Source organism: Staphylococcus sp. Mo2-1 (assembly GCF_046721385.1).
Taxonomy (GTDB): domain Bacteria; phylum Bacillota; class Bacilli; order Staphylococcales; family Staphylococcaceae; genus Staphylococcus; species Staphylococcus equorum_A.
This window is the reverse complement of the sequence record NZ_JBEUUK010000001.1, coordinates 1,211,102-1,268,772: the sequence shown is the minus strand read 5'-3', so window position 1 is coordinate 1,268,772 and position 57,671 is coordinate 1,211,102. Positions and strand designations below refer to the sequence as shown.

The 57,671-nt window shown below is 33.2% G+C and carries 26 protein-coding genes, 21 pseudogenes, 1 riboswitch and 2 other annotated features (2 of these 50 running past the window's edge); of the genes and pseudogenes, 41 read left to right on the top strand and 6 right to left on the bottom strand.

The window, feature by feature from the left end; all coding sequences use genetic code 11:
* A protein-coding gene (locus tag ABLV95_RS06355; protein ID WP_046465558.1) for a universal stress protein crosses the window boundary here: on the bottom strand, positions 1-199 show its 5' portion. Its footprint begins 305 nt before the window's first position; the window shows 199 of its 504 coding nt (coding positions 1-199); it begins with the start codon at positions 197-199; the stop codon falls past the left edge of the window.
* A 141-nt stretch (positions 200-340) separates the two neighbouring features.
* On the opposite strand from ABLV95_RS06355, the pseudogene ald reads away from it, so the two are divergent.
* Positions 341-1,457: pseudogene (gene ald / locus ABLV95_RS06350) on the top strand (alanine dehydrogenase).
* Positions 1,458-1,781: 324 nt separating this feature from the next.
* Here the strand turns inward: ald and ABLV95_RS06345 are convergent.
* Together ABLV95_RS06345 and ABLV95_RS06340 are read right to left on the bottom strand one after the other, a co-directional pair.
* Positions 1,782-2,411, bottom strand: coding sequence for a copper homeostasis protein CutC (locus tag ABLV95_RS06345; protein ID WP_427704248.1), 630 nt, complete (start codon positions 2,409-2,411; stop codon positions 1,782-1,784).
* A pseudogene (locus ABLV95_RS06340) lies at positions 2,408-3,461 on the bottom strand (M24 family metallopeptidase). Before ABLV95_RS06340 ends, ABLV95_RS06345 begins: the two are co-directional and overlap by 4 nt.
* 207 nt (positions 3,462-3,668) lie before the next feature.
* On the opposite strand from ABLV95_RS06340, the gene ABLV95_RS06335 reads away from it, so the two are divergent.
* On the top strand, positions 3,669-4,358 hold the full coding sequence (locus tag ABLV95_RS06335; RefSeq protein ID WP_285323362.1) for a metal-dependent hydrolase: 690 nt from the start codon (positions 3,669-3,671) through the stop codon (positions 4,356-4,358).
* A 218-nt stretch (positions 4,359-4,576) separates the two neighbouring features.
* Here ABLV95_RS06335 and ABLV95_RS06330 read toward each other — a convergent pair whose 3' ends face one another.
* Positions 4,577-4,990, bottom strand: a complete 414-nt coding sequence (locus ABLV95_RS06330) for a universal stress protein (RefSeq protein ID WP_460876644.1) — start codon at positions 4,988-4,990, stop codon at positions 4,577-4,579.
* A gap of 228 nt (positions 4,991-5,218) precedes the next feature.
* On the opposite strand from ABLV95_RS06330, the pseudogene ABLV95_RS06325 reads away from it, so the two are divergent.
* From ABLV95_RS06325 to pyk, 8 genes and pseudogenes are all read left to right on the top strand, one after another.
* Positions 5,219-6,512 (top strand): annotated as a pseudogene (locus ABLV95_RS06325) (DRTGG domain-containing protein).
* Between the two features lie 36 nt (positions 6,513-6,548).
* Entirely contained in the window at positions 6,549-7,484 is a 936-nt protein-coding gene (locus ABLV95_RS06320) for a DHH family phosphoesterase (RefSeq protein ID WP_427704253.1), read from the top strand.
* Between the two features lie 21 nt (positions 7,485-7,505).
* Complete coding sequence (locus tag ABLV95_RS06315) at positions 7,506-10,709, top strand: DNA polymerase III subunit alpha (protein ID WP_427704255.1); 3,204 nt, start codon at positions 7,506-7,508, stop codon at positions 10,707-10,709.
* 255 nt (positions 10,710-10,964) lie between these two features.
* Positions 10,965-12,196: pseudogene (locus ABLV95_RS06310) on the top strand (NADP-dependent malic enzyme).
* A gap of 80 nt (positions 12,197-12,276) precedes the next feature.
* A pseudogene (gene accD, locus ABLV95_RS06305) lies at positions 12,277-13,145 on the top strand (acetyl-CoA carboxylase, carboxyltransferase subunit beta).
* The gene (locus ABLV95_RS06300) at positions 13,138-14,082 is read left to right on the top strand and encodes an acetyl-CoA carboxylase carboxyltransferase subunit alpha (protein WP_460876641.1); all 945 of its coding nucleotides are present in this window, start codon (positions 13,138-13,140) and stop codon (positions 14,080-14,082) included. Before accD ends, ABLV95_RS06300 begins: the two are co-directional and overlap by 8 nt.
* 339 nt (positions 14,083-14,421) lie before the next feature.
* Entirely contained in the window at positions 14,422-15,390 is a 969-nt protein-coding gene (gene pfkA, locus ABLV95_RS06295; RefSeq protein ID WP_046465547.1) for a 6-phosphofructokinase, read from the top strand.
* Positions 15,391-15,410: 20 nt separating this feature from the next.
* Positions 15,411-17,172: pseudogene (gene pyk / locus ABLV95_RS06290) on the top strand (pyruvate kinase).
* Between the two features lie 225 nt (positions 17,173-17,397).
* Here the strand turns inward: pyk and ABLV95_RS06285 are convergent.
* Positions 17,398-18,762, bottom strand: a complete 1,365-nt coding sequence (locus ABLV95_RS06285) for an amino acid permease (RefSeq protein ID WP_460876639.1) — start codon at positions 18,760-18,762, stop codon at positions 17,398-17,400.
* A 356-nt stretch (positions 18,763-19,118) separates the two neighbouring features.
* Here ABLV95_RS06285 and ABLV95_RS06280 point away from each other — a divergent pair, with 356 nt between their 5' ends.
* The 28 genes and pseudogenes from ABLV95_RS06280 (at position 19,119) to ABLV95_RS06145 (ending at position 52,005) form a co-directional block, all read left to right on the top strand.
* Entirely contained in the window at positions 19,119-20,237 is a 1,119-nt protein-coding gene (locus ABLV95_RS06280; RefSeq protein ID WP_046465544.1) for a citrate synthase, read from the top strand.
* Between the two features lie 105 nt (positions 20,238-20,342).
* Positions 20,343-21,613: pseudogene (gene icd / locus ABLV95_RS06275) on the top strand (NADP-dependent isocitrate dehydrogenase).
* A 443-nt stretch (positions 21,614-22,056) separates the two neighbouring features.
* Complete coding sequence (locus ABLV95_RS06270; protein WP_460876637.1) at positions 22,057-22,767, top strand: response regulator; 711 nt, start codon at positions 22,057-22,059, stop codon at positions 22,765-22,767.
* Positions 22,767-24,461: a two-component system histidine kinase PnpS gene (gene pnpS / locus ABLV95_RS06265; RefSeq protein ID WP_427704258.1), complete on the top strand. Its 1,695-nt coding sequence runs from the start codon at positions 22,767-22,769 to the stop codon at positions 24,459-24,461. Before ABLV95_RS06270 ends, pnpS begins: the two co-directional genes overlap by 1 nt.
* Positions 24,462-24,640: 179 nt before the next feature.
* Positions 24,641-27,272: pseudogene (gene polA / locus ABLV95_RS06260) on the top strand (DNA polymerase I).
* A gap of 15 nt (positions 27,273-27,287) precedes the next feature.
* A pseudogene (gene mutM / locus ABLV95_RS06255) lies at positions 27,288-28,162 on the top strand (bifunctional DNA-formamidopyrimidine glycosylase/DNA-(apurinic or apyrimidinic site) lyase).
* 15 nt (positions 28,163-28,177) lie between these two features.
* On the top strand, positions 28,178-28,801 hold the full coding sequence (coaE, locus tag ABLV95_RS06250) for a dephospho-CoA kinase (protein ID WP_046465538.1): 624 nt from the start codon (positions 28,178-28,180) through the stop codon (positions 28,799-28,801).
* Between the two features lie 289 nt (positions 28,802-29,090).
* Positions 29,091-30,117 (top strand): annotated as a pseudogene (gene gap, locus ABLV95_RS06245) (type I glyceraldehyde-3-phosphate dehydrogenase).
* A gap of 394 nt (positions 30,118-30,511) precedes the next feature.
* A complete protein-coding gene (nrdR, locus tag ABLV95_RS06240) occupies positions 30,512-30,982 on the top strand; it encodes a transcriptional regulator NrdR (RefSeq protein ID WP_285323343.1) in 471 nt (156 codons plus the stop codon).
* Entirely contained in the window at positions 30,983-32,389 is a 1,407-nt protein-coding gene (locus ABLV95_RS06235) for a replication initiation and membrane attachment family protein (RefSeq protein WP_427704260.1), read from the top strand.
* Positions 32,390-33,313 (top strand): primosomal protein DnaI, encoded by a 924-nt coding sequence (gene dnaI / locus ABLV95_RS06230; protein WP_460876634.1) that lies wholly within the window; start codon positions 32,390-32,392, stop codon positions 33,311-33,313.
* Between the two features lie 355 nt (positions 33,314-33,668).
* Positions 33,669-35,646, top strand: a pseudogene (thrS, locus tag ABLV95_RS06225) (threonine--tRNA ligase).
* A 31-nt stretch (positions 35,647-35,677) separates the two neighbouring features.
* Positions 35,678-35,850: riboswitch (Lysine riboswitch) on the top strand.
* A gap of 217 nt (positions 35,851-36,067) precedes the next feature.
* Complete coding sequence (locus tag ABLV95_RS06220; protein ID WP_460876632.1) at positions 36,068-37,552, top strand: amino acid permease; 1,485 nt, start codon at positions 36,068-36,070, stop codon at positions 37,550-37,552.
* A 61-nt stretch (positions 37,553-37,613) separates the two neighbouring features.
* Positions 37,614-37,742 (top strand) — a sequence feature (ribosomal protein L20 leader region).
* A gap of 22 nt (positions 37,743-37,764) precedes the next feature.
* Positions 37,765-38,292 carry a translation initiation factor IF-3 gene (infC, locus tag ABLV95_RS06215; protein ID WP_002507377.1) on the top strand — a complete coding sequence of 176 codons (528 nt, stop codon included), beginning with the start codon at positions 37,765-37,767 and terminating at the stop codon, positions 38,290-38,292.
* 26 nt (positions 38,293-38,318) lie between these two features.
* Positions 38,319-38,520 (top strand): annotated as a pseudogene (gene rpmI, locus ABLV95_RS06210) (50S ribosomal protein L35).
* Positions 38,521-38,570: 50 nt separating this feature from the next.
* Positions 38,571-38,927 carry a 50S ribosomal protein L20 gene (gene rplT / locus ABLV95_RS06205; RefSeq protein ID WP_002507379.1) on the top strand — a complete coding sequence of 119 codons (357 nt, stop codon included), beginning with the start codon at positions 38,571-38,573 and terminating at the stop codon, positions 38,925-38,927.
* Positions 38,928-39,046: 119 nt separating this feature from the next.
* Positions 39,047-39,658: an NUDIX domain-containing protein gene (locus tag ABLV95_RS06200; RefSeq protein WP_046465532.1), complete on the top strand. Its 612-nt coding sequence runs from the start codon at positions 39,047-39,049 to the stop codon at positions 39,656-39,658.
* A gap of 12 nt (positions 39,659-39,670) precedes the next feature.
* Positions 39,671-40,596, top strand: a pseudogene (locus ABLV95_RS06195) (hypothetical protein).
* Positions 40,597-40,767: 171 nt separating this feature from the next.
* The gene (tig, locus tag ABLV95_RS06190; RefSeq protein ID WP_460876630.1) at positions 40,768-42,078 is read left to right on the top strand and encodes a trigger factor; all 1,311 of its coding nucleotides are present in this window, start codon (positions 40,768-40,770) and stop codon (positions 42,076-42,078) included.
* A 188-nt stretch (positions 42,079-42,266) separates the two neighbouring features.
* Positions 42,267-43,530, top strand: a pseudogene (clpX, locus tag ABLV95_RS06185) (ATP-dependent Clp protease ATP-binding subunit ClpX).
* A gap of 300 nt (positions 43,531-43,830) precedes the next feature.
* Positions 43,831-44,418: a ribosome biogenesis GTP-binding protein YihA/YsxC gene (gene yihA, locus ABLV95_RS06180; protein ID WP_046465528.1), complete on the top strand. Its 588-nt coding sequence runs from the start codon at positions 43,831-43,833 to the stop codon at positions 44,416-44,418.
* A 171-nt stretch (positions 44,419-44,589) separates the two neighbouring features.
* A complete protein-coding gene (gene hemA / locus ABLV95_RS06175) occupies positions 44,590-45,921 on the top strand; it encodes a glutamyl-tRNA reductase (RefSeq protein ID WP_460876628.1) in 1,332 nt (443 codons plus the stop codon).
* Between the two features lie 21 nt (positions 45,922-45,942).
* A complete protein-coding gene (ccsA, locus tag ABLV95_RS06170; protein WP_285323336.1) occupies positions 45,943-46,779 on the top strand; it encodes a cytochrome c biogenesis protein in 837 nt (278 codons plus the stop codon).
* Positions 46,780-46,835: 56 nt separating this feature from the next.
* A pseudogene (gene hemC, locus ABLV95_RS06165) lies at positions 46,836-47,763 on the top strand (hydroxymethylbilane synthase).
* Between the two features lie 18 nt (positions 47,764-47,781).
* Positions 47,782-48,470: pseudogene (locus tag ABLV95_RS06160) on the top strand (uroporphyrinogen-III synthase).
* Positions 48,460-49,437 carry a porphobilinogen synthase gene (gene hemB / locus ABLV95_RS06155; RefSeq protein WP_427704268.1) on the top strand — a complete coding sequence of 326 codons (978 nt, stop codon included), beginning with the start codon at positions 48,460-48,462 and terminating at the stop codon, positions 49,435-49,437. The pseudogene ABLV95_RS06160 and the gene hemB overlap by 11 nt, the downstream one beginning before the upstream one ends.
* 14 nt (positions 49,438-49,451) lie before the next feature.
* Positions 49,452-50,736 (top strand): annotated as a pseudogene (gene hemL / locus ABLV95_RS06150) (glutamate-1-semialdehyde 2,1-aminomutase).
* Positions 50,737-50,832: 96 nt separating this feature from the next.
* Positions 50,833-52,005 carry an AbrB family transcriptional regulator gene (locus ABLV95_RS06145; protein WP_460872711.1) on the top strand — a complete coding sequence of 391 codons (1,173 nt, stop codon included), beginning with the start codon at positions 50,833-50,835 and terminating at the stop codon, positions 52,003-52,005.
* Positions 52,006-52,505: 500 nt separating this feature from the next.
* On the opposite strand, the pseudogene ABLV95_RS06140 reads toward ABLV95_RS06145, so the two are convergent.
* Positions 52,506-53,085, bottom strand: a pseudogene (locus ABLV95_RS06140) (DNA-3-methyladenine glycosylase I).
* Between the two features lie 59 nt (positions 53,086-53,144).
* Positions 53,145-53,386: a binding site (T-box leader), on the top strand.
* 42 nt (positions 53,387-53,428) lie between these two features.
* Here ABLV95_RS06140 and ABLV95_RS06135 point away from each other — a divergent pair.
* The 3 pseudogenes from ABLV95_RS06135 to ABLV95_RS06125 form a co-directional block, all read left to right on the top strand.
* A pseudogene (locus tag ABLV95_RS06135) lies at positions 53,429-56,060 on the top strand (valine--tRNA ligase).
* A gap of 11 nt (positions 56,061-56,071) precedes the next feature.
* Positions 56,072-57,335 (top strand): annotated as a pseudogene (locus ABLV95_RS06130) (bifunctional folylpolyglutamate synthase/dihydrofolate synthase).
* A 308-nt stretch (positions 57,336-57,643) separates the two neighbouring features.
* Positions 57,644-57,671, top strand: a pseudogene (locus ABLV95_RS06125) (squalene/phytoene synthase family protein); it runs 792 nt beyond the window's last position.

Below are 57,671 nucleotides of genomic sequence, written 5' to 3'. Positions count from 1 at the left end.
AGTCGTCAGAGAAATTTTTTGATTTCTCAGTGAACTGTGCATCATATACCTCGTATGATGAATATGTTCGTGAATCAATGACGTTCACAACTGTTAATTTTGCTTCGTTACGATTTGCAACATCTACAGCTTTATTAAACGCCCATTCAGCCTCGTGTGAACCATCTACCGCAATTAAAATGTTTTTATAAGTTAGCATATCAATGACCTCCTTATTCTTCTTATTTATATTATACCACCATTTACAGAATATTAACATAATTCGCTGTTGTAAAAGTACCCTATTCTTTGATTGCGCTTTCATAGAATACACGTTACTATAAATTTGGAGGTGGATGAAATGATTATAGGTATTCCTAAAGAGATTAAAAACAACGAAAACAGGGTGAGTTTGTCCCCAAGTGGTGTGCATGCATTAGTTGAGCAAGGTCATAATGTTATTGTTGAAAAATCTGCTGGTTTAGGCTCTTATTTTGAAGATGTGGACTATACTGAAGCTGGTGCAAAAATTGTAAATGAACAAGCTCGCAGTATGGAACGTAGATATGGTTATGAAAGTTAAAGAACCATTGGAAGAAGAATTCCAATTCTTTAAGGAAGGATTAATTCTATTTACTTATTTACATTTAGCAAATGAAGAGAAATTGACTAAAGCTTTATTAGAAAACAAAGTCATTAGTATCGCTTATGAAACAGTGCAATTGCCAGATCGTTCTTTACCATTATTAACACCAATGAGTGAGGTGGCAGGTCGAATGTCTGCTCAAATTGGTGCTGAGTTCTTACAGAAATATAAAGGCGGCATGGGTATTCTACTTGGTGGTGTTCCTGGCGTAGAAAAAGGACGCGTAAGTATAATTGGTGGTGGCCAAGCTGGTACAAATGCTGCAAAAATTGCTTTAGGCTTAGGTGCTGACGTTACAATTTTAGATGTTAACCCTAAACGTTTACAACAATTAGAAGATTTGTTTAGTGGCCAAGTACATACAATCATGTCAAACCCATTAAATATAGAGCAATGTGTTAAAAATAGTGACTTAGTCATTGGTGCAGTGCTTATTCCAGGCGCAAAAGCACCAAAACTCGTTACTGAAGAAATGGTTAAACAAATGAAAGATGGGGCAGTGATTGTTGATATTGCGATCGACCAAGGTGGCATTTTCGAAACAACAGATCGTATTACTACACACGATGACCCAACGTATAAAAAACATGGTGTAGTACATTATGCAGTAGCTAATATGCCAGGTGCAGTGCCGCGTACGTCAACAATCGCATTAAACAATGCGACGTTACCATATGCGCAACAAGTAGCTGGAAAAGGCTATTTAAAAGCACTACAAGATAATCCAACATTATCTTTAGGCTTAAGTACGATTAATGGTGAATTAACTAATAAAGGTGTTGCGGATGCATTAAACTTATCATATACCGATATTGAAAGTGCATTAAAATAAAAATACCTATAATACAACTCAACCATAACGAATTGATTGTATTAAATTGATGTAAATAAAATGAGAGTAGGACATGTATTTATGTACCTCACTCTAAAGTGCCGACAAAGTCAGATACTTTGTCGGCACTTTTTATACATGATTGTCTAGTGGTGTTATAGGACAAGCAGTAGTTCTTTAAACGCTTGTTATAAGCGCATTTTCAATTCAGTCAGCTACTGCCAATATAATAAAACAGGCTGAGACATGTAATTATGTCTCAGCCTGTTTTATTGATGCTATAAGATCTTGTGTCTCAAGCAGTTAAACTATAAATGACATGTTTTAAACGATTCTTGTACCATGCACTTCTTGGAAAGGGAAAGAAGATATTAAATCTTGTAAATTATCTTTATTTAATCCACCACCAGGCATAATTTCGATACGGCCGCCTGTATTAACCACAAGTTTGCCAAGATGATTTAAATTATCGAAAATATCAGTGTCTGAAGGGCCGCCATGTGTTAGTAATCTGATAAAGCCAATATCAATCAGCTGATGTAGTGCTTTGATTTGACCATGTATATGAATTTCATCAAATGCCATATGGCATACGGCCGATACAGGTGCCGCTAGGTTTTTCAAAGTCTTCATTTGCCATTCATTTAAGACATTATCCTCTGTTAAACATCCAAATACAAAGTAATCTACGTTGAGTTGTTTGATTGCTTTCATGTCTCGTTGCATGATTTCAAAGTCATATAAATTATATACGAAATCACCGCCGCGAGGGCGAATCATTACTGCGATTTCAACATCGTTGGTATGACAAATTTCTGTCGCTATTTCAATCATCCCGATGCTAGGTGTCGTCCCGCCGACACTCAAATTATCACATAATTCTATACGATCAGCACCATTGCTTATTGCTTGTTCAACTTGTTGAATCGTTTCAACAACCGCTTCTTTTATCATTTTTCGTAACCCGTTAAACTTTCATTACCATCTTCAGTTACTAAAATATCGTCTTCAATACGCACACCTGCAACGCCAGGAACGTATATGCCTGGTTCAACAGTGATAACCATTCCAGCAACAAATTGGTTGGTATTTGAACTAGAAACATCTTGATACTCATGTTCTTCCAAGCCTAATCCATGTCCTAAGCGATGAGGGAAATAATCACCATAACCTGCATCACTGATAATATTACGTGCAATATCATCTACATCTTTAATCGTAACGCCTGGTTTGATTGCCGCAATCGCTTCTTGTTCAGCTTTCAAAACCACATTATAAATTTCTTGGGCTTTATCATTTGGTTCGCCAAATTTAACGGTTCTAGTCATATCACTACAATAATTGTTATAAATAACACCAAGATCAAATAATACATATTCATCTCTTTGTAATTGACGATCACCAGGCGTACCATGTGGTGAAGCAACAGTGATCACCGAAGAGTACCATCGTATCGAAACTCATTTCATTTACACCGTAATCTTTGATTGCATTCTCAATATGATTAACAACTTGGCGTTCCGTCACACCTTCTTTTAAAAAGTCTACACCGATTTCAATGCATTTGTCAGCAAGTTCACATGCTTTTTTAATAGTAGCAATTTCATTTTCGCTTTTTACGTTACGTAAGTCTTTAATTGTTTGATCAATATCACCAAAAGTTTGTACATTAAATGCTTCAACGAGTTCGCGTTGACGTTTTACTGTTAAATGTTCAGCTTCAACTAATAATTTATTTACAGTGAACGTATATTTATCTAATGCATTTTCTGTGTCTAAATATCCAACTACTTCACCTTCAAAAGGAGAGGCTTTTACTTCATCAACTTCTAATTGTGGACAAAATAATACTTGTTCACCATTTTCTTTGATTAATAATGCGAGTAAACGTTCATGAGGATCACTTAAATAGCCTGTAAAGTAAAAAATGTTTAATGGTGTTGTAATCCATGTCGCTCTAGCTTGTTGTGATTTTAATTCTGCGGTAATCTGTTCTAATTTCATTTATCATCATCCTCCTAAAAATACTATCATTCTAAGTTTATGTTAGTTCATGACGGAATTCAAAAATAAAATATTAGAATGATACTATTTTAACTAAATGTTTTTAAAATAAGCATAAAAGAGCTATATAAAATGCACGGATATGTTATAAAATAGTATGAATGTGGTATGTAGTAAATAAACAGATTTATGGGAGGAATTCATATAATGAACTTATCATTTCATGGACAATCAACGATTTATTTCGAAGCGAACGGTAAAAAAGTAATTGTAGATCCATTTATTACTGGCAATGGTCAGTCAGATTTAGATGCAAATGCTTTAGAAGTAGACTATATTATTTTGACGCATGGTCATGGTGACCATTTCGGAGATACAGTCGAGTTGGCTAATAGAAATAATGCAACTGTAATTGGTTCAGCAGAACTGGGAGATTATTTAACTACAAATAAAAATGTTGAAAATGTAAGACCAATGAACATTGGTGGTAAAGCTGAATTTGAATTTGGTACAGTGAAATTTGTGCAAGCTTTTCACAGTTCAAGTTTAACTAATGATAATGGTATACCGGTTTATCTTGGTATGCCGATGGGTGTTATTTTAGAAGTTGAAGGCAAAACAATTTATCACACTGGTGATACAGGATTATTCAGCGATATGAAATTAATTGCAGAACGTCATCCTGTTGATGTTTGTTTTGTTCCTATTGGTGATAACTTTACTATGGGTATCGATGATGCAAGTTATGCTATCAACACATTTATTAAACCTAAAATCACTGTCCCTGTGCATTACGATACATTTGAATTGATTGAACAAGATCCAAACAAATTTAAATCTGCTGTTACAGTAGGAGAGGTGCAAATTTTAAAACCTGGAGAATCAGTTAAGTTTTAAATTATTTAAAGGCTTAGGATTTGCAATAAATAGAAAATGGCGACAAAATCTTATTATTTTGTCGCCATTTTTATGTTTTTATAAGAAAAATTCAAACCATTCATTTATATTTCATGTTTTTTAAGGATACAAATTAAAAAACAAACCCAATGCATTTGTGCGTTAGGCTTGTTTAGGCGTGTAACTCAAATGAATACAAAAGTTTTTTGAGTTTTATCTTATTTTACGATAAGAACAGGGATGTTTGCTCTTTTAGCCACCTTATGGCCGACACTACCTAGGACAAATTTTTTCTTTTCCTCAGCTTTGCGGTTACTGAGTACGACGATTTCATATTTGCCACTATTAGCTTGTTTAACTAATTGTTCTTTGGCACTGCCACGAACAATAATTTCATCATATTTGATACCATATTCATCTAAAGCTTTACGTGTAGGCTCAAGTCCTTTGCTACGCTTTTCAACTAGTTTATCTAAATGAACACCAGATTTAATTGATGATTGTGCATCTTGTTCACTAATCGAATTTAAAATAGTGACCGTTGTTCCTTCACCGGCTAATTTTGATACTTCTTTAAGTGCTTTTTCATTAGTAAGTGTTGTATCTACACCAAGTAAAATATTTTTGAACATTGTTCATCCCTCCTTGATATCATTCTAATCAAAATTTCTTAATAAATCCAATTATAATATAAAATCTTACATATTAATTTCTTAAAAAGAATTATTTATATTATTTAAAAGGTGCAGTTCAACATTATAAAGTTAGAATCTACCATAATTTGAATTGTGACATCGCAATTTTAGATATAAGAAGTTATAATGGCATAGAAACTGTTCAATATAAATGAGGTTATTTAAATGACAAAGCATGAGCAAATTTTATCATATATAGAATCTCTAGCAGTAGGACAAAAAATTTCTGTTAGAAAAGTGGCGAAAGATTTAAGTGTATCTGAAGGTACAGCTTACAGAGCGATTAAAGATGCTCGGTCAAATTGGCTTGGTAGCAACAATTGACCGCGTAGGTACTGTTCGTATAGAAAAGAAAACACGCGAGCAAATTGAACAACTTACATTTGGTGAAATTGTAAAGATTATAGACGGTCAAGTGTTAGGCGGCAGAAACGGTTTAATTAAAACACTAACTAAGTTTGCCATAGGTGCGATGGAGATTGATGATGTAGTAAAATATTTAAGTACGCATACATTATTGATTGTAGGTAATCGTAAAGATGTACAATTAGCAGCTTTAAAAAGAGGAAGTGCGGTGCTGATTACAGGTGGTTTTAGAACATCTGATGAAATTATAAAGTATGCAGATGAACATGATTTACCAATACTTTCTTCTAATTATGATACATACCTAGTAGCAAACATCATTAATAGAGCAATGTATAACCAAATGATTCGTAAAGAAATATTGGTCGTTGAAGATATTGTGAAGTCAGTAAAAGAGAGCACAGTAATCTTTGAAAATATGAAGTTGATTGATTATAAAGAAAAAGCAAGAGCTACTGGACATTCAAGATTTCCAGTTATTGATGAACAGTGGAAACTAGTAGGTATTATTACGAGCAAAGAAATTATTAAAATGGATGATTATGATACGATAGCTCAGTTTATGACGAAGGCTCCTATAAATGTCCAATTAACTACCACAGTAGCAAATTGTGCGCATATGATGATTTGGGAAGGTATAGAACTGTTACCAGTGACTACAAGTAGTAAAAAACTTATAGGTGTTATTACGAGAAAAGATGTATTAACAGCGATGCAATTATTAAGCCGACAACCCCAAGTGGGTGAAACTATTAATGATCAAATTGCAAAACATATCAACATTACAAATAATGGCATTCAAGTACAAACAACCCCGCTATTAACGAATCAATATGGTACTTTAAGTAAAGCTGTATTTGTCGCTATAATTGAAGAAACAGTGCGCTATGAAATGAGAAAGTTAAAAAAACTTGAAGTCATGATAGAAAGTTTGAACATTATATATATTAAGACAGTACAAATTGAATCAGAAATCGATGTGCATTATGATATGTTAGATGTAGGGAGAAACTTTGCTAAACTAGAAGTGACAATGTCTACTGATGAGCATCATGTCGCGAAAGCAATGATTATCTGCCAGATGATAGATTAAACGAATTTTATATAACTAATGAAAAGGAAGATATAAATGACTAAAGAATTCAATCAAATTATGAGTGAAATTAACGAAGCTGAAACAGTTATTATACATAGACATGTCAGACCTGACCCAGATGCTTATGGTTCACAGCTTGGTTTGAAACATTATTTAACATTAAAATTTCCAGATAAAAACATATATGCAGTTGGGGAATCAGAGCCTTCGTTAGATTTTATAGGAACTTTTGACGAAATTACAGATGAACAATACAAAGATGCATTAGTGATTGTTTGTGATACGGCTAATTCACCAAGGATTAGTGATGAACGCTTTAATAAAGGTCGTTCCCTAATTAAAATCGACCATCATCCCGCAGTAGATCAATATGGTGATATTAATTATGTGAATGCACAGGCTTCTTCTACAAGTGAAATTATCTTTGACTTTATTGCGCATTTTAATGACACAACTGTGATAGATGCATCTGTTGCACGTGTACTATATTTAGGGATTGTTGGTGATACAGGTCGTTTCTTATTTAATAATACGACGTCCCATACGATGGAAGTCGCAAGCCAGTTACTTAAATATCCATTTAATCATAATGAAGAGCTTAATAAAATGGGCGAAAAAGACCCAAAACTCCTACCATTCCAAGGATATGTATTACAGAACTTTGAGTTAGATGAAAATGGATTTTGTAAAATAATTATTACACAAGATGTACTTAAGCAGTTTAATATTGCGGCTAACGAAGCTTCATTATTTGTAAATGCGATTGCGGATATTCAAGGCTTGAAGATATGGGTCTTTGCTGTTGATGAAGGTTCTGAAATAAGATGTCGCATCCGCTCAAAAGGCATTGTGATTAATGATGTTGCAAGTGAATTTGGTGGCGGAGGTCATCCAAATGCTTCAGGTGTTTCTGTTGCTAACTGGAACGAATTTAATACATTAGCGGAAGCTTTAAAGAATAAGTTATAAGTATATAGGAGGTGTTTGCTGATGGTTACGCATTTAAATATTCATACAACATACGACTTATTACATTCTAGTTTGAGAATAAAAGATGTTGTTGCTAAGGCCGCTAAAGAAGGGTATACCGCGTTAGCGATTACAGACACAAATGTCTTATACGGTTATCCACAATTTTATGACGCGTGTATTGCAGCAAATATTCATCCTATATTCGGTATGACAATTTTTGTGACAGATGGATTAGAGTCAGTGGAAACGATAGTGCTAGCGCAAAATGAACAAGGACTAAAAGATATGTTTAAGCTGTCGTCTGCTATAAAAATGAAAGAAAAAACTGAAACACCTATAGAGTGGCTAAAAAAATATCTACAGCATTTTGTTGTTATTTTTAAAGATGTATCATCATCAAATGAAGCTATTGTAGCTGAATTTACCGATAATACACATGTTTATGTGAATCATACGAGTGAAGTAACATTAGAATTACCAATGGTTTGGGCACAAAGTACACGTTATCTTAATCAACAAGATGCTGATACACTGACTGCACTTGCCGCAATCAGAGATAACGATAAATTAGATTTAGTGAGTGAACAACCTGATTATAATGCACATTTATACGACAATAATGATTTAACTACACTTCATTTAAGTAAGGAAGTGTTGGATAACACAAATCAACTTGCAACAGTATGTCAGGCTGAAATGATTTATCATCAGTCTTTATTACCTAAATTTAAAACGCCAGATAATCAGCAATCAAAAGATTATTTATGGCAAATATTACAAGAAAACTTAAGCCAACTCAATTTAGATCATAGTCAATTCGAAACGTACAGAGAAAGACTTGTACATGAGTATCAAGTCATTACTCGCATGGGGTTTGAAGATTACTTTCTTATAGTAAGTGATTTAATACATTATGCAAAAACACATGATGTATTAGTAGGGCCTGGTCGTGGTTCTTCCGCAGGGTCATTGGTAAGTTATCTTTTAAACATTACTACGGTTGATCCCATACAATATAATTTACTGTTTGAGCGTTTTCTTAATCCGGAACGTGTAACAATGCCGGATATTGATATTGATTTTGAAGATACGCATAGAGATAAAGTAATTCAATATGTTCAAGAAAAGTATGGTGATAATCACGTTGCAGGTATAGTAACGTTCGGTCATTTGTTAGCTAGAGCAGTAGCTAGAGATGTTGGTAGAATTATGGGATTTGATGAGATTACTTTAAATGAAATTTCTAAATTAATACCACACAAGTTAGGTATAACTTTGGATCAAGCATATGAACAAAATGATTTTAAACAGTTTGTGCACCGAAATCATAGGCATGAACGATGGTTTGAAATTAGTAAAAAATTAGAAGGTTTACCTCGTCATACTTCAACACATGCCGCAGGTATCATTATTAATGATCATCCATTATATGAATATGCACCGTTGACGTTAGGTGATACTGGATTATTAACGCAGTGGACGATGACAGAAGCAGAGAGAATAGGCTTGCTGAAGATTGACTTCTTAGGGTTACGGAATTTATCCATTATTCATCAAATTGTGAAACAAGTAAAAAAAGATATGAATACACATATTGATATAGAGCAAATACCTTTTGATGATAGCAAAGTCTTTCAATTATTGTCACAAGGTGATACTACAGGTATTTTTCAACTAGAATCAGATGGTATTAGAAATGTATTGAAAAAATTACAACCTGAACATTTTGAAGATATTGTAGCCGTAACGTCTTTATACAGACCAGGTCCTATGGAAGAAATACCTACCTATATTACGAGAAGGCATAATCCATCGAAGGTGCAATATTTGCATAGTGATTTACAGCCGATATTAAGTAACACTTATGGCGTTATCATTTATCAAGAACAAATCATGCAAATTGCCAGTAAGTTCGCAAACTTTAGTTATGGAGAAGCGGATATTTTAAGACGTGCGATGAGTAAAAAGAACCGTGCTGTATTAGAAAGTGAACGTCAACACTTTGTGGATGGTGCTTTAAATAATGGCTATGATGAAAATTTAAGTAAGCAAATATTTGATTTGATTCTAAAATTTGCAGACTATGGCTTTGCACGTGCCCATGCTGTAAGCTATTCTAAAATTGCTTATATTATGAGCTATTTAAAAGTATATTATCCTAACTATTTTTACGCTAATATTTTGAGCAATACTATTGGAAGCGAGAAAAAGACAGCACAAATTATTGATGAAGCAAAGCATCAATCAATCAATATTTTAACGCCGAATATAAATCAAAGTCATTGGTTCTATAAAGCAACTAAACAGGGTATATACTTGTCAATCGGTGCGATTAAAGGTGTAGGTTATCAAAGCGTTAAGTTAATTGTTGACGAACGCATAACGCATGGTCATTTCAAAGACTTTTTTGATTTCACAAGACGCATTCCTAAAAGGATTAAATCTAGAAAATTACTTGAAGCGCTCATATTAGTAGGCGCTTTCGATACCTTTGGTAAGAATCGTGCTACGCTACTACAGTCAATTGATCAAGTACTTGATAGTTCATCTGATATTGAACAAGACGGTTTTATATTTGATGTATTAACGCCTAAAGCGACATATGAAGACAAAGAGGAATTGCCAGATAAAGTATTAAGTGATTATGAAAAAGAATATTTAGGCTTTTATGTTTCAACACATCCTGTCGAAAAAGCCTTTGAACAAAAGCAATATCTTGGTATATATAAACTCACTAATGCACGAGATAATCAACCGATTTTTGTTCAAATTGATAATATTAAACGTATACGTACAAAAAACGGTCAGAATATGGCTTTTGTAACATTAAATGACGGAATTAATAGTTTGGATGGCGTTGTTTTTCCAGATGCATTCAAAAAATATGAAACAGATTTGAAAACGGATGAGACATTTATCCTAAAAGGTAAGTTTGAAAATAGGAATAATAAGAAGCAACTTATTATTAATCAAATAGAGACGATTGATGCATTCGAAGTGAGTACATTTGAACATGCGAAACAAATTGTGATTAGAAACCTTAGCGATGAAACAGAAGTAAAGCAATTTTTAACACAAACAGAGCACAGCAATTATATTCCAGTTAAGTATTTTCAAGAAGCGCAAAATAAGTTCAAAATCATAGGTTATATCACACGAGATAACGACGTATTAAATACATTTATACAACGATTTTCGCCTTGGGATATAAGAATTATTTAACTTTAATAGCGCTATGAACTATGGTATAGTAAACTGATGGTTAAGCATAAACTTGCCGTCAGTTTTAATTTTAACTAAATTAAAGATAAGAATTATTTAATGTCAAATCAATCTATATATTTTTATTACAAATATTAACTGTACGGGTGAATTCGACATCTTGTTAGCAATATCATTTGTAATTTAAGTTAGATTGTAATAAAAATATATATGAACTGATTTTTATACTAGTTGAATGTAAAGGGGTAGATTTACATGACATTGAGAGACGAAGCATTAGAAATGCATAGACGAAATCAAGGAAAATTGGAAGTAACGCCTAAGGTTCAAGTTACCAATAAGGAAGAATTAAGTTTAGCTTATTCACCAGGTGTCGCAGAGCCTTGTAAAGAGATACATGAAGATTCTAGAAAAGTTTTTGAGTATACCATGAAAGGCAATACTGTTGCTGTTGTAACAGATGGCACAGCTGTTTTAGGATTAGGCAATATTGGTGCAGAAGCGAGTATCCCAGTAATGGAAGGGAAAGCAGTACTATTTAAAAGCTTTTCTGGTATCGATGGTGTACCTATTGCATTAAACACTACAGATACAGATGATATAGTAAACACTGTGAAATTATTAGAACCGAATTATGGTGGCATAAACTTAGAAGATATTTCGGCACCGCGTTGTTTTGAAATTGAAGAACGTTTAAAAAAAGAAACTAAAATACCAGTATTTCACGATGATCAACATGGTACAGCAATTGTAACAGTAGCCGGTATGATTAATGCCTTAAGAATAGTGGATAAAGATTTATCAGACATTAAGGTCGTTCTCAATGGTGTCGAGCAGCTGGTATGGCTATCGTTAAATTATTATATTCTTATGGTGTTCGAGATATGATTATGTGTGATTCTAAAGGTGCTATTTTTGAAGGACGCGCTTTTGGTATGAATGATACAAAAGCATACGTAGCTAAATGGACTAATAGAGAAAAAATTGAGGGCAGCTTAAATGATGTCATCAGAGATGCTGACGTATTTATAGGTGTTTCTGTTGCAGATTTATTAACAAAAGAAATGGTTGAATCTATGGCCGATGATCCAATTATCTTTGCTATGGCAAACCCTAACCCAGAAATTCAGCCAGATGTTGCAAAGGCAACAGGTGCAAAAGTAATTGGTACAGGTCGTTCAGATTTTCCAAATCAAATTAATAATGTCTTAGCATTTCCAGGTATATTCAGAGGTGCTTTAGATGTAGAAGCAACACAAATTAATGAAGCAATGAAGCAGGCTGCGGTTGAAGCGATTGCGAATTTAATTAATCCAGAAGAATTGAATCCTGATTATTGTATTCCTGGTCCGTTTGATAAGCGAGTAGCACCGTCAGTTGCTAGAGAAGTTGCAAAAGCAACGATGGAGTCCGGCGTTGCTAGAAATGATATGGATCCAGAGGAAATATATGAAAAGACAATGAAATTAACAGATTTAGATAAATAATATTCGTTAATACTAAACTCAATACGTAACTTACAGTTAAGTGTAGAGACAGATTGCGATATTTATGTGGAGGTTTACCAATGTTTAAAGATTTTTTCAATAGAAGTAGTAAAAAGAAAAAGTACGTAACCGTATCGGATTCAAAACAAAGCGATGTTCCAACAGGTATTATGACGAAATGTCCTAAATGTAAAAAAATTATGTATACGAAAGAATTAGCTGAAAACTTAAACGTTTGTTTTAACTGTGATCATCATATTGCACTTACAGCTTATAAACGTATTGAAGCTATTTCTGACGAAGGCACATTTAAAGAATTTGATAGAGGCATGACTTCGGCAAATCCATTGGACTTCCCAAGTTACGAAGAAAAAATCCAAAAAGATCGACAAAAAACTGATCTAAACGAAGCAGTAGTAACTGGAACTGCAAATTTAGAAGGTATAAGTTATGGTGTTGCTGTTATGGATGCTAGATTCAGAATGGGCAAGCATGGGTTCTGTAGTAGGCGAGAAAATTTGTAGAATTATAGAGCACTGTATTGAAAACCGTTTGCCATTTATTTTATTTTCAGCAAGTGGCGGAGCTAGAATGCAAGAAGGTATTATTTCGTTAATGCAAATGGGTAAAACAAGTGTGACACTGAAGAAACATGCGGACGCTCGGGTTATTGTATATTTCTTACATTACTAATCCAACTACAGGTGGTGTTTCTGCAAGTTTTGCTTCTGTAGGTGATATCAATCTTAGTGAACCTAAAGCGTTAATTGGATTTGCAGGGAGACGTGTCATCGAACAAACAATTAATGAAAAATTACCAGAGGATTTCCAAACTGCAGAATTTCTATTAGAACATGGTCAATTAGATAAAGTAGTACATAGAAAAGAAATGAAAACAACGTTATCTAGTATCCTAAAAATGCACCAAGAGGTGAAAACAAATGCTTGATTTTGAAAAGCCGCTTTTTGAAATAAAAAATAAAATTGAATCATTAAAAGAATCTCAAGAAAAGAATGATGTAGATCTGCAAGAAGAAATTGATATGCTTGAAGCTTCTTTAGAGAGAGAGACTGAAAAGGTATATACAAACCTTAAACCTTGGGATCGTGTGCAATTAGCACGTTTACAAGAAAGACCTACATCTTTAGATTACATACCTTATATATTCGACTCATTCATGGAACTCCATGGTGATAGAAATTACAGAGATGATCCTGCAATGATTGGTGGCATTGGTTATTTGAATGGCCAAGCAGTTACTGTAGTTGGACAACAACGTGGTAAAGATACCAAAGATAATATTTATCGTAATTTTGGGATGGCACATCCAGAAGGTTATAGAAAAGCAATTAGATTGATGAAACAAGCAGAAAAATTCAATCGACCTATTATTACTTTTATTGATACTAAAGGTGCTTATCCAGGTAAAGCAACAGAAGAACGTGGACAAAGTGAATCTATTGCTAGAAACTTAGTCGAAATGGTCGCGTTAACAGTACCAGTCATTTCTATTGTGATTGGTGAAGGCGGTAGTGGCGGAGCTTTAGGTTTAGGTATTACAAATCGTATATTGATGCTTGAAAATAGTACGTATTCAGTTATTTCACCTGAAGGTGCCTCTGCACTGTTATGGAAAGACAGCAATCTTGCAAAAATTGTCGCAGAAACAATGAAGATTACTGCTGAAGATTTACGTGAACTCAATATAGCTGATGATGTAATTAAAGAACCATTAGGTGGTGCGCATCATGATGTTGAAATTCAAGCACAAAATATCAAAAAAGGGTTTGAATATTATTTAGCAGAATTAAGTCAGCTAAGTAAACAACAACTTGTTGATGACCGATATGCTAAATTTAGAAATATTGGAACATACCACGAATAATAATAAATATACTAAGATTAGCTGTACAGAAATTTATGACGATAGATTTCTGTACAGCTATTTTTTATAGTTGTACAGAAGGAGATTGAGTAAATGCAAACCCTTAACTTATTTAAAAAATAAATACATTGTTTAAGAAATATAATTTAAAGGTAAATATAAAAGAGTGCTCATTTCATTTTTGCCGAAAAATTATAGTAAACGCTTACTAGTTATAATTTAATAGCTTAGATTACTTTAAAACGTTTACATTCGGCACAAAGCCTTATTTTAATGGCACCATTGTATTATTTATGGTATTTTTAGAATAAGAAATACATGTTAGAAAGGTTTGTCGTCATGAAAAAAATTGCAGTGTTGACAAGTGGTGGAGATTCTCCAGGCATGAACGCAGCTGTAAGAGCTGTAGTTAGAAAAGCGATTTTTAATAACATTGAAGTCTATGGTGTTTACCAAGGCTATCAAGGTTTATTAAACGATGATATCGAAAAGCTTGAACTCGGTTCTGTAGGGGATACAATTCAACGCGGAGGCACTTTTTTATATTCAGCAAGGTGTCCTGAATTTAAAGAAGTAGAAGTGCGTAAGAAAGGCATAGAAAACTTACGTAAAAGAGGCATCGAAGGCCTTGTAGTTATCGGTGGAGACGGTAGTTATAGAGGCGCGCAACGTATAAGTGAAGAATGTGAAGAAATCCAGACAATTGGAATACCTGGTACGATTGATAATGATATTAATGGTTCAGATTTTACAATTGGATTTGATACAGCATTAAACACTATTATTGATTGCGTTGATAAAATCCGCGATACAGCATCGAGTCATGCTAGAACCTTTATTATAGAAGTTATGGGACGTGATTGTGGAGATTTAGCATTATGGGCAGGTATGTCTGTAGGTGCAGAAACAATTATTGTTCCAGAGGTAGAAACAGACATTAAAGATGTAGCTGAAAAAATCGATAATGGTATTAAAAGAGGTAAAAAACATTCAATCGTCATGGTTGCAGAAGGTTGTATGTCTGGAGAGGCTTGCGCACAAGAGTTAACTAAGTATATTAATGTTGATGCGCGTGTTTCTGTATTAGGTCATATCCAACGTGGTGGTAGCCCAAGTGGAGCAGATCGTGTGTTAGCGTCACGTTTAGGTGGTCATGCAGTAGATTTATTATTACAAGGGAAAACTGCTATCGGTGTAGGCATTCGTAATAATGAATTAACTGACACACCATTCGAAGAAATATTTAGATCAGATCAACATGAGTTTGATTTTGAAACTTATGAATTAACAAATGAATTATCTATATAAAATACTTGGAGGCATTATTAATGAGAAAAACTAAAATTGTTTGTACTATTGGACCAGCTGTCAGAATCGGAAGAAATGCTTGAGAAATTAATGAAAGCCGGAATGAACGTTGCACGTTTAAACTTTTCACATGGTGATCATGCAGAACATAAAGCAAGAATTGATTCAATTCGCAAAGTATCTAAAAAATTAGGTAAAACTGTTGCAATCTTACTTGATACTAAAGGCCCTGAAATTCGTACACATAGTATGAAAAATGGCAAAATAGAACTTGAAAAAGATACTGAAGTCATTGTAAGCATGACAGAAGTAGAAGGTACACCTGAAAAATTCTCAGTAACTTATGATAATTTAATCAATGATGTAGAAGAAGGTTCATATATTTTATTAGATGATGGCTTAATTGAATTACAAGTTAAAAGTATCGACAAAGACAACGGCGAAGTTGTTTGTGATGTACTAAACACTGGCGAATTAAGCAACAAAAAAGGTGTTAACTTACCTGGCGTTAAAGTAAGTTTACCTGGTATCACTGATAAAGATGCTGAAGATATTAATTTCGGTATTAGCGAAGGCGTTGATTTTATCGCAACTAGTTTCGTACGTCGTCCAAGTGATGTACTAGATATCCGTAAATTACTAGAAGCACAAAAAAATACAACAATCAGTATTATACCTAAAATTGAAAACCAAGAAGGTATCGATAATATCAAAGGTATTCTTGAAGTTTCAGATGGTTTAATGGTTGCACGTGGTGATATGGGTGTTGAAATCCCACCAGAATCAGTACCTATGGTGCAAAAAGATTTAATTAGACAATGTAATAAATTAGGCAAACCTGTTATCACTGCGACTCAAATGCTTGATTCTATGCAAAGAAACCCACGTGCTACACGTGCCGAAGCAAGTGATGTTGCCAACGCAATTTATGATGGTACTGATGCAGTTATGCTTTCTGGTGAAACAGTCGCTGGACTTTATCCTGAAGAAGCAGTTAAAACAATGCGTAATATTGCAGTTTCTGCTGAAGGTGCACAAGATTATAAAAAATTATTATCAGACCGTACTAAATTAGTAGAAACTTCACTTGTTAATGCAATTGGTGTTTCAGTTGCACATACAGCATTAAACTTAAATGTAAAAGCAATTGTTGTCGCTACAGAAAGTGGTTCTACTGCACGTACGATTTCTAAATATCGTCCACAATCAGACATTATCGCAGTAACACCTAATCCAGAAACTGCACGCCAATGTGCGCTAGTATGGGGAATTCACCCAGTAATCAAAGAAGGACGTAAAACTACAGATGCATTATTAAATAATGCTGTAGCTACTGCAGTTGAAACAGAAAAAGTTCAAAATGGTGATTTAATTATTATCACTGCCGGCGTTCCAACAGGTGAAAAAGGTACTACTAACATGATGAAATTACATTTAGTAGGCGATGAACTTGCAAAAGGACAAGGTATTGGTAGAAATTCAGTTGTTGGCCAAACACTTGTTGTTAATAATGCAAGTGAGTTAGAAGGTAAAGATTTATCTGAAACTATTATTGTAACGTCTTCAGTAGACGAAACGCTTGTACCTTATATTGAAAATGCAATTGGTTTAATCACAGAAGAAAACGGCATCACTTCACCAAGTGCGATTATTGGTTTAGAAAAAGGTATTCCTACAGTTGTTGGTGTTGAAAACGCAACTAAAGAAATACAAAATGATGTTTTAGTTACTATTGATGCAAATCAAGGTAAAATCTTCGAAGGTTATGCTAACGTTCTATAATAAATTTACGAATATAAACAAATAGGCGGTTGTAAATTCCTATTTGAAATAATAGAAGACATTGAGAGTTAATTGAATTTTAAATTCAGTTAACTCTCTTTTTAATTTTCACTCAATCTTATATAAAATCACTAAGATTACTATTTTTAATCATAATAAAAACTATCCATACACATTGGTTCGCGAACAATGTGTATAGATAGCTTATTTTGAAAATATCTTCTTTTATTTATCTTGTGTACGTGCTACTTTTTTATATCTTAAGTACATTAAACTTAAGGCAACGAACCATATTGGTGTTAAAAATACTGCTGTTCTTGTAACCTCACTTACGAATAATAGACAAAATACTAAGAAGAAAAATATTAAGATGATATAACCCATATATTTACCGCCAAGTAATTTAAAATTAGCCTGTTTGTGAGCTTCTGGGTTACGTTTAGTATAATTGATATAAGCAACGGTGATTAACGCCCAAACGGCTAAAAACAACACTGTAGATACAGTTGTGATATAAGTGAAGACGAGTGTCGCATTCGGTACAATATAATTTAATAAAGCTGCGATCATCAGTAAAGCGCATGAGACAAATATTGCAATGTGCGGTACACCATTTTTATTCGTTGATGCAAAATAAGGTGGTGCTTGTTTTTGATTAGAAAGACCAAAGAGCATACGACTGTTAGAAAAAATACCACTGTTACAAGAAGATGCCGCCGCAGTTAGTACAACGAAATTAATAATGCCTGCTGCAAATGGAATACCGATTAGAGCGAACAATCTAACAAATGGACTATCGTCAGGATTTATAGCATTCCATGGGATGATTGACATAATCACAGCTAACGCGCCTACATAAAAAACTAATATACGTAAAGGCACACTATTAATTGCTTTCGGTAAGGTCTTAGTTGGATCTTTAGTTTCACCCGCAGTCACACCTATTAATTCGATACCCACAAATGAGAATACAGCCATTTGGAATGACATTAAAAATCCATTAACACCTTTAGGGAATATACCATTAGTGTATAAATTAGATAATGAAGCATGTCCAAATTGTGTGTCATAGGCCATAATAATCATAATTGCACCAACAACAATCAAAGCGAGAATCGTTACAATTTTTATGATTGCAAACCAAAATTCTAATTCCCCAAATAATTTAGCACTTAATAAATTAAGTGACATAAGTACAAGTACACAGAACAAAGCACTGATCCAATTTGGAATGTGAGGAAACCAAAAACTTACATATTTAGCTACTGCAGTTACCTCAGCCATACCAGTAATAATCCAACATAACCAATAAGTCCAACCAGTTACAAAACCTGCAAATGAACCAATGTATTGATTCGTGACATCGGCAAAAGACTTGAAATTAGTATTTGTAACAAGCATTTCTCCTAAGCCACGCATAAACATAAATAGCATAAACCCAATGATAATATATGTAAGTAAAATAGAAGGGCCAGTTAACGCGATAGTTTGACCAACTCCTAAAAATAGACCTGTACCAATTGCGCCACCAATTGCAATCAACTGGATGTGCCGATTACTTAGTTCTCTCTGTAATTCATTGTTTGACATAATCTACTACTCCTTCATTTTGTCGTTTTATTATTATGCAACTGTCTTTAAAATATTACAACTGTTTTTTAACTGAATCATAAAAAAAGTTAAGGATAAAACTACATTAATAATTAGTTATTAATAATGATAACCAAATGAAAAGTAATAAAAATTGAACTGTAAGGCTTTCCATACTAAAATGAGATTATAACACCGTTTCATATCATGACGTGTTTAAGGGTATATAAACAAATACTTATTTCTTAGTGTTTTGGCAAGAGGATTAAACTTTAAATATTCACAAAAGGGACGAAATTGGATATAATGGTTAATGAAAGCCATTTCATAACGAAATAGAAAAGGGGAATTTATATATGGCAGAGTTACAAAAAGGTTTAGAAGGGGTAATTGCATCTCAAACTAAAGTAAGTTCTATCATTGATAGTCAATTAACATATGCAGGTTATGATATTGATGATTTAGCTCAAAATGCTGAGTTTGAAGAAGTTGTCTTCTTATTATGGCACTACCGATTACCTAATGAAGAAGAATTAAAAGAATTAAAAGAAAAGCTTTTTGAACACATGACACTAAATCCTAGAGTGTATAATCACTTTAAAGAGTACGCTACTAGTAATGTGCATCCAATGACAGCGTTAAGAACTTCTGTGTCTTATATTGCCCATTTTGATGAACATGCTGAAACTGAAAGCGATGAACAAACAATGGAACGTGCAATACGTATTCAAGCTAAAATAGCTTCTCTTGTTACAGCATATGCAAGAGTTAGAGAAGGTAAAGAGGTTGTAAAACCAAATAGTGATTTAAATTATGCAGGAAACTTCTTATATATGTTAAGAGGGGAACTACCTACAGATATCGAAGTTGAAGCGTTTAACAAAGCGCTTGTATTACATGCTGACCATGAGTTGAATGCCTCAACATTTACAGCAAGATGTGCTGTTTCATCATTATCAGATATGTATTCAGGCATTGTTGCCGCAGTTGGTTCATTAAAAGGCCCACTTCACGGTGGCGCAAATGAACGTGTCATGAGCATGCTAGCTGAAGTGAAATCAATTGATGAAGTTGATAATTACATCGATAAAAAAATTGAAAATAAAGAAAAAATTATGGGCTTCGGACACCGTGTATATAAAGATGGTGATCCAAGAGCGAAATACTTAAAAGAAATGAGTAGAAAAATCACAGCAGAAACAGGTCAAAGTCAATTATTTGATATTTCCGTTAAAATTGCTGATAAGATGAAAGAAGAAAAAGGCTTAATAGCCAATGTGGATTTCTTTAGTGCGACAGTTTATCATAGTATGAACATTGAGCATGATTTATTCACTCCAATTTTTGCGGTAAGTAGAACTTCTGGTTGGATTGCACATATCTTAGAACAATATAGAGATAACCGAATTATGCGTCCAAGAGCTGAGTATATTGGTGAAACAGATAGAAAATATGAACCAATAGAAAAAAGATAATAAGTTTAATCATTTTCATTACAGTTTTTATTGTAATAATGAATGTATAAACAATATTTTTGAAAAGTATTTAATCAATAAAACAAAACACGGAGGTTTTTTTACATGTCAGGAGAAAAAATAGTAAAATCACAAGAAGGTTTAACAGTTCCAAATAATCCAATCATCCCATTTATTATCGGTGATGGTATTGGACCAGATATCTGGAATGCGGCAAGCAGAGTAATCGATGCAACTGTTGAAGAAGCTTATAACGGTGAAAAGAAAATCGAATGGAAAGAAGTATTAGCTGGACAAAAAGCTTACGATGAAACTGGCGAATGGTTACCTAAAGAAACACTTGATACAATTAATGAATATCTAATTGCTATTAAAGGTCCTTTAACAACACCAATTGGCGGCGGTATCCGCTCACTTAACGTTGCTTTACGTCAAGAATTAGATTTATTTACATGTTTACGCCCAGTACGTTGGTTCCAAGGCGTTCCTTCACCAGTTAAACGTCCTGAAGACACTGATATGGTTATTTTCCGTGAAAATACTGAAGACATTTATGCCGGTATTGAATTCCAAGAAGGTACTCCTGAAGTTAAGAAATTAATTGAATTCTTACAAAATGAAATGGGCGCTAAAAATATTAGATTCCCAGAAACATCAGGTATTGGTGTGAAACCAGTTTCTAAAGAAGGTACAGAACGTTTAGTACGTGCTTCTATACAATACGCTTTAGAAAATAATCGTAAATCATTAACTTTAGTGCATAAAGGTAATATCATGAAATTTACTGAAGGTGCATTTAAACAATGGGGTTATGATTTAGCACATAACGAATTTGGTGATAAAGTATTTACTTGGCAAGCAATATGATGAAATTGTTGAAAAAGAAGGTAAAGACAAAGCAAACGAAGCGCAAGAAAAAGCAGAAAAAGAAGGCAAAATTATCGTTAAAGATTCAATTGCTGACATTTTCTTACAACAAATCTTAACACGTCCATCAGATCATGATGTAGTGGCTACAATGAACTTAAATGGTGACTATGTATCTGATGCATTAGCAAGCACAAGTTGGTGGTATTGGTATTGCACCTGGTGCAAACATTAACTATGAAACTGGACATGCTATTTTTGAAGCTACACATGGTACAGCTCCAAAATACGCTGGACAAAACAAAGTTAACCCATCATCTGAAATTTTAAGTGCAACACTAATGTTAGAACACTTAGGTTGGCAAGAAGCTGCAGATAAGATTACTGAATCAATTGAAAAAACAATTGCTTCTAAAGTAGTAACTTACGACTTTGCCCGTTTAATGGATGGTGCTAAAGAAGTATCTACTTCTGACTTTGCAGATGAACTTATTAAAAACATCAAATAATATAAATTCGTATTGATTTTAAAGTTACCAACAATATCTTAGGATTTTGTTGGTATTTTTTTGTTTTCACGATTTAGTAAAAATGCACCACAAAGAGTATTTAATTCATATAGTTTTAAATGTAAATTGTAAATTTAAGGATAGTATTTAATGTAAATTAACACGGAGGATTTCAGGGAACTGCATATTTTCAGTGATATAAGTGTTCATCTTGTTAATTAAATGTTAAGATTTTGTTAACGTATAATTTCAGGAAAATTCAGTAAAACAAAATCAACAGCACAACAGATTGTTAACAGTACAATTACATTAAATTCATGAATACTTAATTTGTTTCTATAATATAGGCATTGTAAAGTTTATGTGAAAAGAATTTAAAGTATGTTATTTTTATTTAAATATAAGTTATAATTAATTTGTAAACACAAATATGGAGGTATACTATGTCACAAAAAGTACTTGTAGTAGATGATGAGCAATCAATCGTAACCTTATTAAAATATAATTTAGAGCAAGTCGGATATATAGTGGATGTAGCTTATGATGGAGAAGAAGCACTGGAGAAGGTTAATGCTACAAACCCCGAATTAGTTGTGTTAGATGTCATGCTTCCCAAAAAGGATGGAATAGAAGTGTGTAAAACGATCCGTTCTGATAAAAATCTTGTACCCATCTTAATGCTGACAGCTAAAGATGATGAATTTGATCGTGTACTTGGACTAGAACTTGGCGCAGACGATTATATGACTAAACCATTTTCACCAAGAGAAGTCGTAGCAAGAGTCAAAGCTATTTTAAGAAGATCTGCCATGGTTACAGAAGCAGCTCAAATTGAAAATGATGAAGATGACATACTTATTGGTGCAATCAGAATTAGACCAGAATATTTTGAAGTGTATAGAGAAGATGAACTATTAGAATTAACACCAAAAGAATTTGAACTGTTATTATATCTTATCGAAAGACAGGGTAGAGTAATCACACGTGAACATATGTTAAATTCAGTTTGGAATTATGAATTTGCGGGTGACTCTAGAATTGTGGATGTACATATTAGTCATTTAAGAGATAAATTAGAAGAAAACCCAAAACAACCTAAACTTATCAAAACAGTACGAGGTTTAGGATATAAATTGGAGAGACCTAAGGTTTAATGCTGAAGTTTCATCACCGCCTCTTATTTTTATTATGTACCATCGTTATCATTAGTTTTATTATGCTAGGCGCAATCATAACACATGTTATTTATAACACGGTTACTACGGGTCAAGAAGGCGACCTAGAGCATCGTTCGGAGCATTTCGTTAGTTTGTACAACCATGATAAAATAGCTGAAATCAAAGATATTGCTGAAAGTGAGAAACTTACTGTAGTCATTGAAAAAGGTAACGATGTCTTGTTGTCCACAAAACAAGGTACTGAGTTAAATGAAGATATAAGAAATGAAGCTATTCCTTCGAAACTAATTTATGATAAAGTAGCCGATGATCGAAGATATACATTTAAAACTTCAATCAAAGATCAAGACGTTTTGATTAGTGGTGTAAATAATGAAATCTTAGAATTGCAAATTGAAATATGGAAATACACTGCTTTAATTGGTTTGATTGTTTTAGTGATTATTTTCTTTGTAGTTCGAAGTATCAATAGAACATATATTAGACCTATTAATGAAGTAACTTATGCCACGAACCTTTTAGCTGAAGGTTATTATCACGTGAGGGTACCTGAAAGTAACGTTAAAGAGACGAGAGAGTTGTTCGTTACTACAAATGAATTAGCTAGACGTTTACAACGTTTAAACCATAAGCAAAAACTACAATCCAATAGACTAAAAACAACTGTAGAAAGTATTCCAAGTTCCATATTAATGATTGATAAATATGGTGAAATTGTTGTAGCAAATAAAGCATATTATGAGTTGTTTACGCCTGAAGAAGCAGTAGAACATAAAAGTTATGTTGAGTTTATCGATGTTAAAATTCAAAAACTTATTGCTGATGCTTTTAAAGTAGAAAAACCTATTTATGATCAAGTGGAATTAACCATAGATCAAGTGCATCAAAAATATTTTGATACTGCTTGTGTGCCAATTTTGTCAAAAACAAAGAAAAATTTATATGGCATGGTTATTGTTATGCATGATATCACGAACCTTAAAAAGCTTGAAAATTTGCGTCGTGAATTTGTAGCGAATGTATCACATGAACTAAAAACACCTATTACTTCAATAAAAGGATTTGCTGAGACATTATTAGATGGGGCGAAAAATGATGAACAGGCATTAAATGACTTTTTACAAATCATTTCTAAAGAATCTGATCGCATAGAAACCTTAGTTTTTGATTTACTAGATTTATCTCATGTCGAACAACAATCTGAAATAGAAACAGAATATATCAGTTTGTCTGACATTGCTGAGTTAACGATAAAAAATATGCAGACGATTGCTGAAAGTAAAGATATAACCATTTTAAATGAAGTGACGCCTGATATTGTCATTGATGCAAATAAGGATAAAGTTTCACAAGTTGTTATCAATTTGTTATCAAATGCAATTAGTTATTCTAAGGAATCGGATGAAGTCATTGTACGTGTATATAAAGAAGGTAATAAACGTATACTAGAAGTAGAAGATTTTGGTATGGGGATCAGTGAAGAAGATCAAAAACATATTTTTGAACGCTTCTATAGAGTAGATAAAGCACGTAGTAGAGATTCAGGTGGTACGGGCTTAGGACTATCGATTACAAAACATATTATGGAAGCCCATAATGGTAGAATTAACGTCATTAGTAGTCCAAATGAAGGCTCGACGTTTAGAATTACATTTTTTGAAACAGAGTAAGTATACTTTAAATGAACAATTGTTGTATAATATCAAATTGATAGTCGATCTAATTAACTTAATGTTGTTAGGTCGACTTTTTATATTGCTATGAAAATCAGAAGATATGTCGTATCAATACGGATAGGGTCATAATTTATGATAAAATGGATAGTAAATATGTGTTGGAGGTTAAAACATTGAATAAATTAATCTTAGTTGATGGTAACAGTCTTAGCTTTAGAGCTTTTTACGCTTTGCCATTGTTACAAAATAAAGCAGGTATTCATACCAATGCCGTGTACGGTTTTGCAATGTTGCTTGAAAAAATTATAAAAGAAGAACAGCCTACACATTTCTTAGTTGCATTCGATGCTCGGAAAGACAACGTTCAGACACTCACAATATAGTGAATATAAAGGTGGACGTCAAAAAACACCACCTGAATTAAGTGAACAATTTCCTTATATCAGACAATTATTAGATGCTTATCAAATTAAGCGCTATGAGTTAGACAATTATGAAGCGGATGATATTATCGGTACGCTGAGTAAACAAGCAAATGAAGAAAAATTCCAAACGATTATCGTAACTGGTGACCGAGATTTAACACAACTTGCTACAGATGACGTGACAATCTATTATACTAAAAAAGGTGTAACAGACGTTGATCATTACACGCCGGAATTTATAGCCGAAAAATATGATGGTTTGGTTCCAGAACAAATTATTGATATGAAAGGCTTAATGGGTGATGCTTCGGACAATATTCCAGGTGTTGCAGGTGTTGGCGAGAAAACAGCAATTAAATTATTGAAGCAATTTTCAAATGTTGAAAATGTCTATGAACACCTAGATGAAGTGTCAGGTAAGAAATTAAAAGAGAAACTTGAAAATAGTAAAGATGATGCTTTAATGAGTAAGGAACTTGCGACAATTAATTGTGAAAGTCCAATTGAAGTATCCTTAAACGAGACTAAGTTACAAGAAAATCCAGATACAAATGATAAAATTGAATTATTTAAAAAATTGGAGTTCAAACAATTGTTGGACCAAATAGATGTTGATGGTAGTAGCTCAAGTGTTGAAGAAATGGAAATCAATACAGTGAGTGATTTTGCACAGGTTGATTTTAACAACTTGACTGCTGCGACTATACATTTTGAGTTAGATGGTTCTAATTATTTAAAAGATGACATATTAAAATTTGCTTTATATGATGGCACACACCATGTTGTTATTGATGCACATAAGATGCATGATTATCCAGAACTTATTGCATGGTTAGAAGATAGTACTACAGAAAAGAATGTATATGATGCTAAAAAATCATATGTCGTCGCACATAGATTAGATATCGCGATTAAGCACATTGTGTTTGATGTGATGTTAGCAAGTTATATTATTGATCCATCCCGTACAATAGATGACGTCAATTCAGTTGTTACGAATTATGGTCAGTATTACGTACAACAAACCATCGCTATTTATGGTAAAGGCAAAAAAAGACAGTTGCCTGAAGATGAAGTTCTGAATCATCATGTAGCAACTATTATAGAAGCAATTAGTGCGACTAAACCTAAAATGGCAGAACAACTAGATGAATATAACCAAACAGATTTACTATATGATTTAGAGTTACCATTGGCACGCATTTTAAGTGAAATGGAAGAAACAGGTATTTATACAGTTGCTGATGATTTAAAAGAAATGGAAAAAGAGATTCAAAGTAAATTAGATGTGTTAATAAAAAATATACATGAAGCTGCAGGAGAGCCGTTTAATATCAATTCACCAAAACAGTTAGGTGTTGTATTATTTGAAACATTAGAGTTACCTGTAATTAAAAAAACGAAGACTGGTTATTCCACAGCAGTAGATGTGTTAGAACAATTACAAGGTGAACATCCAATTATTGAACATATCCTTGAATATAGACAACTTGCTAAATTACAATCTACGTATGTAGAAGGATTACAAAAAGTAATTGCTGAGGATAATCGTATTCATACACGTTTTAACCAAACGCTAGCACAAACTGGTAGATTGTCATCTATTGATCCTAACCTACAAAATATACCTGTTCGTTTAGAAGAGGGTAGAAAAATTAGAAAAGCGTTTAAATCTACAGATGAAAATAATGTCATATTTGCAGCCGATTACTCGCAAATTGAATTAAGGGTATTGGCGCACATCACGCAAGATGAAAGTATGAAACAAGCATTTATTAATGATGAAGACATTCACACAGCTACAGCTATGAAAGTATTCAATGTGCAACCAGATGAAGTTGATGGCACGATGCGTAGACAAGCGAAGGCAGTGAATTTCGGAATTGTTTATGGTATAAGTGATTATGGTCTAAGCCAAAGTTTAGGCATAACAAGAAAACAAGCCAAACAATTTATTGATGATTATTTAGATAGTTTCCCTGGTGTTAAACAATATATGGAAGATATTGTTAAAGACTGTAAAGCTCAGGGCTATGTTGAAACATTATTACATCGTCGTAGATATATACCTGATATCACAAGTAGAAACTTTAATTTAAGAGGTTTTGCAGAAAGAACCGCAATGAATACACCAATTCAAGGTACAGCTGCAGATATTATTAAATTAGCCATGGTTAATTTTGCAAATGAAGTTAAAGATACGGATTTCCATGCGCAACTTTTATTACAAGTGCATGATGAATTGATTTTTGAAGTACCTAAAGAAGAAGTAGAAGCATTTGAAAAATTTATTGAAAAGATTATGGACAATGCGATAGAGTTAGATGTACCATTAAAAGTTGAATCTAGCTATGGTCAAACATGGTACGATGCAAAATAGAAAGAGGGTATTATATTGCCTGAGTTACCAGAAGTAGAACATGTAAAAAGAGGTATTAAACCTTTTGTTAAAGGACAAACAATTGAATCAGTTACTTTTTCTGACAAAGTGCATGAAGGTAAAGCAAACAAACGTGAAACAATAATTAAAGGTTTAGAATTAGATACGTTTAGACGCTTTACTGAGCAATTTACAATAAATGATATAGATAGACGAAGTAAGTATATCGTTTTCTATTTAGAGAAAGACGGTGAAGAAAGAATACTCATTAGCCATCTGGGTATGGTCGGTGGTTTCTTTGTAGTCGATAAAATAGAAGATATTAGTGTTCCAAATTATCGTAAACATTGGCATGTTATATTTAAATTAAATAATGATAAGTTGCTTGTCTATTCTGATATTCGCCGCTTCGGTGAAATTAGAAATGTGCCATCATTTGAAGCGTATCCATCATTTTTAGAAATCGCTCCAGAACCATTTGATGAAGAAGCAATGCCACATTACTTATCATGGTTTAATAAAAAACTTTACCAGAACAAGCCAATTAAACAAATGATTTTAGATCATCGGGTCATTTCGGGCTGTGGTAACATTTATGCGTGTGAAGCGCTTTTTAGAGCAGGTATCCATCCAAGTCGCGTCTATCAAAAGAGTTAAATAATCAAGAACGAGAAATATTATTTTATTATGTTCGAGATGTATTAGAAGCGGGTATAAAATATGGTGGAACGAGCATATCTGATTATCGTCATGCAGACGGTAGTACAGGTACGATGCAATTACATCTTAATGTTTATAAACAAAAGATATGTAAAGTGTGTGGAAGTGATATTGAAACTCAAGTTATTGCAACGAGAAATAGTCATTTCTGCGCTACATGTCAAAAATAAAGGAAGAGTGATATTATGCCAAAAGTTATAGGACTAACAGGTGGTATCGCATCAGGTAAATCTAGTGTTTCGGAATTATTAACCGTACATGGTTTTAAAGTCGTAGATGCAGATGTTGCATCACGCCAAGCAGTAGAAAAAGGTACTAAAGGACTAGAACAAGTTAAAGAAGCATTTGGAGAAGAAGCAATAGATGAAGATGGCAATATGAATAGATCATATGTAGGAGATGTCATATTTAATCATCCAGAGAAAAGATTGGAATTAAATGAAATTGTTCATCCTATTGTTAGAGATATCATGGAACAAGAAAAAGAAGCTTATCTTGAGCAAGGCTATAACGTAATTATGGATATTCCGTTATTATTTGAAAATGACTTACAAGATACTGTGGATGAAGTTTGGTTAGTATACACTTCTGAAAGTATACAAATTGATAGATTGATGGAACGTAATGATTTATCAATGGAAGATGCGAAAGCACGCGTTTATAGCCAAATTTCAATTGATAAAAAACGTAGAATGGCGGATCGTGAAATTGATAACCGTGATACGAAATTAGAATTGAAACAGAACTTAGAACAATTGCTCGTAGAGGAAGGTTATATTCACAACAATACTGAAGAAGAGGCGCAATAAATCATGAGTCTTTAAATGATGATTTTCGTAAGCTTGATTTAATATACATTAGTATGGTTTAATAAGTATATTCTGAAGTACTACTCAACTTATAATTTAAGTTTGAGTGGTACTTTTTCAATATGAAGTTAAATTATTTGGATAAACTTATTATGAAAAGGGCTCTTTAAGTTCATAGGTATGCGGAATTTAAATTTTTTTAAATTTATTTTAGAAAACGCTTTCTTGTACTTTTATTTATGTTATACTATTTCCATAAAGTATAACACAAAAACAAGGGGTGCTTTGAATGACGACAAATATTGCAATTAATGGAATGGGTAGAATAGGAAGAATGGTATTAAGAATCGCTTTGAAAAATAAGGATTTAAATGTAGTAGCAATTAATGCGAGCTACCCTCCTGAAACGATTGCCCACCTAATTAATTATGATACAACTCATGGTGCTTATGATTTAAAAGTAGAGCCTATAGAAAATGGCGTCAAAGTTGATAATCATGAGATTAAGCTTGTAGCGGAAAGAAATCCTGAGCACTTACCTTGGGAAACGCTGAACATCGATATCGTTATTGAAGCTACTGGAAAATTCAATCATGGAGATAAAGCTGTTGCACATATTAATGCAGGCGCTAAAAAAGTATTGCTTACTGGCCCATCTAAAGGTGGAGAAGTCCAAATGATTGTCAAAGGTGTTAATAATGAGCAATTAAACATTGAAGAGTATGACATATTTAGCAATGCTTCATGTACTACAAACTGTATTGGTCCAGTTGCAAAAGTATTAAATGACCAATTTGGTATACAAAACGGTTTAATGACAACGGTTCATGCCATTACGAATGATCAAAATAATATAGATAATCCGCATAAAGATTTAAGACGTGCGCGTTCTTGCAATGAAAGTATTATTCCAACTTCAACAGGTGCTCGCAAAAGCACTAACAGAAGTTCTACCTGAATTAGATGGTAAATTGCACGGTATGGCATTAAGAGTACCGACGAAGAATGTTTCATTAGTGGATTTAGTCGTTGATTTAGACACGAATGTAACGGCTGAACAAGTCAATCAAGCATTTAAAGATAATGACTTAGACGGTGTGATTGCAACTGAAGATGCACCTTTAGTATCTATGGACTTTAATACAAACCCACATTCAGCAATTATTGATACACAAAGTACAATGATTATGGGTGATAATAAAGTTAAAGTAATCGCGTGGTATGATAATGAATGGGGTTATTCAAATAGAGTAGTAGATGTAGCTGAACAAATAGGTCAATTACTCAAAAATGATGTTGGTGCTGTCACAAATTAAAGTACACATTTATAACAGTTAATAATAATCTATTTGATTAAATTTTAAGAAACTACCATGTTTAGACTATACGACATTATAATAGAAAGTATTATGTATACTCCTTTTGAAGTGATGCACATTGATAGTGCCTACTTTGAAAGGAGTTTTCATTTTGTCGTTTAAACCTATATAATAGATGATTGTAGAAATAGACAATGATGAATTTACTGAGCATGTTAAACTTACTGTCAGGGAGACGTGATAAGTATTTTAATTTCTAACAATATTTGGGATGTTAGTGATAAAAATTACATAATGCATTAAGTATTTTACATGTATCATAGTGATTCTTTTGTGACATACATATTTATAGTATAATGATAAGTAATCAAAACGAGAGGGTGATAATTCGATGAAATGCCCGAAATGTAATTCGACTCATTCTCGTGTTGTAGACTCTAGACATGCAGATGAAGTTAATGCGATTCGACGTAGAAGAGAATGTGAAAAGTGTAGTACGAGATTCACAACTTTTGAACATATAGAAAAAAGACCACTTATTGTGGTGAAAAAAGATGGTACGCGGGAACAATTTTCACGTGAAAAGATTTTAAATGGATTGGTACGCTCATGTGAAAAAAGACCAGTACGTTATCAACAATTAGAAGATATTACGAATAACGTTGAATGGAAGTTACGTGATGACGGACATGCAGAAATTTCTTCAAGAGAAATTGGAGAACATGTGATGAATTTGCTTATGCACGTAGATCAAGTATCATATGTTAGATTTGCATCTGTATATAAAGAATTTAAGGATGTAGATCAACTATTACAATCTATGCAAGGTATTTTAGCTGGAAATAAACGGAGTGATTCTTAAATGGGGTTACAATCATATGATTATGGTTTGAGACCACATGATAATTTTACTGTTGTGCGAAATTTCTATTTGAACAGTAAGCATCTAGAAATTTTAAATAGATTGTTCACACCAATGATTGGTGCAAATGCAATTGGTTTATATCATTATTTGAATCAGTTTGTAGAATATGAAGCGGATTCTGTATTGACGCACTATATAATTATGAGTGAGTTAAAGATTAATTTATTAGAATTTAGAAAAGATATGGACTTATTAGAGGGTATTGGTTTAGTTAAAACATTAGTGAATCATGATGCACAGCATTCGTCTTTTGTTTATCAGCTTGTTCAACCACCCTCAGCAAAACAATTTTTCAGTGATCCAATGTTATCAGTGTATTTGTTTAGTGAAGTAAGCAAACAACGTTATCAACAATTGAAACGCCATTTTGAACATAAAAAGCAAATTGACTTTAGTAAATATCAAGATGTGACACGCAATTTCACTGATGTGTTTAAGGTGCCTAATAAGTCCTTAGATAACGATACAAATGAAATCCAAAGTGAAACTGCATATGAAGGTTTAAACTTGTCACAAGTGCACTTTGATTTTGAAACACTATATGATTTATTACAAAATCACTTTATTAGCACAAAAATTATAGATAAAGAAGCAAAAGCTTTAATCACACAAATCGCGACCTTATATGGTTTAACGCCTGAGCCGATGAAGCGCATCATTTTAAAATCTATAACAAGCGCACAAGAACTTTCGTTTGAAGAATTAAGAAAACATGCAAGAACTTATTATTTGATGGAGCATGAACAACAAATGCCATCTTTAAATATAAAAACTAACAATTATGCAGATAACACAACCCAAGTTGATCAAACGCAGAATGATAACCAAACTCAAAACCAAACACAAAATGAGGATAACTCTGCTACATGGTTAAAACAGTTAGAAGAAACAAGTCCAATAGATATGTTAGCATCTTGGTCAGAATCTGAACCGACAACACAACAAAAATATATGATTGAAGAGTTAGTAGAACGTGAACAATTGTCATTCGGTGTCATTAATATACTGTTACAATTTGTGATGTTGAAAGAAGATATGAAGCTACCTAAGACTTATATTTTTGAAATAGCATCCAATTGGAAGAAAAAAGGTATCAAAACAGCGGAACAAGCATATCAATACGCGATAAAAGTGAATCAACCTAAGACTGAAAACAAGTCATCTAAACCTTATTATAAACAAAAACAACTGGCATCGAGAGAGATGACGCCTAAATGGTTAGAAGAGCGAGATAACAAAGCAGAAACTGACACTTCAAATAATAATGAAGATGATGAAAAATTGAAGAATGATAGAGAACAGTTTTTAAATCAACTTAAAGATAGATGGAAGGAGGACAAATAAATGAAACCTTTTAATCAAATTATGGGCGATTCTAACGATTTATCAAAAAAAATTGCCAAAATAAAAAAAGATGTCGTCAATGATCCAGACGTTAAACAGTTTCTAGAGTCACATAAAGCTGAATTGACGAATGCAATGATAGATGAAGATTTGAATATTTTACAAGAATATAAAGATCAAGAAAAGCGTTATGATGGTCATAAATTAAAAGACTGTCCCAATTTTGTTACAGGTCATATTCCTGAATTATATATCGAACATAATCATATAAAAATTCGCTACTTACCTTGTCCTTGTAAAATTAAACATGATGAAGAACGGTTTAATAAACATTTAATTACGTCGCACCATATGCAACGTGACACACTAGATGCAAAACTTGAAGATATATATATGGATAGAAGAGATAGATTAGATGTCGCAATGGTCGCTAACCAAATTTGTGAAAAAATAACAAATAAAGAGACCCAAATTAAAGGTTTATATTTACATGGTCCATTTGGTACTGGTAAATCATTTATCCTTGGCGCAATTGCAAATCAATTAAAAACTGAAAAGATACCATCTACAATTGTTTATTTACCAGAATTTATTCGTTCGCTTAAAGGCGGGTTTAAAGATGGTACTTTTGAAACAAAACTCTCTAGAGTGAGAGAAGCAAATATATTAATGTTAGATGATATAGGCGCTGAAGACATCACACCATGGGCACGAGATGAAGTGATTGGACCATTGCTACATTATCGTATGGTTCAAGAGTTACCTACATTTTTCAGTTCTAATTTAAGTTTTGAAGAATTAGAATATCACCTCTCTGTTACACGAGACGGTACAGAAAAAACAAAGTCCGCAAGAATAATGGAAAGAATCAAAACATTATCAACACCTTATTTCTTAGAAGGAAAAAATTACAGGAACGATTGAAATCTAAAATAAATGTTGTATAATAAACTTAAATCTAAATCATAAAAAATGAAATGAAGACGAGATGAATAAACCACTACTTCACAGAGAACCAGTAAAAGATGAGATGCTTGGTAAGTAAGTTTATTCGTTACTACTTTATAAAATGATGTTGTAATGAACATCCGGCTCAAGACCGTTATCTTACGTAGAGTAAAGTTATGTATATCAAATACATCATAACTTTAATTTAGGGTGGTACCGCGAAGACCTCGTCCCTTTTTAGGGATGGGGTCTTTTTGTTTTTTTGAGTCTAATTCAGTATAAACGTCATTTCATTTTGATTTAAGTGCTTGAATAAATAGGAGGGTTTTTTATGGAGCAAATAAATATTAAATTTCCAGATGGCAATTCAAAAGTGTTTGATAAAGGTACAACTACAGAAGATATTGCACATTCTATAAGTCCAGGATTAAGAAAAAAAGCTGTAGTCGGTAAATTAAATGGACAACTCATAGATTTAACTAGATCAATTGACGAAGATGGATCAATTGAAATCGTTACACCTGGTTCTGATGAAGCGCTAGAAGTGTTACGTCATTCTACTGCACATCTTATGGCTCAAGCTTTAAAACGTCTATATGGTAATGTTCATTTTGGCGTTGGTCCGGTAATTGATGGTGGGTTTTATTATGACTTTGATATGGAAGAAAGTATTTCATCAGATGATTTTGAAAAAATAGAAAAAACAATGAAGCAAATTGTTAATGAAAACTATCCAATAGAACGTAAAGTCGTTTCGAGAGATGAAGCTAAAACATTTTTCTCAGACGACCCGTATAAGCAAGAATTAATTGATGCTATTCCAGAAGATGAAAATGTGACGCTATATTCACAAGGAGAGTTCACTGATTTATGTCGTGGTGTTCATGTGCCATCTACTTCTAAAATAAAAGAATTTAAATTATTATCAACAGCTGGTGCATATTGGCGTGGAAACAGTGATAATAAAATGTTACAACGTATATACGGCACAGCATTTTTCGATAAAAAAGAACTGAAAGCGCATTTGAAAATGTTGGAAGAACGAAAAGAACGTGATCACCGTAAAATTGGTAAAGATTTAGAACTGTTCGCTAACAATCCTTTAGTAGGTGCAGGTTTGCCACTTTGGTTGCCTAATGGTGCTACAATACGTCGTGAAATTGAACGTTATATTGTAGATAAAGAAGTAAGTATGGGTTATGACCATGTTTATACTCCAGTGATGGCTAACGTTGATTTGTATAAAACATCAGGCCATTGGGATCATTATCAAGAAGACATGTTCCCAACAATGAAATTAGATGAACACGAAGAAATGGTCTTAAGACCAATGAACTGTCCACACCATATGATGATTTATGCAAATAAACCACATTCATATCGTGAATTGCCTATTAGAATTGCTGAATTAGGTACTATGCACCGTTATGAAGCGAGTGGCGCGGTTTCTGGTTTACAACGTGTCCGCGGAATGACATTAAATGATGCGCATATTTTTGTACGTCCGGACCAAATTAAAGAAGAATTCAAACGTGTTGTAAATTTAATTGTTGATGTATACAAGGATTTCAACTTTGAGAATTATAAATTCCGTGTAAGTTACAGAGATCCCGAAGATAAAGAAAAATACTTCGATGACGATGACATGTGGAACAAAGCAGAAAGTATGTTGAAAGAAGCGGTAGATGAACTTGGCTTAGATTATGAAGAAGCAGTAGGTGAAGCAAGCATTCTATGGTCCGAAACTTGACGTACAGGTTCAAACTGCTATGGGTAAAGAAGAAACATTATCTACTGCCCAATTAGACTTCTTATTACCAGAAAAATTTGATTTAACTTATATTGGTAATGATGGGGAACAGCATAGACCAGTAGTCATTCACCGTGGTGTAGTATCTACTATGGAGCGTTTCGTTGCATTCTTGACTGAAGAAACAAAAGGCGCATTCCCCGCTTGGTTAGCGCCAAAACAAGTAGAAATCATACCTGTTAATGTTGATTTACATTATGATTATGCTAGACACATTCAAGACGAGCTTAAATCTCAAGGTGTTAGAGTTGAAATTGATGACCGTAATGAAAAAATGGGTTATAAAATCAGAGAAGCGCAAATGCAAAAAATCCCTTATCAACTTGTTGTAGGGGACAAAGAAGTAGAAAATAATGAAGTGAATGTACGTAAATATGGTTCCCAAGATCAAGAAACATTAGAAAAAGAAGAATTCATTTGGAATTTACTTGATGAGATTAGATTGAAAAACAAAGATAGTCTTGAAACTCTTGGTGAAATCATGTATATTACAGAATAGTGAAGTAAGTTCACATTCATATAAAAATTAAATTTGAGTTAGAGGTTGCATATTCAATTAGTAATTATTCAGAAGCCGAATGGGGCATATGTTGAATAATAGAAAGGTGAAGATGCCGAAACCTGTATTGTCCATTAACTATACAGGTTGGGCCAGTTATCGAAAGAAACTGGACTGTCACATACGTGATGTGCTACCTATATAAATGCTATTATTAAAATGGTTGCATATCTAATAGGTATGCAACCATTTTATTTTTAGTCGAATGATTATCATAAATACGTTAACGGGAAAGAGCGAAATTTATAATTGTTGTGTAATTTATATACCTAATTACAATGAAGTACTGCTCAAACTATAAATAGTATGAATCTTAATCATATAGTAAGTTAACCTCTATATTTAAGGAAGGGAAGCGTCTATGGCAAAACAAGTGAATCAAAATGATGGAGTGCAAAGGGGTCTGAAAGATCGCCATATATCCATGATTGCAATTGGAGGTTGTATTGGGACTGGTTTATTTATGACTTCTGGTGGTGCAATCCATGATGCAGGTGGTTTAGGAGCGCTTTTAGCCTTTGCAATCATTGGGGCGATGGTATTCTTCCTTATGACTTCTCTAGGAGAAATGGCAACATATTTACCTGTGTCAGGCTCATTTAGTACATATGCTACACGTTTTGTTGATCCATCTCTAGGATTCGCATTAGGTTGGAACTATTGGTTTAACTGGGTAATTACAGTTGCAACTGATGTAACGATTGCAAGACAAGTAATACAGTATTGGACACCAATGTCAGGTATTCCGACTTGGAGTTGGAGCTGTCTATTCTTAATTATCATATTTGGACTGAATGCATTGTCCGTTAGAGTATTTGGCGAAAGTGAATATTGGTTTGCTTTAATTAAAGTAGTTACCGTAATTATCTTTATTGCTATCGGTTTATTAACAATAGTCGGTATCATGGGTGGCGAGTTTGTTGGTTTTGACACGTTTACTCAAGGTAATGGTCCTATTTTAGGTGATGGTTTTGGAGGAAGTATCTTAGCAATTTTAGGTGTGTTCTTAGTAGCAGGCTTTTCATTCCAAGGTACTGAACTCATTGGTATTACAGCAGGAGAGTCTGAAAATCCAGAGCGCGCAGTTCCTAAAGCAATTAAACAAGTATTCTGGAGAATATTAATATTCTATATTCTTGCAATTTTTGTAATCGGTATGTTGATACCATATGATAGCCCATCACTTATGGGTGGCGGAGATGATATTTCAACTTCACCATTTACGCTTGTATTCCAAAATGCAGGACTAGCATTTGCTGCCTCATTCATGAATGCTGTTATATTGACTTCAGTATTATCAGCCGGTAACTCAGGCATGTACGCTTCAACACGTATGCTATATTCAATGAGTAAAGATAAGCTTGCATATCCTATATTTGGTAAAACAAATAGAAGTGGTGTGCCATACGTATCATTACTTGCTACAGCAGTAGTCGTAGTAATTATCTTTGTACTACAACATTTGAGCGGTGACGCTTATGAGTATATCGTTGTCGCAAGTGGTCTGACTGGTTTTATTGCATGGGTTGGTATTGCAGTCAGTCATTACAGATTTAGAAAAGCTTTTGATAAACAAAACTATGATAAATCGAAATTAAAATATAAAGCTAAATTATTCCCATTTGGGCCTATTTTTGCAGGTGTCTTGTGTGTACTTGTAATTATTGGACAAGATGTTGATTTCATCCAATCAGGAGAATTTGATCTTAACAGATTTGTTATCACATATATGGGTATTCCGGTATTCTTAGCATTCTTCATTTATCATAAACTACGTTATAAAACAAAAATTGTACCATTAGAACAAGTGGATTTAAGACAAAATGTTAAAATGGACGATAAATAATAAGAAAAGCTATTGACTTGCTAATGAATTGTTGCTAAGATAGGTAATGTTGAATACGAAACGAACCAAGTAGAAGCTCCCGCTTCTCACCTGTTGCGACACTGATAGTAGTTGGCAGGTCTATATATACACGACATTGTTGTGTGTAAAGAAGAGCGGGTATATTATATACCCGCTCTTTTTCTTGGGATAATTTCGTAAAAATCTTGGAGGTGTCAACCATAGCAAAAGATCAGACTCAAGTTAACGAGAAGATTCGTGCAAAAGAATTACGTTTAATCGGACATGACGGAGAACAGATTGGTATTAAATCTAAAGCAGAAGCTTTAGAAATGGCAGAGCGCGTAGAACTCGATGTAGTTATTATGTCGCCTAATGCTAAACCACCTGTTGCGAAAATCATGGATTATGGTAAGTACAAATTCGAACAACAGAAAAAAGAAAAAGAAATGAAGAAGAAACAAAAAGTTATTAACCTTAAAGAAATCCGTTTAAGTCCTACAATTGAGGAACATGATTTCCAAACTAAATTGAAGAACGGACGTAAATTCTTAGAAAAAGGCGACAAATGTAAAGTTTCAATTCGTTTCAGAGGGCGTGCTATTACGCATAAAGAAATAGGTCAACGCGTATTAGAGAAATTTGCAGAAGAATGTAAAGATATCGCTACGATTGGGCAAAGACCTAAAATGGATGGACGCCAAATGTTCATTATGCTTAACCCACTCAACGAAAAATAAAAAGATACTACAGGAGGAATTGAATCATGCCTAAAATGAAAACACACCGTGGAGCAACAGAAACGTGTTAAAAGAACTGGTTCAGGTAAATTAAAACGTTCTAGAGCTTTCACATCACATATGTTTGCAAACAAAACAACTAAACAAAAACGTAAATTACGTAAAGCTTCATTAGTGAGCAAATCAGATATGAAACGCGTTAAACAATTATTAGCTTATAAAAAATAAGTAACGACAGATAAAATAAAGATTGAAGATATTTTGAGGAGGAATTTATTATGCCACGTGTTAAAGGTGGAACGGTAACAAGAGCTCGTCGTAAAAAGACGATTAAATTAGCTAAAGGTTACTTTGGTTCAAAAAGAACTTTATATAAAGTAGCAAAACAACAAGTAATGAAATCAGGACAGTACGCATTCCGCGACCGTCGTCAAAGAAAACGTGATTTCCGTAGATTATGGATTACACGTATTAACGGAGCCGCACGTCAACATGACATGAGCTATTCAAGATTAATGAACGGTTTGAAAAAAGCTGGAATCGATGTTAACCGTAAAATGCTTTCTGAAATTGCTATTTCAGACGAAAAAGCTTTCGGTGAATTAGTTGCTAAAGCTAAAGACGCTTTAAAATAATTCTCAAATAAAGAGATGTACAAATTCGTACATCTCTTTATTTTTGTATCGATTAACATTTTGATAAATAACTATCATTTGATAAAATGGCTAAGAAGTCATATATGAAGGAGAAACTTATGTCTAAATTTGATGAAATGATTACAGTAGTACCGAGAACAATTTTATTTAATAGTGAAAAGAATCAATTCAACGGTTTTCTTGATAAAAATTCTGAAAAGGGTCAAGACATCTTTGACGCACTTTCAAAGTATGAAATTAAGCGTCGTGGAGATATGGAGGAAGATCCGACATATAAACAATTGGTATCTTATTGTATTTTAGAAAATGAGAATGATGAAATTTTAGTGTATGAGCGATTAGCAGGTGGTGGAGAATCACGTTTGCACGGTCAATCTTCAATCGGTGTTGGTGGACACATGAACGATGTTAAAGGTGCTGAATCTATCAATGAAGTCTTGCGTATTAATGCACAAAGAGAACTTGAAGAAGAAGTAGGTCTGTCAGATAGTAAATCACAAAATTTAGCATACATAGGTTTTATTAATGATGATACTAATGAAGTTGGCGAAGTTCATTTAGGCGTAGTGTTTAAAATTAAAGTGAATAGTAATGAGGTTGAAGCTAAAGAAACAGATACATTAAAAATAAAATGGGTGAATCAAAGTAAAATAGATAACTATGATGACTTTGAAACATGGAGTACATTAATATTACAGTCAATACAATAGAGGTGCATAAAAATGTCTGATATCATTCCATTTCCACGTTCAAAAGATAAGTTAATAAGAGAAATCAAACAATCTTTTAACAATAATGAATTAGATCAAATGTATGAACTGTTTGAAGATTTTGAAAAGCAATTTGAATTAGATGAGCAAATGTCTCTATTGAAATGTGCCATGCTATATAAGATGGGGCATTATCTTGAGTTGCGTGAAGAAGCTATCATATTACTAAAACAAGGCATTACTAAGTATGATAATCTTATGGTTTATTACGTGAAAAGTTTAAACGGATTAGGACAATATTTTGAAGTCGTTGATGTCATTAATCAAATTATTGATGAAGTCAATGATCATAAAACAAGAATGGAACTATTTCCATTAAAAGAATATGCCCTAAGTCAAATTGATAAACATAATGCGCATGCAAGCAGAAATGCTTCGTGATTTTGAGTCGTTGTCACTACGTGAACAAATTAGTACAATCTTAACTTTAATAGATCATAATCAGTATCGATATCAAGAAACTGTGGTAAATATTATTAATGAAATTGAACTTGCACCGAATGTTGTGAGTATAATGCTTGAATATTTACGTTTTGCCGGATACAATCAAAACATTCGTGTTCAGAAATTTGATTATACAGTTGAAGTAAATCCAAATCATCTATCTGGTCTTGAACAAACACTGTTTAAGATTAAAATTATTCCAGAAGTTATTAAGCAAATAGAAGATGATGCAGACACAAATTGTAGAGGAAGCACTTCACCTGATGAACAATCATGCTATTTTACTTTATCCATTAGATATAGAAAGCATAGCATCTGAAGATGAATGGATTGAAGCTTACACAAACTATTTCAAATCAATGTTAGGCTTAGAAAGTTTAGACACAACAAATACTATTGTTAACTTAATTACTTCAATTGATATGCATGAATAATTAATTTTTAAATTTTTGGGTAATTAATAATAGTAGTAAAATAATAATTAAATTAATTTCAATTATTCATTCAATATGTTTTGTAAACTCAGTGTTTGTGTAGAGCATTGACGTATGATATAATAATGAAGTTGAAAAAATAAAATAGGATATTCATGGAGGTTTTTATACATGACAGCAACTTGGGAAAAAAAGGAAGGTAACGAAGGCGTTTTAACCGTTACAGTTCCAGCAGAAAAAGTAGACAAAGCAATTGATCAAGCTTTCAAAAAAGTAGTTAAACAAATAAATGTGCCAGGTTTCCGTAAAGGGAAAGTACCTCGCCAAATTTTTGAACAACGCTTTGGCGTAGAAGCACTATATCAAGATGCCGTTGATATCTTATTACCAGAAGCTTATGGTGAAGCTATTGACGAAACTGGAATTAAACCAGTCGATCAACCAGAAATCAATGTAACTACAATGGAAAAAGGTAGCGATATGACATTCGAAGCGAGTGTAGTAGTTGAACCTGAAATTGAGTTAGGAGACTATAAAGGTCTTGAAATTGAAAAACAAAATGTTGAATTAACTGAAGAAGAATTACAAGAATCAATTGACCACCAATTAGGCCACTTAGCTGAAATGGTAGTTAAAGAAGATGGCGCTGTTGAAGACGGCGACACAGTTAACATCGACTTTGATGGTTACGTTGATGGCGAACAATTTGAAGGTGGACAAGCTGAAGGCTATGACCTTGAAATTGGTTCAGGTTCATTTATTCCAGGATTCGAAGAACAATTAGTTGGTGTTAAAATTGGAGAAGAAAAAGACGTTACTGTAACTTTCCCAGAAGAATACCATGCTGAAGAATTAGCTGGAAAAGAAGCTACTTTCAAAGCTAAAGTAAATGAAATTAAATATAAAGACGTTCCAGAATTAACAGATGAGATTGCGAATGAATTAGACGCTGAAGCAAACACTGTTGATGAATACAAAGAAAACTTACGTAAAAAACTAACTGAGCAAAAAGAAACTGACGCTGAGAATAATCAAAAAGAAGAAGCAATTAGCAAAGCATCAAATAATGCTTCAGTTGAAATTCCAGACGCTATGATTAACACTGAGTTAGATCGTATGGTTCAAGAATTTGGACAACGTATGCAACAACAGGGTCTTAATTTAGAAACATATTACCAAATTTCTGGTCAAGATGAGTCGCAATTAAGAGAACAAATGAAAGATGATGCAGAAGAACGTGTTAAAACAAACTTAACATTAACTGCTATTGTTGATGCTGAAGAAATTGAAGTAACTGAGGCTGATATCGATAAAGAATTAGAAAAAATGAGCGGACAATTTAATATGTCAGTAGAAGATATTAAACAAACGCTTGGTAATACTGATATCGTTAAAAATGATGTTCGTATCCAAAATGTTATCGATTTATTAGTTAAAGAAGCAAAATTAGTAGAACCATCTAAAGATGACTCTGAAGCGTAACTAAATATAAAAAGAGCAAATTATTTTGTGAATTATATGTTGGTCGTTTAATATAGTAAACTAGTAGCAGATGCATTCAAATAATGTATCTGCTACACTATTTTTAAAGCAAATAACTTGTGAAAGTTGTAAGTTGCATATTAAAATGCTATTTAGTATAGTCTTTAGGGAATAGGGGTGTAAATAGAATGTTCAAATTCAACGAAGATGAAGAAAATTTAAAATGTTCTTTCTGTGGCAAAGACCAAGATCAAGTTAAAAAGCTAGTTGCAGGAAGTGGCGTTTATATTTGTAATGAGTGTATTGAGTTATGTTCAGAAATTGTAGAAGAAGAATTAGCTCAATCGGAACCTGAAGGGTTAACTGAATTACCGACACCAAAAGAAATTATGAACCAATTGAATGATTATGTAATCGGTCAAGAAAAAGCTAAGAAATCATTAGCTGTAGCTGTTTACAATCATTATAAACGTGTACAGAATTTAGGACCAAATGAAGATGAAGTTGAATTACAAAAAAGTAATATCGCTTTAATTGGACCTACTGGTAGTGGTAAAACACTTTTAGCACAAACATTAGCTAGAACATTAGATGTACCTTTTGCAATTGCTGATGCTACAAGTTTAACTGAAGTCTGGTTACGTAGGTGACGATGTTGAAAACATCTTACTACGCTTAATGCAAGCAACTGATTTTGATATTGATAAAGCTGAAAAGGGTATTATTTATGTCGATGAAATTGACAAAATAGCTAGAAAATCAGAAAATACATCAATTACACGTGATGTATCTGGTGAAGGTGTACAACAAGCATTGCTTAAAATCTTAGAAGGCACAACTGCAAGCGTGCCACCTCAAGGCGGTCGTAAGCATCCTAACCAAGAGTTAATTCAAATTGACACAACAAACATTTTATTTGTTCTTGGTGGTGCCTTTGATGGTATAGATGAAGTAATTAAACGTAGATTAGGTGAGAAAGTAATCGGATTTGCAAGTAGTGAAGCTTCAAAATATGATGAAGATGCAATACTTGAACAAATCAGACCTGAAGATTTACAATCATATGGTTTGATTCCAGAATTTATCGGTCGTGTACCTATTGTTGCTAATTTAGAAACATTAAATGTAGATGCACTGAAAAATATTCTAACTCAGCCTAAAAATGCTTTAGTGAAACAATATACTAAAATGTTAGAACTTGACGATGTAGAATTGGTATTTACTGATGAAGCATTATCTGCAATCAGTGATAAAGCAATTGAACGTAAGACAGGCGCACGTGGCCTTCGTTCAATTATAGAAGAAGCTTTAATTGATATTATGTATGACGTGCCTTCTTCTGAAGGTGTTGTAAAAGTCGTGATTACAGAAGAAACAATTAATGATGAAAAAGATCCTGAACTATACGATAAAGAAGGTAACCTTGTAAACAAGGAACAAACTTCTGCTTAAATTAGGTGAATCAAATGAGGCTGGGACATATCACATGTCTCATCCTCATTTTTTATATTGGCAGTGGCTGACTGAATTGAAAATGTACTTATATCAACCTTTTAAAGAGATTCAGCTCTTGTATTCCAATTTATAGTCATTCTTGCCGGGGTGGGACGACAAAAATTCATTAGAAAAATTAGTTTTCTGTCCTAGTCCCATTTTTTAAAAAAGAAAGCATAGATAAAATAAAAATACATATTCATATAAGCCATAGTGTAATATAATAAACAATGAGTTCAGAAGAAAAGAGGGACGATAATGAAAGTTAATCCTAATGAAATAGAATTATTAATTAGTGCAGTAAAACCGGAACAATATCCAGAAACCGGTTTAAGTGAAGTTGGCCTAAGTGGCAGATCTAACGTAGGTAAGTCAACGTTTATCAATAGTATGATTGGTCGAAAGAATATGGCAAGAACATCTCAACGACCTGGTAAGACACAAACACTTAATTTTTATAATATAGATAATCAACTTGTATTTGTTGATGTACCTGGTTATGGCTATGCGAAAGTGAGTAAATCACAACGTGAAGCATTTGGTAAAATGATTGAAAGATATATTTCACAAAGAGAATCCTTGAAGCTTGTCATTCAACTTGTTGATTTACGACATAACCCAACCGAAGACGATATCATTATGTACAATTATCTTAAATACTATGAAATTCCAACACTTATTGTAGCAACGAAAGAAGATAAAATTGCTAAGGGTAAAGTACAGAAGCATTTAGCGAAGATTCAGCAAAAATTAGAAATGGAAGCTGAGGACGAGATTATAAGCTATTCTTCAATTAAAAAAGACAAACAACAAAAAATATGGAATATGATTGAAAGTTATTTGTAATGATTACATTGAAGTAATATGTTTTGCTTTAAATAGGTTGAATTTAGTACAATTATGACAACATTTTGAATGTAAATTAGAAGAATTATAATTTACTCGAGCAAGATGGTTAACTCATGATGTAATTGTGTTATAATTTACTTATTGTAATATGTATGGAGGGCGTTATAAATGCATTTAATTGCGGTTAGCATAAATCATCGTACAGCAGATGTAGCATTGAGAGAAAAAGTTGCTTTTAAAGATGATGCCATACGTTCAGCCAATGTTGATTTATTTGAAACAAAATCTATTTTAGAAAATGTTATATTATCAACTTGTAATCGCACAGAAGTATATGCAGTTGCGGATCAAATTCATACTGGTCGTTATTATATCCAACGATTTTTAGCGAGATCATTTGGGTTTGATGTTGAAGATATTAAAGAAATGACTGAAGTAAAAGTGGGGGACGACGCAGTAAATCATTTATTGCATGTTACTTCAGGCTTAGATTCTGTTGTTCTTGGGGAAACTCAAATTCTTGGACAAATTAGAGATGCATTCTTATTAGCTCAAGAAGAGGACACAACAGGTACTATATTTAATCATCTTTTCAAACAAGCAATTACATTTGCGAAAAAAGCTCATAGTGAAACTGATATTGCAGACAATGCAGTAAGTGTTTCTTATGCGGCTGTTGAACTAGGTAAAAAAGTATTTGGCAAAATTGACAATAAGCAAGCTTTGATTATTGGTGCAGGGGATATGAGTGAATTATCACTCTTAAATTTAATTGGTTCTGGTGTCACAGATATAACAGTTGTTAATAGAACATTGAGTAAAGCTCAAAAATTAGCAATGAAACATCATGTGAAATTTGAATCAATGGAATCATTACCAAAACTTTTAGCTAATGTGGATATTGTTATCAGTTCAACAAGTTCAGACGAATATATTGTGACAAACGACATGATGCGTTCTATTTCAACAGAACGTAAAAGTGATTCACTTGTTTTAATAGACATAGCGGTTCCAAGAGACATTGAGCCTAATATTAATACAATTCAAGATGTATTTAATTATGATGTAGATGACTTGAAAGGATTAGTGGATGCTAATCTCAGAGAACGTCAAATAGCAACAAATGATATTATGCAACGAATCCCAGGAGAAATTGTAGCACATAATGAATGGGTAAGCATGTTAGGCGTTGTACCTGTTATTCATGCCTTAAGAGAAAAAGCAATGAATATTCAGGAAGATACTATGGATAGTATTGATAGAAAATTGCCTGCCTTAAGTGAGAGAGAACGTAAAATCATTTCAAAACATACTAAAAGTATTATAAATCAAATGTTGAAAGATCCAATCAAACAAGCAAAAGAATTGAGTAATGATAGAAATAGTAACGAAAAATTAGAGCTGTTTCAAAACATTTTTGACATTGAAGCTGAACAGGCTTATGAACCTAAAAAAAGAAGAAGTGAAGTGCCAACTAGTCAAATCTTAAGTTTTGAATAAGCACATGCAAATGGTGATAATATGCAAGAATTTTCATTTATAAGATTAAATGAACTTATATTATTAATTTATTTATTTAGTATTGCTTGTTACTTTTTTGATTTTGTGAAAAAGCATTATAAAGTTAGAAAAATTGGTTTTGTTACATTAGGGATTGTTTGGGTGTTACAAACAATCTCTTTATCTATTTATGCTAATGTAACGAAACAAATTCCGTTAGGTAATGTTTTTGATGTGTTTTTTGCATTAGCTTGGTTGATTATTTCTATTTCTATAGTGATTAGTGTCATCAAGCAAATAAATTTTTCGATATTTTTATTTAATTTAATTGGTTTTGTACTAATTGCTATAAATACATTTCAACCTATGCATTATCAAAGTGCAGGAGATAAATTAAGTATTATAAACGAATTGTTAATAGTACATATTGCCTTTGCAATTATAAGTTATGCCCTGTTTGCTTTTGCATTTGTTAATTGTATATTATATTTAATACAGTATAAAAATTTAAAGCAGAAACGTTTTAATCAAAAATATTTTAGAATCGGTAGTGTAGCTACACTAGAGCAAGTTGTGTTTTATAGTAGCCTAATCGGTTTTATATTTATCATATTAAGTATCATTTTAGGTACACAATGGGGTATAAATACTTTAGGTTTACACATATTGAATGATCCTAAAGTAGTGATGTCTATAATTATTGCATTGCTGTATGGTGTATATATCATCTTTAGAGTAAGACATACGTTAAGTAAACATAATTTGATTTATTTTAATCTCAGCTTATTTTGCTTAAGTATGATTAATTTGATTTTTGCTTCTCATATATCTGATTTTCATCAATGGACAGGGATATGATTACAGATAGAAAAGGTTAATTGTTAAATATAGTCATTTCTAGGAGGTTGCGCCTAATGCGTAAGTTAATCGTTGGTTCACGTAGAAGTAAGTTAGCTATAACTCAAAGCCAACAATTTATTGAAAAATTAAAAGCTGTTGATCCAGAATTAGATATTGAAATTAAAGAAATAGTAACAAAAGGTGACCGTATTGTAGATAAACAATTATCTAAAGTAGGCGGTAAAGGGCTTTTTGTAAAAGAAATTCAAAATGAATTATTTGATCATGGTATAGATATGGCGATACACTCTTTAAAAGATGTCCCTAGTGTCATACCAGAAGGATTAACTCTAGGTTGCATACCAGATCGTGAAAATCCATATGATGCGTATATTGCTAAGAATCATGTTCCTTTACATGAACTTCCTGACAATAGTATCGTAGGTACAAGTTCTTTACGCCGTGGTGCTCAAATACTTGCGAAATATCCTAAATTACAAATAAAATGGATACGAGGCAACATTGATACACGTTTAAGTAAGTTAGAAACTGAAGATTTCGATGCAATTTTACTTGCAGTCTGCTGGTTTGAAACGTATGGGATGGTCAGATGATATCGTGACAACTTATTTAGATAAAGAGACTTTAATACCGACCATCGGACAAGGTGCTTTAGGTATTGAGTGTCGTGCGGATGATGAAGAGCTGTTAGCATTACTTAAGCAAGTTCACAATGAAGATGTAGCAGATTGTGTTACTGCTGAAAGAACATTCTTAGAGCGCATGAACGGCAGTTGCCAAGTTCCAATCGGTGGCTATGCTACGAAAAGTAGTGATGGTACAATCGAATTCACAGGCTTAATTATGTCTCCTGATGGTAAAGAACGTTATGAGCATACTGAGCGCGGAGAGAATCCAATTGAAATCGGTGAAAAAGTAACTGAAGTTTTAAATGCACAAGGTGCATATGAAATAATAAAGGCACTAAACGAAGAACAATAATCGTTTGAGGTGAAAATAATGAGACCAGTGATAGTAATGACACAGACTAGTGAATTTAACAAAGAAGATACATGTATTCTACACAAGCCCTTCATAGATGTAGAGCCGTTATCCTTTGATTTGAATTTGCTAGATGTTAACTATGACTGGCTTATTTTTTCGTCTAAAAAAGCTGTGAAACATTTCCAACCATATTTACCTATGTTAAATATACAAAAAATTGCAGTAATTGGTGAAAAAACAGCTGATTATTGCAAAACTTTAGGTCTAGATGTTTCGTTTTGTCCCACAGATTATTCACAAGAAGGCTTTCTTGAGGAGTTTGAAGCGATAAAAGGCAGTCGCATCTTATTACCATCAAGCGCAAGCAAGCAAGAACGTTATTACAAAATGGTTTAAAACAACAAGGGTATTTAGTTAGAAAAATTGACTTATATGAACCTGTTCCACATACTGAGAATATAAATGAAGTCTTAAGTCTCATAGCTGAAAATAAAATAGATGCTATTACTTTTGCGAGCTCATCAGCTGTGCGATATTTTTTTGAAAGTCGTCAACATATACCTTTTAATAATTATTTTGTCATTGGCCAACAAACATTGGACACATTAAATACATTTAATGTTCAGGGCACGATGTCAGAAATCCAAACATTAGAATCATTAGTTCAAAAAACTTTAGAAAGTTGGGAAGATAATGCAATTTGATAGACACAGAAGATTACGTAGTAGTAAATCACTGAGAAACATGGTGAGTGAAACGCACGTTCGCAAAGAAGATTTGATTTATCCAATATTTGTAGTTGAACGTGATAATGTGAAAACAGAAATTAAATCTATGCCTGGCATTTACCAAATCAGTTTAAATTTATTAGGTGAAGAAATTAAAGATGCGTATGATTTAGGTATAAGAGGCATCATGTTTTTTGGTGTGCCAAATGAAAAAGATGAAGTTGGTACAGGTGCGTATGATCATAATGGCATCATCCAAGAAGCAACAAGAAAAGCGAAGTCTATGTACAGTGACTTATTAATCGTTGCGGATACGTGTTTATGCGAATATACAGACCATGGTCACTGTGGTGTGATTAATCATGAGACGAAAGATGTTGATAATGATAAATCACTACCATTACTCGTTAAGACTGCAATTTCTCAAGTTGAAGCTGGTGCTGACATTATTGCGCCAAGTAACATGATGGACGGATTCGTTGCAGAAATTAGAGCGGGTCTAGATGAAGCTGGTTATTATAATGTGCCAATTATGAGTTATGGTATTAAATATTCTTCTAGTTTCTTCGGTCCATTCCGTGATGCAGCAGAATCTGCACCACAGTTTGGTGATCGCAAAACATATCAAATGGATCCTGCAAATAGAAGAGAAGCACTTAGAGAACTTGATAGTGATTTAAACGAAGGCGCAGACATGATGATTGTTAAACCTGCTCTAAGCTTCTTAGATATCATTAGAGATGTTCGAAATACTACAAACGTACCTGTAGTCGCTTATAATGTAAGTGGAGAATATAGCATGACAAAAGCAGCCGCACTTAATGGCTGGATTGATGAAAAAGCGGTAGTTATGGAACAAATGATTTCAATGAAGCGTGCAGGCGCAGATTTAATTATTACGTATTTTTCAAAAGATATTTGTAGATATATTGATGAACAATAAGGAGGTTATTTAGAATGCGTTATACTAATTCTGAAAAAGCGATGGTAAAAGCTGAACAATTGATGCCCGGTGGTGTCAATAGTCCAGTAAGAGCTTTCAAATCAGTAGATACACCAGCAATATTTATGGACCATGGTGAAGGTTCAAGAATATATGATATTGATGGTAATGAATACATCGATTACGTTCTAAGTTGGGGGCCATTAATTTTAGGACATAAAAATAAGCAGGTAATTGATAAAATTCATGAAGCCGTGGATAATGGTACAAGTTTCGGTGCTTCCACACTACAAGAAAATAAATTAGCTGAACTCGTTATTGATCGTGTGCCATCTATTGAAAAAATACGTATGGTTTCATCAGGTACTGAAGCAACCCTTGATACATTACGCTTAGCACGTGGTTATACTGGTCGTAATAAAATCATTAAATTTATCGGTTGTTATCACGGTCATAGTGACTCACTATTAATCAAAGCAGGATCTGGTGTCGCAACGCTTGGTTTACCTGATTCACCAGGAGTACCTGAAGGTATTGCGAAAAATACAATCACAGTTCCATATAATGACTTAGACGCACTAAAAGTTGCTTTTGAAGAATTTGGTGACGATATTGCTGGCGTTATAGTAGAACCTGTAGCTGGTAATATGGGCGTCGTACCTCCAGTTGAAGGATTTTTACAAGGCTTAAGAGACATCACTACAGAATATGGTTCATTACTTATTTTCGATGAAGTGATGACAGGGTTTAGAGTGGGATACAACTGTGCGCAAGGTTACTTTAATGTAACACCAGATTTAACTTGTTTAGGTAAAGTAATCGGTGGTGGCTTGCCAGTTGGTGCTATTGGTGGTAAGAAAGAAATTATGGATCAAATTGCGCCAGCGGGTGATATTTATCAAGTCTGGTACGTTATCAGGTAATCCATTAGCTATGACAAGTGGTTATGAAACACTAAGTCAATTAACTCCTGAGTCATATGATTATTTTAATAAATTAGGTGACAAATTAGAAGAAGGATTGAAAGCGGTCTTTGCAAAACATCATGTGCCAATCACTGTAAATCGTGCTGGTTCTATGATAGGATATTTCTTAAATGCAGGGCCGGTGACAAACTTTGAACAAGCAAATAAAAGCGATTTAGAAATGTTTAGTCAAATGTATAGAGAAATGGCAAAAGAAGGCGTATTTTTACCGCCTTCCCAATTTGAAGGAACATTTCTTTCAACAGCGCATACAGAAGCTGATATTGAACAAACAATACAAGCATTTGATACCGCTCTAAGTCGAATTGTATAAAGTTTATTTTTAGCCCGAACAACCATGGTGTTGATCGGGTTCTTTTATATGTAAAGTACTATGAAGTATAATGATACCTATGAAAGTTGTGAGTACATGAGTAAGCAATTAAGAAACAATATCATCGTTTTAGCGTTAGCTTTATTTTTAAGTTTTATACTTAATGCGACCAATATATTATTGCCATTTATGTTTGGTCCTATTATTGCCAGTATAATTTGTGTGAGATATTTGCATTTAGAAATAAATTGGCCATTTTGGCTAAGTCAAATTGGTTTAGTGTTACTAGGTGTTCAAATTGGATCTACTTTCACTAAAGAGGTTATTTTAGATATTAAAGATGATTGGTTTACTATTGTAATAATTACAGTGTTATTACTTGGGCTCGCGTTAATCATTGCTTATTTTTTCAAAAAAATAGCAAAAGTAAATACTGAAACAGCAATACTTAGTGTCATTCCAGGTGCATTGAGTCAAATGCTGATTATGGCCGAAGAAAATAAAAAAGCGGATATTATGGTAGTGAGTTTGACTCAAACTTCGAGAATTATATTTGTGGTTATTCTTGTGCCTTTTATTTCTTACTTTTTTAAAGACTCACAAGAATTAGCAACCGGTGGAACTGGAGTAACAGCAACGTTGACTGAAGCTTTATCGATGCCAAGTATTATCTTTTTGACATTAGCTGTAATCGCTGTATATATCGTAATGGGTAAAATTAATTTTCCGACAAAACAGATACTTGCACCTATTCTTGTACTAATATGTTGGAATTTATTGACAGGTGCTAACTTTACATTAGATAATTATATTATTGCAGCTGCACAAGTCATATATATGATTAGAATTGGCATTCAAATTGCGCTCTTATTAGATCAGATGAAAGGGCGAATTGCCGTCGCAATCGCTTTTCAGAATATATTACTCATATTGTTAGCTTTCGTAATGGTGCTAATCATTTCTACATTTTCGACGCATTCAGTAAATGAATTGTTCTTGGGCGCTGCTCCAGGAGGTATGAGTCAAATTGTTATTGTGGCATTAGAAACAGGTGCGGATGTCGCATTGATTTCTAGTTACCATATCTTTAGAATATTCTTTATTTTATTCTTAATTGCGCCAGCGATAAACGTGTTCTTGAAACATCGTGAAAAAAACTTAATTAAACTGATGATATTTTTAATTAGAAAATTGAACAATTACATCACAATTATATATTACGACTTTTATACACAATATTATGATATAGAGAGGGTGAGACCGTGTTAGAAAATGTGATATAGGCATATCAAATCACTTTTCAGTTAAAGTGACACTACTTTTTGAGCGAATAAGGTGAACCAAAAGTCACAATTAACAAAGTGTTTCTAACATATATTATGAAAATTATTTATATCATGGTCATCATTCTTCTATGGATTAATGTCATACTGACCTACGATATTGTAAAGGGTATCGTTGCAGTACTATTGACTTTACTTATAATCAGGTTGTATAAAAATAAAAAGATTGTTAAAAATAGTCACAAAAAACGAGATTTATAAAAGTTTTAAATTTTACAACACTTTTCTATTTATTTAAAATTAAAAATGTAGAATCGCTACTCTGTGAATTGCCAATATAAAAAATAAGGCTGAGACAAAATACATGTCTCAGCCTTATTTTTTATATAGTCTATTGAAATAATTTGGGTTTTGGGCGGGCATTTTGTTGAATCATGCTGAAAGATATCGAAAAATAAAATTTTCTCAAAAGGGAATGATCTATGGCTAATTAAAGCCTTTGCCTCGATAATGCTTTGGATTATTAGGACATGATTGCATATGTGCATTATACAAACCGGCAGACTTCTAAAAATGAATAAACTGTCACTGGCCCTAAAAATTTAAAACCATAACGCTTCAATGTTTTCGATAATTCTGTTGCGCGTGTGTCTACAGTAATACGATCACTTGGATGTGTATAGCCACAATCGATAGGTTGGTGATCTACATATGACCATAGAAAATCACTGAAACTTCCGAAGTCTTTTTCTATTTCAAAATATCCTTTTGTTTGTCCTACAATAGCTTCTATCTTTTTTCTATTATGAACGATATTAGGAAATGTCATCAAGCGGTCTATATCATCTGGTGTCATTTTGGAGATAAGCACTGGATCAAAGTCATAAAAAGCTTCTTCGTAAGATGCTTTTTTCTTTAAAATTGTTAACCAGGAAAGACCAGCATGTTGTGATTCTAAAGCCATCAGTTTAAATAATTTCAAGCTATCATAAAGTGGTTGGCCCCACACTTCATCATGATATTCCAGATAGGTTGGATCTTTTGTGCCAAATGCGCATTCATTCATATATTTTCACTCCATTCCATTGACTTATCTTAACATCCATTATACTATAATTAAGTAAAGAAATATTGTCTACTGGGAAGAGTAAATAGGCTTAGATTTAACAGAGAGTACATGTATGCTGAGAATGTACAGTTTAACTTATTGAAGGTAGCCCACATTGAACTTTAGCTGAAATACTACAATGTAATTGTATGTAAAATAGGTTAAAGCGTGTTTGAGCGTTAATCATAATTTTAAGTGCTTGAAATTAGTGAACTAATTTCTTGAATTTAGGTGGTACCACGGGAAATCCGTCCTATATATTTATAGGGCGGATTTTTTATTTTAAGGAGGATTTTAACGAATGGAAATGAAACCAAAATATAATCCGAACGAAGTTGAGTCAGGGCGCTATGAAGAATGGCTTGATAAGGGCTATTTTAAAGCGTCTGAAGATAATACAAAAGAAACATACACAATTGTTATCCCACCACCAAATGTAACGGGTAAATTACACCTAGGACATGCATGGGATACAACGTTGCAAGATATATTGACACGTATGAAACGTATGCAAGGTTACGATACTTTGTATTTACCTGGTATGGACCATGCTCGGTATAGCAACACAAGCCAAAGTAGAAGCTAAATTAAATGAGCAAGGATTATCTCGTCATGATTTAGGTCGTGAAAAATTCCTTGAACAAGCCTGGGATTGGAAAGAAGAATACGCTACATTTATTAGAAAACAATGGGCTAAACTAGGATTAGGTTTAGATTACAGCAGAGAAAGATTTACATTGGATGAAGGATTGAGTAAAGCAGTTAATAAAGTATTCGTTGATATGTATAAGAAAGATTTAATCTATCGCGGAGAATATATTATTAACTGGGATCCCATCGCTCGTACTGCGTTATCAGATATTGAAGTTATTCATGAAGACGTACAAGGTAAATTTTATCATTTTAAATATCCTTATGCAGATGGTGAAGGCTATATAGAAATCGCTACAACACGTCCTGAAACAATGTTAGGTGATACTGCGATTGTTGTGAATCCTAATGATGATCGTTATAAAGATATCATTGGCAAAAAAGTTATATTACCAATCCTAGGTAGAGAATTGCCTATCTTAGCAGATGATTATGTAGATATTGAATTCGGTAGTGGTGCTATGAAAGTAACACCTGCGCATGATCCAAATGACTTTGAAATCGGTAACCGTCATGACTTAGAACGCATTATTGTTATGGATGAATCTGGTAAAATGAATGACAAAGCTGGTAAATACGAAGGTTTAGATAGATTTGACTGTCGTGAACAGCTTGTAAAAGATTTAGAATCTGAAGGTTTAGTTATTAAAATAGAAGAGCATGAACATTCTGTTGGTCATTCTGAACGTTCTGGTGCAGTTGTAGAACCTTATTTATCTACACAATGGTTTGTAAAAATGAAACCTTTAGCAGAGCAAGCATTAGATAATCAAAAAACAGATGATAGAATCGATTTTGTACCTGCAAGATTTGAAAAAACATTTAACCGTTGGATGGAAGAAATTAGAGATTGGACAATTTCACGTCAATTATGGTGGGGACATCAAATTCCTGCATGGTATCACAATGAAACTGGCGAAATTTACGTCGGTGAAGCAACACCAGAAGATATTGAAAATTGGACACAAGATGAAGATGTATTAGACACATGGTTCTCTAGTGCATTATGGCCATTCTCAACGTTAGGTTGGCCAGACGTTGAAGCTGAAGACTTCGAGCGCTACTTCCCAACGAATGCATTAGTAACTGGTTATGACATCATCTTCTTCTGGGTGGCAAGAATGATCTTTCAAGGATTAGAATTTACTGGAAAACGTCCTTTCGATGATGTATTATTACATGGATTGGTCCGTGCAGAAGATGGACGTAAAATGAGTAAATCTCTAGGTAACGGTGTTGATCCAATGGATGTTATCGATGAGTATGGTGCAGATAGCCTAAGATATTTCTTAGCAACTGGTTCTTCACCAGGTCATGATTTACGTTACTCTACTGAAAAAGTTGAATCTGTATGGAATTTTATCAATAAAATTTGGAATGCGACTCGATTCAGTTTAATGAATATTGGGGATGACTTTAAAGTTGAAGATGTAGACTTATCAGGTAATCTATCATTAGCAGATAAGTGGATTTTAACGCGCTTAAATGAAACGATTGCTAACGTTACAGATTTAAGTGACAAGTATGAGTTTGGTGAAGTTGGTCGTACGCTTTATAACTTCATTTGGGATGATTTCTGTGATTGGTATATTGAAATGAGTAAAATACCAATGAATAGCGATGATGAAGCACAGAAACAAGTAACGCGTTCTGTACTAACTTATGTGTTAGATAATACAATGAGAATGTTACACCCATTCATGCCATTTGTTACTGAACAAATTTGGCAAAATCTGCCACATGAAGGTGAAACAATTGTTAATGCACCTTGGCCTAAAGTGAACGATGCATTGATTTTTGATGAAAGTAAAGAAACGATGCAACAACTTGTTGAAATAATTAAATCTGTTAGACAATCACGCCTGGAAGTAAACACACCATTATCTAAAGCAATACCTATTTTCATTAAAGCAAAAGATGAAAATGTTAAAGATACGCTAGTAAATAATTCAAATTATATAGATAGATTCTGTCATCCTAGTGAACTTACAATCGATACAGCAGTTGAAATACCTGAAAAAGCGATGACATCTATTACTACAGTCGGTGAAGTTGTTTTACCACTTGAAGGTTTAATCGACATGGATAAAGAGATTGAGAGATTAGAAAACGAACTTGGGAAATGGGAAAAAGAATTGGATCGTGTTAATAAAAAATTAGCAAACGATAACTTCGTTAATAAAGCACCTGAAAAAGTAATCAATGAAGAACGTGAGAAAAAACAAACGTATCAAGAAAAATACGAGGGTGTTAAATTACGAATTAATCAATTAAAAGCATAGGAGTCCTAAACATGAATTACCTAGATAGCTTATATTGGATACATGAAAGAACTAAATTTGGCATTAAACCAGGCATTAAGCGTATGGAATGGATGTTGGAACGATTAAACAATCCTCAATTTAATATAAATGGTATTCATGTAGGTGGCACGAATGGAAAAGGATCCACAGTTGCATATTTAAGATCAGCGCTTGTTGATAATGGATATGAAGTGGGTACTTTCACTTCGCCATTTATTGAAACCTTTAATGAGCGTATAAGTTTAAATGGGATACCGATTAGTGATGATAATATTGTTGAATTAGTTCAAAAAGTAAAGCCAGTAAGCGAAGCATTAGAAGTTGAAACAGAGCTTGGAACAGCCACTGAATTTGAAATCATTACTACGATGATGTTTTTATACTTTGGTGAATTACACCCAGTTGACTTTGTAATAGTTGAAGCGGGATTAGGGATAAAAAACGATTCAACGAACGTTTTTAAACCGATATTAACAATTCTCACAAGTATAGGACTAGACCACATTGAAATTCTAGGGGATACTTATACTGATATAGCAAAAGATAAAGGCGCAATCGTCAAACCTAATACACCAATTATCTATGCAGTGAAAAATGAAGATGCGCTTAAAGTAATTCGTGGTTGTGTTGAGCAACAGAATACTGAAGGTATAGAGTTTGATCGCGATATTAGTATCGTTTCACAAGAAGAAGAATTTACTTATCGTTATAAAGACTATGAATTAGAAACCTTACTATTAAATATGTTGGGTGAGCATCAAAAAGAAAATGCGACTTTAGCAATAACTGCACTTATTGAACTAAACGAATCAGGCATTGTTGATTTAGATTTCAACAAGATGATAGATGGTATTGAATCAGTAAGTCTGGACTGGGAGAATTGAGCAAGTTAAAGAAAAGCCTTTGATGATTGTTGATGGCGCACATAATGTTGAAAGTGTTGAGGCTTTGATTAGTACAATGAAGGATTATTATCACGTTGATAGTCTAGATATCTTGTTTTCTGCAGTAAAAGGGAAGCCAATTAATACGATGGTAGACCAACTTAAAACAATTGCTTCAACGTTTTATGTTACTGATTTTGATTTTCCTCGTGCATTAACTAAAGACGCTATTTTTGAAGAAATACGATTTGATCAAAAAGAACTTGTTGATGATTATGTGAAGTTTATTGAAACATATGAAGGTGATGGATTAATCATAACTGGAAGTTTATATTTCATTAGTGAAGTTAAAGCAAAAGTTAATTTTTAGATTTTATTAAACAATAGTGAAACTGTGCTGATTTTAATTAAATAAAGAGTTATTCAATAAGAAAGCTAGTTATTATTTAGCGTTATTGAGTCAGGATTAATGATTTATTCTGACTTTAATGTAAAAGTAACTGGCTTTTTTATATAATAGTTTTATGAAAAGTGAAGATTTGTTTGATTATTTGTGTAAATTGTAATTAATGTGTCGTTTAACGCGAATAATTATTGTTGATTTTTTAGCTATTTAGCAATTCCTATTTTAATTTGTAATAATATGATAGTATTTAAAAAAGGGAGGGAAAGATTAACATGACAGAAAAGAAATTTCCAAAGGATG

Bases quoted from the DNA above. Each gene is read 5' to 3' on its own strand.
- ABLV95_RS06345 (WP_427704248.1), bottom strand. From the start codon at position 2,411: ATGATAAAAGAAGCGGTTGTTGAAACGATTCAACAAGTTGAACAAGCA.
- ABLV95_RS06335 (WP_285323362.1), top strand. From the start codon at position 3,669: ATGAACTTATCATTTCATGGACAATCAACGATTTATTTCGAAGCGAAC.
- ABLV95_RS06330 (WP_460876644.1), bottom strand. From the start codon at position 4,990: ATGTTCAAAAATATTTTACTTGGTGTAGATACAACACTTACTAATGAA.
- ABLV95_RS06320 (WP_427704253.1), top strand. From the start codon at position 6,549: ATGACTAAAGAATTCAATCAAATTATGAGTGAAATTAACGAAGCTGAA.
- ABLV95_RS06315 (WP_427704255.1), top strand. From the start codon at position 7,506: ATGGTTACGCATTTAAATATTCATACAACATACGACTTATTACATTCT.
- ABLV95_RS06300 (WP_460876641.1), top strand. From the start codon at position 13,138: ATGCTTGATTTTGAAAAGCCGCTTTTTGAAATAAAAAATAAAATTGAA.
- pfkA (WP_046465547.1), top strand. From the start codon at position 14,422: ATGAAAAAAATTGCAGTGTTGACAAGTGGTGGAGATTCTCCAGGCATG.
- ABLV95_RS06285 (WP_460876639.1), bottom strand. From the start codon at position 18,762: ATGTCAAACAATGAATTACAGAGAGAACTAAGTAATCGGCACATCCAG.
- ABLV95_RS06280 (WP_046465544.1), top strand. From the start codon at position 19,119: ATGGCAGAGTTACAAAAAGGTTTAGAAGGGGTAATTGCATCTCAAACT.
- ABLV95_RS06270 (WP_460876637.1), top strand. From the start codon at position 22,057: ATGTCACAAAAAGTACTTGTAGTAGATGATGAGCAATCAATCGTAACC.
- pnpS (WP_427704258.1), top strand. From the start codon at position 22,767: ATGCTGAAGTTTCATCACCGCCTCTTATTTTTATTATGTACCATCGTT.
- coaE (WP_046465538.1), top strand. From the start codon at position 28,178: ATGCCAAAAGTTATAGGACTAACAGGTGGTATCGCATCAGGTAAATCT.
- nrdR (WP_285323343.1), top strand. From the start codon at position 30,512: ATGAAATGCCCGAAATGTAATTCGACTCATTCTCGTGTTGTAGACTCT.
- ABLV95_RS06235 (WP_427704260.1), top strand. From the start codon at position 30,983: ATGGGGTTACAATCATATGATTATGGTTTGAGACCACATGATAATTTT.
- dnaI (WP_460876634.1), top strand. From the start codon at position 32,390: ATGAAACCTTTTAATCAAATTATGGGCGATTCTAACGATTTATCAAAA.
- ABLV95_RS06220 (WP_460876632.1), top strand. From the start codon at position 36,068: ATGGCAAAACAAGTGAATCAAAATGATGGAGTGCAAAGGGGTCTGAAA.
- rplT (WP_002507379.1), top strand. From the start codon at position 38,571: ATGCCACGTGTTAAAGGTGGAACGGTAACAAGAGCTCGTCGTAAAAAG.
- ABLV95_RS06200 (WP_046465532.1), top strand. From the start codon at position 39,047: ATGTCTAAATTTGATGAAATGATTACAGTAGTACCGAGAACAATTTTA.
- tig (WP_460876630.1), top strand. From the start codon at position 40,768: ATGACAGCAACTTGGGAAAAAAAGGAAGGTAACGAAGGCGTTTTAACC.
- yihA (WP_046465528.1), top strand. From the start codon at position 43,831: ATGAAAGTTAATCCTAATGAAATAGAATTATTAATTAGTGCAGTAAAA.
- hemA (WP_460876628.1), top strand. From the start codon at position 44,590: ATGCATTTAATTGCGGTTAGCATAAATCATCGTACAGCAGATGTAGCA.
- ccsA (WP_285323336.1), top strand. From the start codon at position 45,943: ATGCAAGAATTTTCATTTATAAGATTAAATGAACTTATATTATTAATT.
- hemB (WP_427704268.1), top strand. From the start codon at position 48,460: ATGCAATTTGATAGACACAGAAGATTACGTAGTAGTAAATCACTGAGA.
- ABLV95_RS06145 (WP_460872711.1), top strand. From the start codon at position 50,833: ATGAGTAAGCAATTAAGAAACAATATCATCGTTTTAGCGTTAGCTTTA.